This window comes from Limimaricola sp. G21655-S1, from assembly GCF_027213785.1.
Lineage (GTDB): Bacteria > Pseudomonadota > Alphaproteobacteria > Rhodobacterales > Rhodobacteraceae > Limimaricola.
In genome coordinates this window covers 54,964-111,585 of sequence record NZ_JAPWGO010000011.1, presented here as the reverse complement: position 1 = coordinate 111,585, position 56,622 = coordinate 54,964, and the positions used below count along the sequence as shown (strand labels likewise).

Below are 56,622 nucleotides of genomic sequence, written 5' to 3'. Positions count from 1 at the left end.
GAAATCATGCGTGAGTTCGAGCTCGTCCCCCACCACCCGATCGTGGCACATCAGGAGCCATCGGGCGAGCCGGGTCTCCAGCTTGCCCCGCCCATAGGCCAGCGCGGTACCCTGTATCTGAGCTATGACCGTGTTGACGTAGCGCAGCAGCCGATCCCGGCAGGCCCCGTCTCCCATGAGACGCCGAACGGTGTCGGCGTCGGCGCGCCAGCCCGTCCCCGCCACCTGCATTATCACGTCGCTGGTGCTTCGGTCGTCGCTCAGCACGAGTGGCAGGCCGGTCATGCCTTCGCGCCCCACCAATGCCGCCTCGATGGTAAGACCCCCGTTCTCGCTCGAAACGATCGAGGCGATGCCGCTCGTGAGGAAATAGGCGTATTCCAGCGGTCTGTCGTACCGCTCGATCTGCGTGCGCGCTGGCAGATCGACAAAGCTGAGTGATCTGCGCAGCCCGGACATGGTTCCGGCAGGCATGCCCCTGAGCAACATGTTCGACTCGGTGGATATGACTGTCATGCAACCTCCTCGCATGTTGGGCGAGAGGGTACCCAAGCTCCCGACGACCATGCCCATCTGCGCTGGCGATCGATGGCCGCACCATATCAGTTGCGTCCCAGCTTCCCAAGCCAAGGCCGACGAAAGCGTACCGAATTGTCCTCTCGGACCAACGGTGCCACTCTGTAATCCTCGGGGAGGAAAGGTCACAGTCACACTGTTCCAATGAATTATAAAGGTTGCCGTGGGCGTGACCCTGCGCGGGCTTGCGAGCAATGCCGCGCGGCACGGTGCGCTCACCACCGAGGAGGGCCGGATTTCCCTGACCTGGGACCGGGCGGGCGACCGCGTGACGCTAGGCTGGCACGAGATCGGCGGCACCGGCGCGCCCGACGGGGCGGTCGATGGCTATGGCCTCGATCTGGTCGCGGCGCAGGTCGAGGACCCAACTGCATGGAAAGATGGCAGCGGGCTTCTCGCGAGACGGCCTCGTGTTCGAGCTGAGCTTTTCCTTGGAGCGCTGAATTATTTCAAATGGCAGGTCGCACCCGATTCAGAAGCACGGTTTTCGTTGCCTGCCATCGCCGAAACGCATTCGTTTTTCATGCGCCCACTCGAAATGCGAAGGATATGTGACGTTCCGAATCGTTCGAAACGGTTCGCTTGAAGGAAGACCTTGGAGAAGCGATTCCCTTGAGCGCAGACCCCCTGCTCCAATGCATTTGAATGCAAAATACTTATAGGACAAGGCATCCATTCTCTGGGTAAACCACATATCCACAACATAATTTTCATGACAAACATATATGCGGAACCTGCCTTTCGGGGTGGGCTTCCGTAAATTCGCTGCCCCTGAAAACCCAATTCCGAGAACGGGTTCGCGCGCGATGGCGGTATTTGGCCTATACCTTCGTACGGGATTGAACCGGCTATTGTGGCGACGTCGCGTAACTGGTCTCATGTTGGAGGGGCCGTTCGGGCGCGAGCGCCGTTCGACCTTTCCAAAAGCCAATCTTTCTTGGGAGGGAATGATTGATGAGACGCGAACTCGGAAGCAATTCCGTGAGCAAGCAAGAACGGCTTCGCTTCGAATCCTTGGCAATTCTTTTGGAAGCCCAGCATGACAATGCCGATGCCCGCATGCGCCATTGCCGCGAAGCCGCCGGAATCCTCAGACAGTTGATCGGGCGCATCGAGGCGGCCGAGCGCCAGGCGGCCCGGCCGCGCTTCGTGTCGCAGGTCAGCTAGCGGTGAACAACGACGCAACGGTTCTGCAGCGCGCCCCGTCCGCTGGCGGGACGGAAATGCTGCTCGACCTCATGGCGGATGCCCTGAAGGACATGCTGCGCGCGCATGATGCGCCGACGGCCTCTCTGGCACGCAGATCCGCCCGCAACGCGCTGCAGGCCTATGCGTCGCTTGCCGATTGTTCCGAAAAGAAAGGAGGCCCGCGATGACGGCCGAAGTCAGACTGGCAAGGGTGCTCGGGCGCGAGTTTCCGCGTCTTCCCGTCACCGGGCGCTTCGAGACCGGTGCCAACCAGGAGGCCGACCACGTCACGGTCACCGACAGGAAGGGTGGGATCTGGACGCTCACGCTGTTCAGCCGCGCGCCGCATGGCCGCCGCAACGGCCTGCTGCGCGAGCTTGCGGCGGCGGCGCGACGCTGCCGTCTGCACTCTGTCGATCGGCTCGGATACCGCGAGATCTCGGCCTTCGAGGTTACCGGTTGGGTGGACCCGACCCATCCCGGCCAGCCCGCGAAGCTGCGCCTGCGCGCCACCAAGCGGCTTGGACATTCTGATGAGGCCGATACCGACGCGAGGGCCGGGGATTTCGCCTGATATCCGCGACGAACTACCCGGCCCGTAGCGCCTCGACGTCTTCGACGCAGACGGGCCGTACCACCCCGGGGGCCGAGTGAAACGACCGCCAACGTCCGCATCCGCACCCTCGATTTCCCCAAGGGCAGGCAACGTCTATTCTCTTTGTTCACAGGGGAGGGCACGAGCATGATCAAGCACGCGAGCCACGCCGTGGAAGGCCGGATGCTCGATGCCGCGGGCGTCGCGGGGGCCTTGCGACGCTGGGTGCCGCTCGGCGCGACCGTTGCCGAGAACTGGGCACGGGAGTGGCGGATTCTCGGTGTCGCGCGCAACGGCGCGACCGCCTACCCGGCTTGGCAGTTCGACCAGGCCGGACTGCCGATCAGCGCCATGCGCGATATCATCCTGTCCCTCAGGCCGGCGCTCGACGCCGAAGAAATGCTGGCTTGGCTCCACGCGCCCTGCGCGGCGCTCGGGGACCGCGCGCCCTGCGACGTGCTCCGCGAGGATCCCGAGGCGGTCAAGGCCGCCGCACGACAGCGCGGGGCCGAGCCGACCCGCTATCCCATGGCGGGCTGACCCCGCTACGGAAGCGAAGCGGTCGGCGAAGGCCCCCCGCGGCCTTGTCACGGCCAGCGGTCCTTCGGGCCGCGGGTCGTCACTCCTCGGCCACGGCCGTGCGGCAATTCGTACGTTCCTGCCGCGACCCCATGGCCTCTCGCAAATCCCGCTCGGAAATGTCGCAGCGCCGTCTGCGCCCGGACATTCACGCTCATGCCAGGCTCAACCCCCTGCGCTTGGCATGTTTCTCGGTGCAGCCACGGAGGAATCGGCGTAGCAAGTCCCGAATGGCTCAGAAACGATAGGAACGGCATGACCCAAGTCACCAGAACCGCGATCGTGACCGGAGGGCTTTCGGGCATGGGGCTGGCCATCGCCCGCCGGCTGGCACGCGACGGCGTCGACGTGACCATCGGCGCCCGCCGGGGCGGCGATGCCGACGCGGTGCGCGACATCCTCGGGGCGCAGGGCATCGAGGCCCGCGCCGCCGCGCTCGACGTGCGCGACAGCGACAGCGTCGCGCGCTTCGTGTCGGATGTGGTGGCGCGGCGCGGTGGCGTCGACATTCTCGTCAACGCGGCGGGGGTCTACTCCGAGGCCCCGGTCGCCGACCATCCCGACGCGGTCTGGGACGACCAGATCGACACCAACCTGTCCGGCACCTTCCGGATGATCCGCGCGGTGATGCCGCACATGACGGCGGCGGGCTGGGGCCGGATCGTCAACCTCGCCTCGGTCGCGGCGCATCAAGGCATGGCGAACAACGCCGCCTATTGCGCCTCCAAGGCGGGGCTTCTGGGCCTCGGGCGCTGCGTCAGCCTCGAAGGCGCCGCGCATGGCGTCACCTGCGTCTCGATCAGCCCGACCTGGGTCGAGACCGAGATGCTCAAGCAGTTCATCGACGCCGACATCGCCGCCAGCGGCAAGTCGCGCGAGGAGATCCGCGCCAACTACGCCGCCTCGAACCCGCAGCACCAGCTGGTTCAGCCCGAGGAGATCGCCGAGCTGGCCGCCTTTCTGGTGAGCGATGCCGGCCGGGCGATCACCATGGAGGATGTTCAGGTCAATGCCGGCTCGCTCTGGTAGGCCGCGCGCCGCCGCGCCAGCAGCGCGGCGGCGTCGCTGATCGCCTCGAAGGGCAGCTCCGAGATCCGCGCCCATGCCGCCCGGGCCGCGGCGCTGTCGAATGTGGCGTCGGCGCGCAGCGTCTCGGTCGTCTCGGCGATCACCCGGGCGATGCCCGAAGGCAGATCGACCGCCTCGACCCAGTCCCGCGCCGGGAGCGCGCCGTCATGGGCCACGCGGGTTTCGGCCACGAGGTTGTAGATCGGCACCCCGGGCCCGGTGACCGGCCCCAGCAGCATCGCGGCGGCGGCGGTCACGTCGGTCATCGGGAACGCCATGTCCTGCGGAAAGACCCCGGCCCGGAGCCCGGCGGCGAGGATGATCTCGCAGATGTCGCGCGGGTTCGGCGCGTCGAGATCGTAGAGCGAGGGCAGTCGAATGATGGCGGCGGGGACCCCGGATGCGGTGATCGCCGACTCGGCCGCGATCTTGGCGGCGCCGTAGCCGGTGCAGCCCTCCCATGGCCGCGCCGGTCCCTCGGGCCAGGGGCCGCCCTGCTCGGGGAACACCGCGCTGGAGGAGCTGAACCGCAGGTCCGCCCCGGCGGCGCGGCAGAATTCCAGCACCGTCTCGATGCCCCGCGCCGACCAGTCGAGCATGTCGTCCCGGCCGATCGCCATGTTCACCGTGGCGGCGCAATGGACGACCGAACCGACGCGCGCCGCCAGCGCGTCATGCGCCGCCTCGCCAAGCCCGAAGCGCGGCGTATCCAGCGTGCCGGGCACCATGACATAGCGCTCGGGCGCGACCCCGTGACGGCGCGCCGCCTCGGCCAGTCGCTCGGCGGCGTCGCGCCGCTTGTCGCGCACCAGGCAATAGACGACATGGCCGGGCGGAAGGTCGCGCGCGGACCGCGCCAGCACGTGGCCACCGAGGAAGCCCGTCGCCCCGGTCAGCAGGATGCCGGGCCGGTCGAACTCCGCGCCCGTGGCAGCATCGCGCGCCTCCGTCAGCAACCTGTGCAACCGGTCGAGCGGCACGTTCATGGCCAGCTCGAAATCCACCGGCCTGTCATAGCAGCGCTCCAGCTCGAGGATCAGGCTCACGCACATCAGCGAGTCGCCGCCCTGATCGTGAAAGCTGAGCGCCCCGTCGATCTCGTCCGGCGCCCGCCCCATCACCCGGGCCGCGGCGGCGATCACCGCGTCCTCCGTCCCGGCGCCCGCCTCCGCCGTCTCGGTCACCGGCGGCAGCGCGCGCAGATCGGCCTTGCCCGAAACCGGGTGCAGCGGGATCGCGTCGAGCTGCACCAGATAGGCGGGCACGCAATAGGCCGGCAGGACGCCCCGCAGCTCGGCCGCGAGGGCAGCGGGCATCCGGTTGGTGCCGGGCCGCAGCCCCCAGCGCTCGGCATTGGCGCGGGCCTGCGCGGCATCGACGGCAAAATAGAAGATCAGCGCCTGTCCCCGCGCACCGACCTCGCCCACCCATGGCACCGCCTGCGCGAAATCGAAGCGGCCGCGCATCGTCTCGGTCAGCTCGCGCGTCTGGATCGAAAAGCCGCGCAGCTTGAGCATATGCGCGACGCGACCGATGATGTGCAGCGCGCCCTCCGCGTCGACCCATGCCTGATCGCCGGTGTCGTAGAGCCGCGCCTCGCGACCTTCGATATGCAGCACGCGGAACCGCAGCCGGGTTTCCTCGGGGCGGTTCACGTAGCCCGGTCCCAGCATGCGCGGCCCTTCGAAATGCAGCTGCCCCGGCACGCCCGGCGGACAGGGGCGGTCGCTCTCGTCGAGGATCACCGCGCGCAGGTGCCCCATCGGCACGCCGACCGAGGCCGGGCCGTCGCCGCAGGGCCCGGTGAGCCGCGACATGCAGACGTCATGCGTCTCGCAGATGCTGTAGAGGTTCCACAGCTCCGCCCCCGGCAGCTTGTCGAGCGAGGCCGTGATCAGCCCGTCGCCCACCACCTCGCCATTGAGCACGACGCGGCGCAGCGGCAGCGCGGCCGCGGTGTCGCGGTCGATCGCGGTCAGGAAGCTGTTGTAGAAGGACGGGGTGAACAGCATCTCGTCGATCCGGTTGCGGATCAGGAAACCGGCGAGGCCGCGCGGGTTCATCAGCGTGTTGGGATCGGGAAACCACAGCTCCGCCCCCATGCGCAGCGGTCGGAACATCTCCCAGATCGCGAAGATGTAGATCCCCATCCGCATGCCCGGCGCATAGGGCGTGTAGGCATCGCGCCATTCATAGGAGAGCTGGGCCGCGTCCTGCGTGACCGGGATGCATTTCGGCCGCCCGGTGGTCCCGGAGGTCGCCACGAGATAGATCGCGGCGTCCGGCCGGACCGGCGCCGCCTGCAACGGCGCCATCGGGGCGTCGCCGATGGTCTCCAAGAGACGCCGAGCATCCAGTACCTCGCAGTCCTGCGGCAGGTGGCCCGGCGTGACCGGCTGACAGGTCAGCACCAGCGTCACGCCCAGCTCCTCGCAGATGTTGTGCAGCACCGCCCGCGGCATCGCCGGGTCGAGATGCACGAAGGGCCGCCCGTGGATCACGCAGGCCGTGGCGCTCGCGGCCATGGCGAGGCCGGGCGCCCCGAAGACGCCCACCGCCGGTGCGCCCCTCAGATACGGCGCGCTGCGTTCGACGAAGCTGCCCAGCTGGCCATAGCTCAGCCCGCCCGCCTCGTCCGCCATGGCGAGGCGGGACGCATGGACCGAGATAGCGCGCACCAGCGCGGCGCCGACGGTTTGGGGGAGGGTCATGGCAACTGCTTCCTTGGAATCTGCTACGCGAGGGGGCCATCGGGACGTGTCCAAGGCGCGCGCGCCCCGGTGCGGCGCCGGGAAAACCCCGCGCCGTGCGGATATGTGACCAAGATGCGTTGGAACTACAACCATGCGCAGAATGCGCCCGCGCGCAGCGGCGGCGAAGCGCCTTACCTAAGGTCCCCCGGATGATCCCGCCCGGCCGCGCTCGTCATTCCGCCGCGACGGGCTCCGGGGCGGTTTCGGCCGACCGCGCCAGAAGCGCGCCTGCCTCGGTGCCGCTCATCGGCCGGCCCAGAAGGAAACCCTGTGCCACGTCGCAGCCCAGCTGCATCAGCCGGTCGATCTGCTCGGAGGTCTCGACCCCCTCGCCCACCGCCCCGACCGACAATTCGCGCGCCATGCTGGTCACCGCCTGCGCCACGGCCCAGGCCTTGTGATCGCTCTCTGACACGTTGACGAAGCTGCGGTCGATCTTGATCTGGTCGAGCTCGAAATCGCGCAGATGGGTAAAGGAGGAATAGCCGGTTCCGAAATCGTCCATGGCGATCTTCACCCCCATGGCGCGCAGCGCCACGAGGTTGCGCGCCAGATGCGCGCCGTCGCGCACCAGCGCGGTCTCCGTCAGTTCGAGCGTCAGCCGCGCCGGGTCGAGACCGTGGCGTTCGAGCGCCTGTCGCACCACCTCGACGATCGAGGGCAGGCGCATCTGCACCGGCGAGACGTTGATCGCCACATGCACCGTGCCGGGCCATTGCGCGAGCTGGCGGCAGGCCTCGTCGATCACCCATTCGCCGATCTGCACGATCATGCCGTTCTCTTCGCAAAGCGGGATGAACTCGGCCGGGGGCACCAGCCCGCGCAGCGGGTGGCGCCAGCGGATCAGCGCCTCGAAGCCGAGGATCTCGCGGTCGGACAGCCGGCAGATCGGCTGGTAGTCGAGCTCGAACTCGCGGCATTTGTGGGCCTGGACGAGATCGCTTTCCATCTGGCGCCGCTCCAGCGCCTTTTCCATCATGCCTTCCTCGTAGAACTGGATCCGGTTGCGGCCCAGATTCTTGGCGCGGTAGAGCCCCAGATCGGCGCGCTGCAGCGCCTCGGAGGCGCCGAGCCCGCCCTCGGTCAGGCTGGCACCGATGCTGCAGCCGATGGAGATCTTGTGGCCGTCCACCTCGAAGGGCCGGCTCAGGCTCTCGATGATGGCGCGGCCGATCTCCGTCGCCTCGACCTCGCCCGCGCCGTCGAGCACCACCACCATCTCGTCGCCGCCGAGCCGGAACACCGTGGCGCCGTTGCCCGAGGCGTCGAGCAGCCGTCGCGCCACCTGAATCAAGAGGCCGTCGCCGACCGGGTGGCCCAGAGTGTCGTTGACCACCTTGAAGTGGTCGAGATCGAGCATCAGCAGCGCCTGCGGATTGCCCTCGGGATCGAGCGCGGCCATGTGGTCGCGGAAGCTGCGCCGGTTGGGCAGCCCGGTCAGCGCGTCGTGGAACGCCATATGCGCGATCTTGGCCTGCGCGGCGCGGTGCTCGGTGAAATCGTCGAAGGTCAGCACCACCTCGCCCGTAGGCATGCGCCGGCTCGAGATGCACAGGATCCGGCCATTGGCGAACTCCTCCTCGCTGCGCAGCATCTCGGTGCCGCGCAGCCGTTCCAGATGGGTCCTGACCACCGAGGCAAAGCGCGCGCCCCCCCAGGCCCGGCCGCCCTCGACCACCTCGATCAGCCGCTCGATCCCGGCGCCGGGGCCGATCTCGGCCTCGGGGATGTCGAACAGCGCGTGGCAGCGCTGGTTGATCGCGGTAATCCGGCGCGCCTCGTCGATCATTACCAGCGCGTTCGACATGTTCTGCAGCGCCGCGACGAAGGAGGCCTCCTTGCGCTCGACCTCGCGGCGGGCGCTGGTCAGGTGGCGGCGGTGCAGCATCGCGGTGACGGCGGCATAGCACAGCGCCAGCGTCGCCAGCGTGGTGAAGCTCGACAGCAACTGGCGATCGATGCCCGGCTCGACCGCGCCGATCACCCTGATGCTGAGCCCGGACATCGCGGTGAAATGCAGCGCGCAGACGCCGCCCACCAGCCCCAGCCCGCGCAGCCAGAGCCCCCGCAGGCTCGTGCCCGAGCAGCCCATCGCCGGCGCGAAGAAGCCTGCGCCCAGAAGCACCGCCAGCACCGAGGACGCCGGATCGTGATGCATGTTGTTCTGCATCGCCATCATGCCGGTGAAATGCATCGCGCCGACCCCGACCCCGGCCAGCGCGCCCAGGGCGGCGCGGGGCCAGCGGCGGCCCAGCGGGCTGGCGAGCGCGAGCGGCAGGCCGACGCCGATCACCCCGACCAGCGCCGACAGCGCGGTGATGGCGGGGTCGTAGCTCAGCGTCGCGCTGGGGATGTGACCGATCATCGCGACGAAATGCGTGGTCCAGACCCCGAGCCCGGCCACCAGCGCGATCCAGCCCAGCGGCGCCAGCCGCACCGGCGACCCGGCGAGGGCGACCTGCCGCATCAGCGTCACCAGCGTCAGCGCCATGCCGGCGCAGACGATGATCGCGGTGACGAGGTAGTGGGGGCTGGTCTGCTGCAGGCCCTGCAGGATCGTCGTCACCATGTCTCGTGCCCCTCTTGCCGTCGCGCGCATATCTGCGGGCGAAACTCGACCGAATGATGGCGAAAACGGTGTTTTTGCAATCGGATCAGGGTTCGACGATGCGGGGCAGCCTGCTCTCCGCCCGACCAGGGCCATAAGATGTGCGCTCTCACGCTTCCTCTCGACCGGCATCGGACCCGCCGGAGCATGGGCAGGACGCGGCGACGGACCCCGAGGTGGCGCATATCAGCCGGCCCGAGGACTCGCCTCATCCGCAACACCCGCGGTACCGGAACCGATGCGCCGCATGTCGGGCATCGGCGCATGGAATGCCCCGGAACCCTTTGCCGGCGCATGAACCCGCCGTCCCGATCGGTGACCACTTCCGCCCGGGCGCAAACTCCCATATGCGTGAATTCTGATCAGACCGAGCGTGACCGGATGAGAACCATCGATTTCCTGCAAGGGCTCGGCGTGGGCGGAAGCGACCGTGTCGACTGGCCCGCCGTGTTCGACCGCCTGCATGAGGGGCTGGTCATCGCCGAAGTGGTGCATGACGCCCGAGGGCGGGTCAACTGGCGCTACCTGCATGTCAACGAGGCCTGGTCCCGCCTCACCGGTCTGAGCGCCGAGGGTATCGCGGGCCGCCTCGTGACCGACGTCATCCCCGGCGTCGAACAGCACTGGGTCGAGGATTTCGCCGCGGTCGCCCTCGAACAGGAGCCACGCAATTTGGTCGGCCCGGTCTCGGAACTCGGTCGGATCTACGACATCCGTGCCTTCCCGATCTCGAAGGACCGCTTCGGCCTGCTGTTTCTCGACGTCACCGAGCGCGAGGAAAACGAGACGAAGCTCAGGGAGCGGGCCGAGGTGCTGGAAGCGCGGATCCGCGACGAGTTCGGCGCCCGGGCCCGGGTCTGGGACGTGTCACCCGATATCCAGGTGGTCGCCAATCACGCGGGCTATTTCGAACAGGTGAATCCCGCGGCCACCGTCATCCTCGGCCATTCGAAGGAGGTTCTCCTCGCCACGCCCTTCATGGAGCTGATCCATCCCGAGGACCGCGTCGGCACCCTTGCAGCCTTCGAGAACGTGAAGCAGGACCAGCCGGTCCTGCGCTTCGAAAATCGATATCGCCATGCCGATGGCAGCTATCGCTGGCTGTCCTGGGTCACCGTGCCGCATGAGGGCAGGATCTACGCCACGGCGCGGGACGTCACCCAGGAGCGGGCCCATGCCGAGGAGCTTGAGCTGCGCCGGGCCGAGCGCAGCAATCTGTGGTCCGCCTCGCGCGACCTGCATCTGATCTGCTCGCTCGACGGCATCTACCAGGAGGTCAGCGACGCCTGGCAGTCGCAGCTCGGCTTCGCCCCGGAGGAGCTGGTCGGCATGCGCTTCGATGCGCTGATCCACGAGGACGATCTCGATTTCGCGCAACGGCTCTTCGCGGAGCTTCTGGAAACCGGCTCGGTCGGCCATGTCGAGCTGCGCATGCGCGACCGAGCGGGCGAGTTCCACTGGCTCGGCTGGAGCGCGGTGATCAGCGGCGGCGTCATCTTCGCCACCGGCCGCGACCTCGGCGAGAAGCGCCGGCAGGAAGAGCAGCTGCGCCTCGCCGAGGAGGCGCTCGCGCAGTCGCGCAAGCTCGAGACGCTGGGCCAGCTCACCGGCGGCGTGGCGCATGACTTCAACAACCTGCTCGCGGCGATCCAGACCAATCTGAGCCTGCTGCGACGGCAGATCGAGGCGCCCGACGACCGGACCCTCACCCTGCTCGACCGCGCGCAGGCGAGCGCCGATCGCGGCGCCAAGCTCGTGCAGCACATGCTCGCCTTCGCGCGCCGTCAGGATCTCACCCCGCGCCCGGTCAATGCCTGCGCGCTGCTCGATGACATGGAGCCGCTGCTGCGCAGCTCGATCGGCCCGGGCGTCAGGATCCGGCGCCAATTCGACGAGGACACACCCCTGGCCCTGGTCGATGCCAACCAGCTTGAGATGGCGGTGCTGAACCTCGTCGTGAACGCGCGCGACGCGATGGAGGGGCGTGGCACGCTCGACCTGAGCTGCCGCCTCGTCGAGAGGGTCGATGAACCGGACCTGTCGCCCGGCAGCTACGTGGTCATCGAGGTCAGGGATGACGGACCCGGCATGGATGCGGCGGTGCTGGCGCAGGCGACCGAGCCGTTCTTCACCACCAAGGGCGTGGGCAAGGGCACCGGGCTCGGGCTGAGCATGGTGCACGGGCTGGCGCGCCAGTCGGGCGGCGCGTTCCGCCTCGACAGCGCCCCCGGGCGCGGCACCACGGCGCGGATCTTCCTGCCGGTCGCCGCGACGGCCGACACGGACGCGCCGGAGCGACTTGGCACCAGCCGCGCCGCCGGGCCCGAACGACCGCTGAAGATCCTCGTGGTGGATGATGATTTCCTGGTGCTGATGGGCACGGTCGGCATGCTCGAAGCGCTCGGGCACGAGGTGCTGGAGGCGGCGCATGGCGAGGCGGCGCTCGACCAGCTTCGGGCCCATTCCGACATCGACCTGCTGATCACCGATCAGGCGATGCCGGGCATGACCGGGGCGCAGCTTGCCGAGGCCAGCCGGGCGCTGCGCCCCGAACTGCCGGTCCTGCTCTGCACCGGCTATGGCGAGCTGCCGCCGGGCAGCGAGAGCGTCATCGCGGGCCGGCTCGGAAAACCCTTCACCGAGGCCCAGCTCGGCGAGGCGATCTCCGGGGCGGTCGGCACCACGGGCTGAGGGGCCGAAGGCCCCGAAAGGCCGGGCGGAAGCCGCGTCAGAGCCCGGCCGCAAGCTCCGCCTGACCGATCTCCAGCAGCGCCCGGACATGCGGCGCGAAGCTGCGCCAGACGTCGAGCCGGAATTCCTGCGGCCCGTCGCGCCACAGCACCACCTGCACTGTGTCGAACACGGTGCGGACCGCACGTCCCGGCTCCAGAAGGTCGAGGTCGCGCGGGCAGGCGATGGTCAGCAGTTCCTGCGCCGCCGGGCCGCTGATGCGGTAGCTGATCTCACGATCGGAAATCTCGGTGAGGCTGTGCGGCGCGGCCTCATACGCATCCCGCGCCGCGGCGAGGATCGCGTCACGGGCCGCCTCGGGCGCGCAGATCAGCCATTCATCCGGGCCGAGGCACAACGCCGTACGGCCCTGCGCCTCGGCGATCCGCCCGATACGGTCGGGCAGATCCAGCCCGAGCGCCCGGCCCAGCGTCGCCGCCTGCGCGGGACGCACCCGCAGCGAAAACCGCGACACCGGCGCCAGCTCGTCGATGCGGACCCGCGCGGTGGCCTCCGCCAAGGTGAAATCATGCGTCTGGTTGGTCATCATCGCGCCTTCCTCAGAGCTTCAGCCGGTCGCCGTCGGGGTCATAGAAGGCGGTCGAGGTGATCTTCGCCCGCACCACGCCCTCGGGCATCGGCACATGCACCGTCTCGCCCTCGCGGTCGCGCCCGCCCTCGATCAGCGCCATGGCGATGGAGCGGCCCAGCGTGGCGCTGTGATAGGAGGAGGTCACGTGGCCGACCATCTTCATCGGCTTGGGCTGGCCCGGGTCGAGTACGATCTGTGCCCCCTCCTCCAGCTTCACCGCGCCGTCCTCGGTCAGGAGACCGACCAGCTGCTTGCGCCCCGGGGCGACGAGATCGGGCCGCGCCAGCGACCGCTTGCCGACGAAATCGGGCTTCGCCTTGCCGATCGCCCAGCCCAGACCCGCATCCTCCGGCGTCACCGTGCCGTCGGTGTCCTGCCCGACGATGATGAAGCCCTTCTCGGTGCGCAGCACATGCATGGTCTCGGTGCCGTAGGCGGTGATGCCATGCGGCTCGCCCGCCTGCATCAGCGCCTCCCACAGCGCCAGCCCGTGCCGCGCCGGCACGTTGATCTCGAAGCCCAACTCGCCGGTGAAGCTCAGCCGGAACAGCCGGGCGGGGAAGCCCGCGACGCGGCATTCGGCGACCGACATGTGCGGAAAGGCCTCGGCCGAGATGTCGCAGCCTTCGACCAGCCCCACGAGCACCTCGCGGGCCTTGGGCCCGTTCAGCGCCACGGTCGCCCATTGCTCGGTGGTCGAGGTCAGCCAGACGTCGAGATCGGGCCACTCGGTCTGGAGATAGTCCTCCATCATGTTGAGCACCCGCGCCGCACCCCCGGTGGTGGTAGTGACGTGGAACAGGTCCGACCCGAGCCGCCCGATCACCCCGTCGTCGCGGATGTAGCCGTCCTCGCCCAGCAGCACGCCGTAACGACAGCGACCCGGCGCAAGCTTGGTCCAGGGGTTGGTGTACATGCGGTTCATGAACTCGACCGCGTCGGGCCCCGCCACCTCGATCTTGCCCAGAGTCGAGGCGTCGAAGATGCCCACCGATGCCCGCGTGGCCAAGCACTCGCGCGCCACGGCGGCCTCCATGTCCTCGCCGCCTTGCGGGAAGTACCAAGCGCGGCGCCACAGCGAGACAGGCTCGAACACCGCGCCGTTCGCTTCGGCCCAAGCGTCGATCGGCGTGCGCCGCGTCACCTCGAAGGTCGCGCCCTTGTGGTAACCCGCGAAGGCGCCGAAGGTCGTCGGCGTGTAGGGCGGGCGGAAGGTCGTGAGCCCGACCTCCGGAGGCGCCTTGCCCACCGCGTCGGCGGCGATCATCAGACCGTTGATGTTCGACATCTTGCCCTGATCGGTCGCCATGCCGTTGGTGGTGTAGCGCTTGACATGCTCGATCGAGCGCATGCCCTCGCGCACCGCCAGCCGGATGTCCTTGGCAGTCACGTCGTTCTGGAAATCGATGAAGGCGCGCACGCGGCTCGACTTGCGATTCGTCGGCAGTTCCTTGTGGCTCTCGCCCGTGCCGGGGCGATCATGCGCCACGGCAAGGGGCGTGGCCCCGGCCTTCTTGCCGAGCGCCGTCGCCGCCTCTGCCCCGGCCTTCGCCCCGTCGGCCAGCGCCTCGCCATAGCCCCAGAGACCGCGTCCCGCGCCCGCGATGTGGCAGTCTTCGGTCATCCGCCCCGGCAGGAAGGTCCGGCTCTCCTCATCCCATTGCAGGCTGCCCTTCGTGTGCGAGAACAGGTGCAGCGACGGCGTCCAGCCGCCCGACATCAGCAGGCAGTCGCAATGCAGCAGCCGCGCCGCGCCGATGCGCCCGCCCTCGACCGGGTTGACCGTGACCGACGCCACTCTGAGCCGCCCCTTGGTGTCGGTGACGGTATGGCCGGTCAGCACCTCGATCCCGCGCGCCCGCGCCTCGGCGCGCAGATCCTCTTCCGGCGTGGCCCGTGTGTCGACGATGGCGACGATCTTGGTGCCCGCCTCGGCGAGATCGAAGGCCGCGTGATAGGCGCTGTCATGCGAGGTGACGATGACGGCCCGGTCGCCGACCTTGACGCCGTAGCGATGCAGGTAGGTCTGCGCCGCGCCCGCCAGCATCACGCCCGGCCGGTCGTTGCCGTGGAACACCAGCGGCTTTTCCAGCGCGCCCTGCGCCAGCACCACCCGGGTTGCCCGCACCCGCCACATCCGCTCGCGCGGGGCGTTCTCGGGGATCGTGTCAAGATGATCGGTGAGCTTCTCGCACAGCCCCACCATGTTCTGGTGGTAATAGCCGATCGCGGTGGTGCGGTTCATCAGCCGCACGCCAAGGGATTCCAGCTCGGCCAGCGCCCCGTCGAGCCAGTCCCAAGCGGGCTGCCCGGCGATCTCGATGCCGGGATCGGACCGCAGCGCCCCGCCCATCTCCGGGTTCTCGTCGACCAGCGTCACCCGCGCCCCGGCGCGCGCCGCTTCCAGCGCCGCCATCAGCCCCGAGGGCCCGGCGCCCACCACCAGCAGGTCGGTGTGCAGATAGCGCGAGGCGTAGCGATCGGGATCGACCTCGCTCGGCGCCCGGCCAAGGCCGGCGGCGCGGCGGATTACCGGCTCGTAGAGCTTGTCCCAGAAGCTGCGCGGCCACATGAAGGTCTTGTAGTAGAAGCCCGCCGGGAACAGCGGGTGCAGCGCGTCGTTCACCGCGCCGAGATCGAAGGAGAGCGACCCGAGCCGGTTCTGGCTCTCGCACATCAATCCCTCACGCAACTCCTGCACCGTGGCACGGGTGTTGGGCTCGAAGCGCCCCGGCCCGCGCGACGTGCCGATCAGGGCGTTGGGTTCTGCGCTGTCGGCGGTTACCGGCCCGCGCGGGCGGTGATACTTGAACGAGCGGCCCATCAGGTGGACCCCGTGCGCCAGCAACGCCGAGGCGACGGTATCGCCGCGCAGGCCGGTGAATTCGCGGCCGTCAAAGGCAAAGCGCACCGTTTCGGCGTGATCCACCCGGCCCTTGCCGGGGATGCGGAACTGGCTCACTGCGCGGCCTCCAGCGATGCGAGGTCGGGGCGCGGCTCGCCCGCCTTGTAGGTCAGAAGAAACCGGTCGCTCACCGTGTCGCGCACCGCGTTGAAAAAGCGCGCGCAGCCATGGACATGGCGCCAGCGCTCGAAATGCGGGCCGCGCGCGTTGGTGCGGATGAACAGGAAGTCGCGCCATTCCTCGTCGGACATCGCCGAGGGGTCCTCGGGCCGAATGACATGCGCCTCGCCCGCATAGGCGAACTCCAGCTCCGGCAGGGTCTCGTCGCAATAGGGGCAGTGAATCAGCAGCATGTCGTCACCTCAATGCGCGACGGCGGCGGCCGCCGCCTCGTCGATCAGCCGCCCCGTGCGGAAGCGGTCCAGCGTGAAGGGGGCGTTGAGGGCATGCGGCTCGCCCGTGGCCACCGTGTGCGCCAGCACATGCGCCGCGCCCGGCGTCGCCTTGAAGCCGCCGGTGCCCCAGCCGCAATTGACGAAGAGGTTCTTGACCGGCGTCTTGCCGATGATCGCCGAGCGGTCCGGCGTCACGTCGACGATGCCGCCCCATTTCCGCAGCATCCGCATGCGGTTGAAGATCGGGAAGATTTCGCAGATCGCCGCCACCGTGTGCTCGATCAGCGGCAGCCCGCCGCGCTGCGAATAGCTGGTGTACTGGTCGGTGCCCGAACCGATCACCAGCTCGCCCTTGTCGGACTGGCTGATATAGGCGTGCACCGTGTTCGACATCACCACGCAGGGAAACACCGGCTTCACAGGCTCCGAGACCAGCGCCTGCAACGGGAAGCTTTCGAGCGGCATCCGCACGCCCGCGCTCTCCATCACCACGCTCGTGTGCCCCGCCGCCGAGACCGCGACCTTCTTCGCCCCGATGAAGCCCTTGGCGGTATCGACCCCCGTCACCGCCCCGTCGGGCCCGCGCCGGATCGCGATCACCGGGCAGTTCTGGATGATGTCGACACCCCTCGCAGCGGCGGCGCGCGCATAGCCCCAGGCCACCGCGTCGTGCCGCGCCGTGCCCGCCCGCATCTGCAACGCCGCGCCCATGACCGGGTAGCGCGCCTCCCGGGAGATGTTGAGCGGCGGGCAGAATTCCTTGGCCTCCTCGGCCGAAAGCCAGCGGTTGTCGACGCCGTTCAGCCGGTTGGAATGGACGTGGCGTTGGAAGGACTGCACGTCGTGGACGTTGTGCGCCAACATCATCACCCCGCGCCGCGAGAACATGACGTTGTAGTTCAGCTCCTGTGACAGCCCGTCCCACAAATCGAGCGCGTGGTCGTAGAGCTTCGCGCTCTCGTCATAGAGGTAGTTCGAGCGGATGATTGTGGTGTTGCGCCCGGTGTTGCCGCCGCCCAGCCAGCCCTTGTCGATCACCGCGACATTGGTGATGCCGTGTTCGCGGGCGAGGTAGTATGCCGCGCCGAGCCCGTGGCCACCGGCGCCGACGATGATGACGTCGTATTCCTTCTTGGGCTGCGCATCGGGCCATTGCTCGCGCCAGCCCTTGTGACCGGTGAGCGCGTTCTTCACGACGGCAAAGGCGGAATAGCGGGGCATCGGGCAATCCTCGGGCGGGGGCATCGCCCCCGCAGTGCCACGATCGCGCCGCGCCCGAGTGGATGGATGCGACGCATCGCGGCGGCGTTTGCGACATCGCCCGCCGGGCGGCGGCCTAGCGCCGGGGCAGGAAACCCGCGTGCCGGTTCACGTCCTTGTAGAGCAGGTAGCGGAACGGCCCCGGCCCGCCCGCGTAGCAGGCCTGCGGGCAGAAGGCGCGCAGCCACATGAAGTCGCCCGCCTCGACCTCGACCCAGTCGCGGTTGAGCTTGTAGACCGCCTTGCCCTCCAGCACGTAGAGCCCGTGCTCCATCACGTGGGTCTCTTCGAAGGGGATCACGCCGCCGGGCTGGAAGGTGACGATGGTGACATGCATGTCGTGCCGCAGATCCGTAGGATCGACGAAGCGGGTGGTGGCCCAGCGGCCCTCGGTGCCCGGCATCTCCGAGGGTGCGACCTCGGCGTCCGAGGTGACGATCGGATCGGGCTTCTCCAGCCCCTCGACCGGCTCGTAGAGCTTGCGGATCCAATGGAACCGCGCCGCCCCCTGACCCGCATTGCGCAACGACCAGCGACTGTCGGCGGGCAGATAGGCATAGCCGCCCTCGCCCATCTCGTGGCGGACCCCTTCGATCTCCAGCGAGAGCCGCCCCTCGACCACGAAGATCACCCCCTCGACCCCGGCCTCGGTCTCGCCGCGCTCCGAGCCGCCGCCGGGCTGCACCTCCATCAGATATTGCGAGAAGGTCTCGGCGAAGCCGGTGAGTGGGCGGGCGATCACCCACAGCCGCGTGGCGTCCCAGAACGGCAGGTAGCTGGTGGTGATGTCGCGCATCGTGCCCTTCGGCAGCACCGCATAGGCCTCGGTAAAGACGGCGCGGCCGGTCATCAGCTCGGTCTGGGGCGGGTGGCCGCCGGTTTGGGCGAAATAGCTGCGCTCGGTCATGACGATCTCCTGTGCGGTCGCGAAACAGTCTCGCATGGCCCGCCGGGCCACGGATAGCGCCGCTCAGGCACAAGGTACTTCAGCCTGCGCTTGATAATCGGGCGGGGTGTGAACGAGACAGCTTCAAATATTTTCATAAGATTCCCGGCGCAGCGCTTTGCTAAGCTGCCCGCATCAAAGGAGGCCCCAAGTGAACCGCTACCCCCGCGACATGATCGGCTACGGCGCCGAGACCCCCGATCCGAAATGGCCGGGAGGCGCGAAGATCGCGCTGCAGATCGTGCTGAACTACGAAGAGGGCGGCGAGAACAACATCCTGCATGGCGATGCGGGATCGGAGGCGTTCCTGTCGGAAATCGTCGGCGCCGCCGCATGGCCGGGCCAGCGGCACTGGAACATGGAGTCGATCTACGAATACGGCGCGCGCGCCGGGTTCTGGCGGCTGCACCGGATGCTCAAGGACCTGCCCGTCACCGTCTACGGCGTGGCCACCGCGCTGGCGCGCAGCCCCGAGCAGGTCGCGGCAATGAAGGACGCAAACTGGGAGATCGCCAGCCACGGCTTGAAATGGATCGAGTACAAGGACGCCGACGAGGCCTCCGAGCGCGCCGACATGGAGGAGGCCATCCGGCTGCACACCGAGGTGGTGGGCGAGCCGCCGCGCGGCTGGTACACGGGGCGGTCTTCGGACAACACGGTCCGGCTGGTGGCCGAGCAGGGCATCTTCGCCTATGCCGCCGACACCTATGCCGACGATCTGCCCTACTGGTCACGCTTCGGGGATCGCGACCAGCTGATCGTGCCCTACACGCTCGACGCTAACGATATGCGTTTCGCCACGCCGCAGGGCTTCAACTCGGGAGACCAGTATTTCTCCTATCTCAAGGACAGCTTCGACTGCCTCTACGAGGAGGGGCTCGAAGGCGCGCCCAAGATGATGTCGATCGGCCTGCACTGCCGCCTCGTCGGGCGGCCCGGCAGGGCGCAGGCGCTCAAGCGATTCCTCGACTATGTCCGCCGCCACGAGGGCGTCTGGTTCGCCACGCGCCTGCAGATCGCCGAGCACTGGGCCGCGACGCATCCGCCGGTGGCGCGCGAGCGGCCCTCCAAGATGGAGCGCGACGCCTTCGTCGCCCGCTTCGGCGGCGTGTTCGAGCATTCGGCCTGGATCGCGGAGCGCGCGCACGGGCTGGAGCTTGGGCCCGCGCATGACACCGCCCTCGGGCTGCACAACGCGCTCTCGCGCGTCTTCCGCTCGGCCTCTGAAAGCGAACGGCTCGGCGTGCTCACCGCGCATCCCGATCTCGCGGGCAAGCTTGCGGCGGCCAAGCGGCTGACCGCCGAGAGCACCGCCGAGCAGGCCAGCGCCGGGCTCGACGCGCTCACCGACCAAGAGCGGGCGCGCTTCACCGAGTTGAACGACGCCTATGTCGCCAAGTTCGGCTTTCCCTTCATCATCGCGGTGCGCGATCACGACAAGGCAAGCATCCTCGCGGCCTTCGAGCAGCGCATCGACAGCGACCGCGACACCGAGTTCGCCGAGGCCTGCCGGCAGGTGGAGCGGATCGCACTGCACCGGCTGCGCGCGATGCTGCCGCCGAGCGGGGGCGGGAACCCGGCATGAGCGGCGAGATCCGCACCGAGCCGCTGACCCGCGCGGCCTTCGCACCATTCGGCGACGTGATCGAGGCGGCGGGCGCACCTGACAAGATCATCAATGCCGGGCTCTGCGGGCGGCATCATGACTTGGCCCGGCTCGATTTCGGCGCGGACGGCCGCGCCGGGATCTCGGTCTTCGACGCCAAGCCGCGCAGCCTGCCCTACACGCTCGACCTCGTGGAGCGGCACCCCGATGGCAGCCAAGCCTTCATTCCGCTCAGCCTCGCCTCTTTTCTGGTCATCGTCGCGCCGGACGAGGATGGCCGGCCCGGTCGCCCGCGCGCCTTCGTGACGACGCCGGGCCAGGCGGTCAACCTGCTGAGGAACACGTGGCACGGCGTGCTGACGCCGCTCGAGGCGCCGGGGCTCTTCGCGGTGGTCGACCGCATCGGGCCCGGCGCAAATCTGGAAGAATACCGGTTCGAGATGCCCTGGCGCGTCACCGGCTGATCGCGGGACCCGGCGCCAAGACCGGGCCCGCCCAAACACAGGGAGACAGGAATGGCCGATACCTCGATCGGAACCCCGGAACAGCTGCGGGATCCGAACTACACCCCCGCCCTGCACAAGGCGATCCCGCTGGGCATCCAGCACGTGCTTGCCATGTTCGTGGCCAACGTCACCCCGGCGATCATCGTCGCCGGCGCGGCGGGGTTCGGCTTCGGCTCGAACTCGCCGGATTTTCCCGAACTCCTCTACCTGATCCAGATGTCGATGCTGTTCGCTGGCCTCGCGACGCTCCTGCAGACGATAACCCTGGGCCGCATCGGCGCGGCGCTGCCGATCGTGCAGGGCACCAGCTTCGCCTTTCTGCCGATCATGATCCCGCTCGTGGCGGGCAAGGGCGTCGACGGGCTCGCCGCGCTCTATGGCGGCATCGTGGTGGGCGGGCTGTTCCACGCCTCGCTCGGCCTCGTCATCGGCCGCATCCGCTTCGCGCTGCCGCCGCTGGTCACCGGCCTCGTGGTGACGCTGATCGGGCTGGCTCTGGTGCAGGTCGGGATCCAGTACGCGGCGGGCGGCGTGCCGGCCAAGGCGGCGGGCGCGGCCGAATACGGCTCGGCGCTGAACTGGTCGGCGGCGCTCGTGGTGATCGCGGTGACACTGGGGCTGAAGTTCTTCACGCGCGGCATGCTGGCGGTCTCGGCGGTGCTTCTGGGGCTGATCGCGGGCTACGCCTACGCCATGGCGGTCGGCATCCTCACCCCGGCCGAGGTCGCGGGCTCGTGGTCGAACGCCGCCGCCTTCGCCCTGCCGGACCCGTTCCGCTACGGGGTCGAGTTCACGGCGGCCGCGATCATCGGCTTTTGCCTGATGGCCTTCGTCTCGGCGGTCGAGACGGTGGGCGACGTGTCGGGCATCACCAAGGGCGGCGCGGGCCGCGAGGCCACGGATCGCGAGATCGAGGGCGCCACCTATGCCGACGGGTTCGGCACCGCGCTCGCGGGGGTGTTCGGCGGGCTGCCCAACACCTCGTTCAGCCAGAATGTCGGGCTGATCGCGATGACCGGGGTGATGAGCCGCCACGTCGTCACATGCGGCGCGATCTTCCTGATCATCTGCGGGCTGGTGCCCAAGGTCGGCGCGGTGATCCGCACCGTGCCGATCGAGGTGCTGGGCGGCGGCGTGATCGTGATGTTCGGCATGGTGGTCGCGGCGGGGGTCTCGATGCTCGCCGATGTCGACTGGAACCGCCGCAACATGGTGATCTTCGCGGTCTCGCTCAGCCTCGGCCTCGGGTTGCAGCTGGAGCCGGAGGCGGTGCAGTACCTGCCCGAGACGGCGCGGGTGCTGCTGACCTCGGGGCTGCTGCCCGCGGCCTTCCTCGCCATCGTGCTGAACCTCGTCCTGCCCGAGGCGCTGGCCGACGAGGCACCGGCCCCCGCGCCCAAGCCGCACGGCCTGCCATTCGAGACGCCGCGCCACTGACGATCCTTCGAGCGGGAATGGCCAGCCCTTCCGGGGCTGGCCACCGGCCCGCGCGGCTTCAGCTGCCGCGATAGGTCGAATAGCCGAAGGGCGAGACCAGCAGCGGCACGTGGTAGTGGTCCGCCGCCGACATGCCGAAGCGCAGCGGCACCGTGTCGAGGAAACGCGGGCTCTCGGCCGCCACGCCGCAGGCGTCGAGATAGTCGCCCACCGCGAAGCTCAGCTCGTAGGTGCCGGTCTCGAATTCGGCCTCGGGCAGGATCGGCGCGTCGGTGCGACCGTCCTCATTGGTCACCATCTCCTTGAGCACGACCCGCCGGTCGCCCTCGATCCGGGCCAGCTCGATCCGCATCCCGGCGGCGGGGCAGCCCCGCGCGGTGTCGAGAACATGGGTGGTCAGGTAGCCTGGCATCGCGTCACTCCTTGCAGCGTCGCCCGCAGAGTAGCGCGGCGCGTGGCGGAGGGAAAAGCGCCGCCCGGGCCGGGGGTGTTTCAAGTTCTTCCTGAGGATCGGGCGCGGCCCGAACGCTCGCGGCCCCGAGGCGGATGGCGGGTATCACCGGCGACCGGTCGGCCAGAAGGCGGGGCCGTCCGAAACGGCGACCCCGCCTTTCCGTCAATGGTGATCGGCCCCGAGCCCGACGCTCATTGCCCGAGCGCGATCCCCTCGCGGCGCGGATCGGCGCCGCCCGACAGCACCTCGCCGATCTCGATCGCGTGCAGCCCCGAGGTCAGGTCGCGGATCTCGGTCTCGAAGCCGATCTCCTGCAGCGGGGTCTGCAGCGCCTCGGCCTCGGTGCCCGCCTCGATGTCGAAGGTGCCGAAGCGGTTCACCAGATGCGGCGCGGCGACGGCCTGCTGCACGTCCATGCCCCAATCGGCCCAGTTGATGATGGTCTGCGCGACATAGCCGATGATCCGGCTGCCACCGGGCGAGCCCACCACCAGCACCGGCGTCTCGCCCTGCATCACGATGGTCGGCGCCATCGAGGAGCGCGGCCGCTTGCCCGGCTCGACCCGGTTGGCGATCGGGCGGCCCTCCTCATGCGTGGCGAAGCTGAAATCGGTCAGCTCGTTGTTCAAGAGGAACCCCCGCACGAACAGCCGCGAGCCGAAGCCGTTCTCGATCGTCGTGGTCATCGACAGCGCGTTGCCATCGGCGTCGACGATGGAGATGTGGCTGGTCGAGGGCAGCTCGATCGACATGTCGTCGCCCCAGAGCATCGCGTGCTGCCATTCCGGCTCGCCCGGGGCCACCTCCGGCAGCGCGTCGTCGCCCGCGAGCAGCGCCGCGCGGCCCGAGAGATAGGCCGGATCGACCAGCCCCTCGGTCGGCATCGGCACGTAATCGCTATCGGCCATGTAGCGGCCGCGATCCGCGAAGGCGATCCGCGAGGCGTCGCCGATCAGCCGCCATGCCTCGGCGCTGTCGGGCCCCATCGCGCCGAGATCATAGGTACCGAGCATGCCGAGGATCTGCCCCACCGTCAGCGCGCCTGAGGATGGCGGCCCCATGCCACAGACATCGTAGTCGCGATAGGCGGCGCAGACCGCGTCGCGCTCGACCACCTCGTAGAGCGCGAGATCGGTTTCCGACAGCACGCCCGGATTGCCCTCGGCGCCCTGCACCGTGGCGACGATGTCGGCGGCGATGCCGCCCTCGTAGAAGGCGTCGGCCCCGCCCTCGGCCATGGCGCGCAGCACCTCGGCATAGTCGGGATTCTTCAGCGTCGCACCCTCGGCGATGGCGCTGCCGCCGGGAAAGTAATACGCGGCCGTCGCCGGAAACCGCTGCAACCGCTCGGCATCCTCGGCGACCAGCGTGGCAAGGCGCGGCGAGACCGCGAAGCCCTCCTCGGCATGGGCGATGGCGGCGTCGAACAGCCCGGCCCAGTCGGATTTGCCCCATTTCTCATGCGCCGTCTCGAGCAGGCGCGGCGTGCCGGGCGTGCCGACCGAAAGACCGCCCACCACCGCGTCGAAGAATTCGAGCGGCTGGCCGCTCTCGTCCTGAAACAGCGTCGGCGTCGCGGCCAGCGGCGCGGTCTCGCGCCCGTCCAGCGTGGTCAGCTCGCCGCTCTCGGCGTCGTACCAGACGAGGAAGGCGCCGCCGCCGAGCCCCGAGCTTTGTGGCTCGACCAGCCCCAGCACCGCCTGCACCGCGACCATCGCATCGGCGGCCGAGCCGCCTTCGCGCAGCACCTCCGCGCCCGCCTCCACGGCAAGCGGGTTGGCGGCGGCCACCATCCACTCCTGCGCCTCGACCGGGCGGCCTGCGCGCTTGGCCTCGACCGCGGCCTGCGCCGCCTCAGACAGCCCCGCGATCTCGCCCGAGGAGGTGCCCTCGGTGGTGACGGCATCGGCGGCCTGCTGCGCGGCGGCGGGCCAAGCGGCCAGCAGCAGCGGGATCACGGCGTGTCTCATCGGTCTGCTCCTCTGCGAGTTGCAGACATTAAGCGCGCTACATGCCCTTGGGGCAAGCCCGGGAAGCCATCCTCGACCCTAGCGCAGCCGCCGCTCGGTCGCGGCGTCGAACAGCATCACCCGCGCCGCATCGACCTGAAGGCCCACCCGGCTGTTCGGGCGCGGCGCGGGGTCGTCCTCGCGCAGCTCCACCACCAGCCGGTCGCCGGTCGCCGCGACCAGATAGGCATAGGAGACACCGCCGAGACGCTCGACCAGGTCGACGAGGTGGCTGTCGCCCTCCGCGAGCGCGAGATGCTGCGGCCGCACGCCGACGGTCACCTCGGTTCCGGCCTCCGGCAGGCGGGCCGGCACCCGCAGCGTCTGCGCCCCGAGCCCCGGCGCCAGCACCCCCTCCGCGGCGGCGCTGCCGCTCACGAAGTTCATCGCCGGGCTGCCGATGAAGCCCGCGACGAAGCGGTTGTCGGGATCGCGGTAGAGATCCATCGGCGCGCCGACCTGCTCGATGTTGCCGCCCCTGAGCACCACGATCTTGTCCGCGAGCGTCATCGCCTCGACCTGGTCGTGGGTGACGTAGATCATCGTCGCGCCGATCTCCTTGTGCAGCCGCGCGATCTCGACCCGCATGTCGACCCGAAGCTCGGCGTCGAGGTTCGACAGCGGCTCGTCGAACAGGAACACCTCCGGACCGCGCACGATGGCGCGGCCGATGGCGACGCGCTGGCGCTGCCCGCCCGAGAGCGCCTTGGGCTTGCGCTTGAGGTAATCGTCGAGCTTGAGGATGCGGCTCGCCTCGCGCACCTTCTCCTTGATCTCGGCGCTCTTGTGGCCGGTCATCTTCAGGCCGAAGCCCATGTTCTCCTCGACCGTCATGTGCGGGTAGAGCGCGTAGGTCTGGAACACCATCGCCACGCCGCGATCGGCCGGGTCGGCGCGGGTCACGTCCTGGTCGCCGATGCGGATCTCGCCGGCGCTGGTCGCCTCCAGCCCGGCGATCATCCGCAGCAGCGTGGACTTGCCGCAGCCCGAGGGGCCGACGAAGACCACGAATTCACCGTCGCTGATGTCGAGATCGACGCCGTGGATCACCTCCACCTCGCCGTATCGCTTCACGAGCTTGCGCAGGGTGACGTCAGACATCTTTCTCTCCCTTGTCGCGGGCCTGCCCCTGATCGGGGAAGCGCCACGCCTCCATGTCCTTCGAGATGCACGCCGCCGTCTCGCGCAGCAGCGGCACCATCTTCTCCAAGTCGTCCAGTGTCTTGCGGGCGGTCACCGAGGTGACCGAGAGCGCGCCGATCACCCGGCCGCGCGCCGAGAGGATCGGCATCGCCACGCAGATGATGCCCGGCTCGTGCTCCTCGCGGTCGAAGGCATGGCCGCGGTCGCGGATCTCGGCCAGCTCGGCGCGCAGGGCTTGCGCATCGGTGATCGTCTGCGGCGTGAACCGGTAGAAGCTCTGCAGCGCCACCGCCCGGTCGAGCGCCGCCTCGTCGAGAAAGGCCAGCATCGCCTTGCCGACCCCGGTGCAATGCGCGGGCCCGACCTTGCCGGCCTGGCTGAACATCTCGACCGGGCGGGACGGCACCCGCTTGTCGACATAGAGCACCTGTCCCGCGTCGAGCTGCGCCAGATGCACGGTCTCGGCCGCCCGCGCCGCGAGCCGCGACAGATGCGGCCGTGCCACCGGCGCCAGCGAGGACTGCTCCCAGGCGGCATGGGCGAGCCGCATCAGCCGCAGCCCCGGCGCGTAGGTCTGCCGCTCCGGATCGAGCGCCAGCAGACCCTGATTCGTCAGCGTCTGCAGCAGCCGGTAGAGCGTCGCCTTGGGATAATCCGAGCGCTCGCGCAGCTCGTTGAACCGGACGGGGCGTTCGAACCCGGCCACAAGATCGAGCACCGTCACCGCCTTGCCGATGGTCCCGTCGCCCACCTGCTGTTCGCTTCGCTGCGCCCTCATCCTGCCCCCTCCGTTGCGTCCCGGCCCGTCAAAGCGTGCCTCGGCTGTTGACAAGCATAGGGCAGACCGGCGTATGATTTCAATATGCAAAACCTGGTCTCAAATAATGAGACTAGATTTGCCGGAGGAAATGGGGAGGAGACCATGGTTACTCACTACCGGGCCGCGCTTGCCGCGCTGGCCATGTCGACGTCGCTGGCCAGCGGCGCCTTTGCCGAAAGCCACGAGATGGCGCTTTCGGGCGAGCTGAAGATCTTCTCGGACATGTCCAACCCCGCGCCGCGCGCGGTGATGGAGGGCATGGTCGAACGATTCGGCGAGATGCATCCCGATCTGGACATCGAGCTGACGGTGATCGACCGCGAGGCCTACAAGACGCAGATCCGCAACTTCCTGACGGCGAACCCGCCGGACGTGGCGAACTGGTACGCGGGCAACCGCATGGCGCCCTATGTCGATGCCGGGCTGTTCGAGGACGTGTCCGATCTGTGGGAGGGCGAGCTCAGCGAGAACCTCGCCTCGACCAAGGGCGCGATGACGCTTGACGGCAAGCAATGGGGCGTGCCCTACACCTACTACCAGTGGGGGGTCTATTACCGGAAGGATCTCTACGAGGAGCACGGGCTTGAGGAGCCGCAGGACTGGGAGGCCTTCAAGGCCAACTGCCAGACTCTCCTGGACAACGACATCAAGTGCTTCACCATCGGCACCAAGTTCCTGTGGACCGCCGCCGGCTGGTTCGACTACCTCAACATGCGCACCAACGGCTTCGACTTCCACATGGCGCTCGCCAATGGCGAGGTCGAGTGGACCGACGAGCGGGTGAAGCAGACCTTCGCCAACTGGCGCGAGCTGATCGACATGGGTGCCTATGTCGACAACCACACCGCCTATAGCTGGCAGGAGGCGCTGCCCTTCATGGTGAACGGCGAGGCCGCAGCCTACCTGATGGGCAACTTCGCCGTGGCGCCGCTGCGCGAGGCCGGGCTCTCGGACGATCAGCTCGACTACTACCAGTTCCCGGCGATCAACCCCGACGTCGAGCTGGCCGAAGACGCGCCCACCGACACGTTCCACATCCCCTCGGGGGCGCAGAACAAGGAGGCCGCGCGCGCCTTCCTGAAATTCGTCACCTCGGCCGAGAACCAGACCGCGATCAACGCGGGCGACGCGCTGGGGCAGCTGCCGGTGAACAGCGGCTCCTCGGTCGATGATGACAAGTTCCTGAAAGAGGGCTTCGAGGTGCTGTCATCGAACAGCCCCGGCGGCGTGGCGCAGTTCTTCGACCGCGACGCCCCGGCCGAGATGGCCAAGGTGGCGATGGAGGGCTTCCAGGAATTCATGGTCAAGCCCGACAATCTCGACCGCATCCTCGACCGGCTCGAGCGCGCGCGCCAGCGGATCTACTGATCCGCGCGACGCATGATCCCCGGGGGCGGTGCGCCGCCCCCGACCAATCCGTTCTCTCCCGAAGGTGCAGCCATGGCCCCGCTCCCGCCCTCCACCGCGCCCCGACCGGCAGCCATCCCCGCGAGCGGGCCCGCGCCGCGCGGCTGGTGGCGCCGCAACCAGATCGCGATCACGCCATGGCTGTTCCTGGCGCCCGGCATCCTGTTCTTCGCGATCTACGTGCTGATCCCGGTGTTCCAGAGCTTCAACGTCTCGCTCTACGAATGGGACGGGCTGGGCGAAGCCGAATATGTGGGACTCGCCAATTACGAGGAGATGTACTGGGACGACGCCTTCTACACCTCGCTGAGAAACAACGTGATCTGGCTGGTGCTCTACCTGCTGGCGATCCCGATGGGGCTCGCCATCGCGCTGTTCCTGAACCAGACCGTAACCGGCATCCGGATCTACAAGTCGCTGTTCTTCTTTCCCTTCGTGATCTCGCAGGTGGTCGTGGGCCTCGTCTTCAGCTGGTTCTACGATCCGTCCTTCGGATTGCTGAACGTGATGCTGGGCTGGTTCGGGGCGGGCCCGATCAACGTGCTGGGCGACGAGCGCTGGGTCACCTACGGCATCATCGCCGCCGGTCTCTGGCCGCAGACCGCCTATTGCATGATCCTCTATCTCACCGGCCTGAACGCCGTGGATCCCGAGCAGATCGAGGCGGGCCGCCTCGACAACGCCAAGGGCTTCCGGATGCTGTGGCACATCATCCTGCCGCAGCTGCGCCCCGCCACCTTCATCGCCTTCGTCGTCACCATCATCGGTGCGCTGCGCTCCTTCGACCTGATCTCGATCATGACCGCGGGCGGGCCGTTCGGCGAAAGCCGGGTGCTGAGCTTCTACATGTTCGAGGTGGCGCTGTCGGAATACGGCTTCCGCATGGGCTACGGCGCCGCCATCGCCGTGGTGCTGTTCCTGATCATGCTGGTCTTCATCACCTACTTCCTGTGGTCGATGTACCGCGAGGAGCGCGGCCGATGACCCGGGGCGAATTCGACGCGCTCTGCGCGGCACGGCCCGGCGCGGTGCGGTCGGGCCCGGGCGAGCTCGACTCGTGGAAGATCGGCGGCAAGATGTTCGCCTGCTGGGGCGACGGCGAGGCGCGCGCGACCAATACCGACACCGTGGTCGTCGCCACGCCGGACCGCGAGACCGCCGAAATGCTGGTCGAGGCGGGGGCCGCGCATTGGCCGCCCTATTTCCGCGGCGCCTGGGTCGGGCTGACGCTCGACGGGCTCGACCCCGAAGAGGCCCGCCACCGGATCGCCGTCAGCTATGGCCGTGTGCGCGCGGGCCTGACGAAACGGGCGCAGGCCGAACTGCCGCCGATGGAGGAAATCTGAGATGTTCCCGACCCCGATCGACAAGCAGCCGCGCGGCGCGCAGATCGCCTACCAGTCGCTGATCCCCATAGCCCTCATCCTGTGGCTCTTGCCGCTGATCGCCGTGGCGATCTTCTCGATCCGCCCCGACGCCGATTTCGCCAACGCCAACTACTGGGGCTGGCCGTCCTCGTTCGAGGGCGTGACGAACTACTCCAAGGTGTTCTTCGAGAGCGACATGCCGCGCTACCTGTTGAACTCGGTGCTGATCACCGTGCCCACGGTGATCGGCGCGGTGGCGCTCAGCTGCATGACCGGCTTCGCGCTCGGCATCTACAAGTTCCGCGCCAATATCTGGATCTTCTTCCTGTTCGTCGCGGGCAACTTCGTGCCGTTCCAGATCCTGATGGTCCCGGTCCGCGACCTGACGCTCGATCTGGGCCTCTACAACACCAAGACCGGGCTGGTGCTGTTCCACATCGCCTTCCAGACCGGCTTTTGCACCCTGTTCATGCGCAACTTCATCCGCGCCCTGCCCTTCGAGCTGATCGAAGCAGCCCGCGTCGAGGGCGTCTCGGAATGGCGCATCTTCGTCTTCGTGGTGCTGCCCCTGATGAAGCCCGCCATCGCGGCGCTCGCCGTGCTGATCTTCACCTTCATCTGGAACGACTACTTCTGGGCCGTGGTGCTGACCCAAGGCGCCGAGAGCCAGCCGGTGACGGCAGGCATCACCTCATTCAACGCGCAGTACCGCGCCGCCTATCACCTGATGAGCGCGGGCAGCATCGTCGCCGCCCTGCCGCCCGTCGCCATGTTCTTCCTGATGCAGCGACACTTCATCGCTGGCCTCACCCTCGGAGCCGTGAAATGACCACCGACTGCTGGCGCCTCGACAGCTTTGCCCAGACCCTCGTGCTGGCCGCGACCGACGCGCGGCTGCCCGAGGTGGTCTATTGGGGCGCGCCGCTTCCCAAGGCCACCGACCTCGCCCCCATCGCCCGCGCCCATGCGATGGACCGGACCGGCGGCATGCTCGACGCCAATGCGCCGCTCTCGATCTGCCCCGAGGCCGATCGCAGCTTTCCGGGCCAGCCGGGGCTGAGCCTGCGCGACGCCGATGGGCGGGTGCTGCGACCGCGGCTGCGGCTCGTGGAGGTCGAGGCGGCGCGCGACCGGCTGGTGGTGCATTGCGCCGATGCCGATCTCGGGCTGCGCTACGCCGCGCGGTTCGAGATCGGCCCCGACACCCATGTGCTGGGCCTTTCGGCCGAGATCGAGAGCGACGCGCCCGTCATCATCGACTGGCTCGCCGCCCCGGTGCTGCCCGCGCCGCAACTCTCGGACGAGATGATCGACATGGCGGGCCGCTGGATCGGCGAGTTCCGGCCGCAGCGCACGCCGTGGTCCTCGGGCATCCGCCTGCGCGAGAGCCGCACCGGCCGCTCGGGGCACGAGCATTTCCCCGGCCTGATCGTGCCGGGGCGCGGCACCACCGACACAAGAGGCGAGGCCTGGGCCTTTCACTATGGCTGGTCCGGCGGCCACCGCATGGTGGCCGAGGAGCTGCCCGACGGGCGGCGGCAGATCCAGTTCGGCCATGCCAGCGCGACCGATCTGGCCCCGGTCACCCGCGCCGCCACCGCCCAGCTTCTGGCGAGCTATTCGCGCGCCGGGCTCAATGGCTGCGCCATCGCGTTCCAGCGCCACATCCGCGACCGCGTCGTCACGTGGCCCGACCCCGACCGCCCGCGCCCGGTGCATTACAATTGCTGGGAGGCGATCTATTTCGACCACGATGTCGAGGATCTGAAGGCGATCGCCGACCGCGCCGCCGCCCTCGGCGCCGAGCGCTTCGTGCTCGATGACGGCTGGTTCGGCCGGCGCGACGACGACACTTCGAGCTTGGGCGACTGGTGGATCGACGACCGCAAGTATCCCGACGGGCTCGGCCCGCTGATCGAGCATGTCCACGGGCTGAACATGACCTTCGGCATCTGGTTCGAGCCGGAGATGATCAACGCCGACAGCGACACCCACCGCGCCCATCCCGACTGGGCGATGGGGCCGCGCGACCAGATCGAGGGACGCCAGCAGCTGGTGCTCGACCTGACCCGCGAGGAGGTGCGCGACTATCTCTTCGACCGGATCGGCGCGGTGCTGCGCGACCACCCGATCGACTACATCAAGTGGGACCACAACCGGCTGCTCCCCTACCCGGACGCCGAACAGACGCGCGGCATCTACGACCTGCTGGACCGGCTGCGCGCCGCGCACCCCATGGTCGAGATCGAAAGCTGCGCCTCCGGCGGCGGCCGCATCGACGCGGGGATCCTGTCGCGCACCCAGCGGGTCTGGCTTTCGGACAGCAACGACGCGGTCGAGCGGCTCAGGATGCAGCACGAGGCGGCGCTGTTCTTGCCCGCCGCCATCACCGGCAGCCATGTCGGTCCGCGCCGCGCCCATACCTCGGGACGGGTGCACGACATCCGCTTCCGCGCCTGGGTCGCGGCGCAGCGGCATATGGGCTTCGAGATGGACCCGCGCGAACTGACCGAGGAGGAGGCGCAGGTGCTCACCCGCGTCACCGCGTGGTGGAAGAACAACCGCGACTGGACCATGCGCGCCGACATCCACCGGCTCGACAGCGCCGACGGCGCGGTGATCGCCGAGGCGCAGATGGCGGCCGATGGCGGCCGCTTCGTGGTCTTCGCGGGCTATGCCGAAAGCGCGGCGCAGATCCTGCCCCGGCCGCTGCGGCTCACCGGTCTCGACCCCGAGGCGAGCTACCGCGTCGCGCTGGTGAACCCCGAGGATCTGGGCGTGCTGTCGCGCGGGCCGCTGGCGCTCAAGGACGGCGCGCTCGACCTGCCCGGCAGCTATCTGATGAGCCACGGGCTGCACCTGCCATCCGCCTTTCCCGATACCATGTGGGTGCTCGAGGGCACCCGTCTCTGACGGACATCGCCATGACCGATCTCATCCGCACATTGGGCTGCTGCTACTATCCCGAGCAGTGGCCCCGCTCGATCTGGGCCGAGGATGCCCGCCGCATGGCCGAGACCGGGCTGACATGGGTGCGGATCGGCGAATTCGCCTGGGCGAAGCTGGAGCCCCGCCCCGGCGAGCTGCGTTGGGACTGGCTCGACGAGGCGATCTGGACGCTGGGCGAGGCCGGGCTCAAGGTGGTGCTCGGCACCCCCACCGCCACGCCGCCGCGCTGGATGCTCGATCGGCACCCCGACATGCTGGCGGTGGACGCGCAGGGGCGCCCGCGCAAGTTCGGCTCGCGGCGGCATTACTGCTTCAGCCACGAAAGCTACGCCACCGAGAGCGACCGGATCGTCGGCTTGATGGCCGATCGCTTCGGCCGCAACGAACATGTCGCGGCGTGGCAGACCGACAATGAATACGGCTGCCACGACACCACCATTTCCTATTCCGACGCGGCCCGCGCCGCCTTTCGCCGCTGGTTGCGCGCCCGTTACGGCGACATCGACGCGCTCAACACCGCCTGGGGCAACGTGTTCTGGTCGATGGAGTATCGCGATTTCGACGAGATCGACCTGCCCAACCTCACCGTGACCGAGCCGAACCCGGCGCATGCGCTGGCTTTCCGCCGCTTTTCCTCGGATCAGGTGGTGGCCTTCAACCGCCGCCAGGTCGAGATCATCCGCGCTCGCTCCTCGGCCCCGGTCACCCACAACTACATGGGCCGGATCACGGATTTCGACCATTTCGCGGTCGGCGCCGATCTCGATTTCGCCTCGTGGGACAGCTACCCCTTGGGCTTTCTCGAAGACCGCGCCGGCGCCACGCCGGAGCAGCAGCGCGATTACGCGCGGCAGGGCGACCCGGATTTCCAGGCGCTGCACCACGACCTCTACCGCGCCGTCGGACGCGGCCGCTGGTGGGTGATGGAGCAGCAGCCGGGGCCGGTGAACTGGGCCCCGCACAACCCCGCCCCGCTCCCGGGCATGGTGCGGCTCTGGAGCTGGGAGGCCTTCGCGCATGGCGCGGAATGCGTCAGCTATTTCCGCTGGCGGCAGGCCCCTTTCGCGCAGGAACAGCTTCACGCGGGGCTCTTGCGCCCCGACAGCCAGCCCGCGCCGGGGCTGGATGAGGCGCGCCAGGTCGCGCGCGAGATCGCGCAGGCCCCTGCGGTGGCGACCGCCGCCGCCGAGGTGGCGATCCTCTTCGACTACGACGCCGATGCCGCGTGGGCGGTGCAGCCGCACGGGCAGGGTCTGAGTTATTTCGGCCTCGTGCTCGATCTCTACAAGGCGATGCGCGGGCTCGGGCTCTCGATCGACATCCTGCCGGCCACCACGCGCGACTTCACCGGCTACCGGCTGATCGCGGCGCCCGGGCTGATGCACATGCCGGATGCGCTGAAATCGGCGCTGGCCGCCACCGATGCCGAGGTGCTGATCGGGCCCCGCGCGGGCGCGCGCGATGCCGAGTTCTCGATCCCGGTGCCGCTGCCCCCTGCCTTTCCGGGCCTCGACGTGACAGTGGCCCATGTCGAGAGCCTGCGCGCCGACCGGCCCGAGCCGCTCGACCAGGGGGGCGCCTTCACCGGCTACCGCGAAGCGCTGGAAGGCGCGGCCAAGATCGTCGAACGCACCGCGTCGGGCGCCCCGGCGCTGATGCGCGAAGGGCGGGTGAGCTATCTCGGCGGCTGGCCCGACCCGGTCGCCGCAAGGCGCATCATCGCCGGTCTGTCCACGCGCGCAGGCCTCGATACGGTGGAGCTGCCCGACGGCATCCGCCGCCGCGACACCGGGACGGAGCGGTTCTGGTTCAACCACACCGAGCGGGCGGTGCAGGTCGAGGGGCTCGACCTGCCGCCGATCTCGGTGACGCGGCTGCCGCGCTGAACCGGCCGGGCGCGGCGCTCAGCCGCGTCCGATGAAGGGCATCTTGGTCGCCATGACGTTCATGAACTGCACATTGGCCTCGGGCGGCAGCGACGCCATGTGCAGCACCGCATCGGCGACATGGCCCACATCCATCACCGCCTCGACCGCCGTGGAGCCGTCGGCCTGCGGTACGCCGCGCGTCATCGCCTCGGCCATGTCGGTGAGCGCGTTGCCGATGTCGATCTGGCCGCAGGCGATGTCGAAGGGCCGCCCGTCGAGCGACAGCGTCCGCGTCAGCCCGGTCACCGCATGCTTGGACATGGTGTAGGGCGCCGAGCCCGGCCGCGGCACATGCGCCGAGATAGAGCCGTTGTTGATGATCCGCCCGCCCTGCGGCTGCTGGCGGCGCATCAACCCGAAGGCGCCGCGCGCGACGAGGAACATGCCGGTGATGTTGGTGTCGCACACCTTGAGCCAGTCCTCGACCGGGATCTCGTCGATCGGGCGGCCCGGCGCGTTGGTACCGGCATTGTTGAACAGCGCGTCGAGACGGCCCCACTTGCCCTCGATCGCGGCGAACAGCGCCTCGACCGAGGCCGGGTCGGTGACGTCGCAGCTCTGGACCAAGGCCGTGTCGTAGCCATTGGCCGTTTCCTGCAGCGGCGCCTCGCGACGACCGGTCAGCGCCACGCGCCAGCCCGCTTCGAGGAACCGCCGCGCCGTGGCGCGGCCGATGCCGCTGCCCGCGCCGGTGATCAGGATCGTCTTGCTCATCTCTCGCCTCAATGGTTGTCGCGCGGCAGGTCGCGGCCGACCTTGTGATAGGCCGTGGCCAGTTCGAGGCAGCCGCCATCGGCGAGCTGGCCCACGTTCTTGCGGTAGATCTCCTGCCACGGCGTCTGGTTTCGCAGCTCGGGCGGCGACCACGCGGCGCGGCGCGCGGCCCATTCCTCGTCCGGCACCAGCGCGTCGAGGCGGCAGGCCCCGAGATCGAGCCGCACCCGGTCGCCGGTCTCGAGCAGGGCCAACCCGCCGCCCACCACCGCCTCGGGCGAGGCGTTGAGGATCGAGGGGCTCTCGGAAGTGCCCGATTGCCGCCCGTCGCCCACCGTCGGCAAGTGGTTGATCCCGGCCTTCAGCACCGCGTCGGGCGGCTGCATGTTCACCACCTCGGCCGAGCCGGGATAGCCGACGCAGCCGACGCCGCGGATGAACAGGATCGTCTCGGCGTCGATCTCCAAGGACGGGTCGTTGATCCGCTCGTGGTAATCCTCGGGCCCCTCGAACACCACGGCGCGGGCCTCGAAGATGCCTTCATGGCCCGGTCGGGACAGGTAACGCTCGCGGAAACCCTCGGAGATCACGGAGGTCTTCATCAGCGCGCTGTCGAACAGGTTGCCCGAGAGCACCAGAAAGCCCGCATTGATCCGCAGCGGCGCGTCATAGGGCAGGATCACGTCGGTGTCCCGGCTCTCCCAGCCTTCGAGGTTCTCGCCCATGCTCTTGCCCGAGGCGGTCATCGCGCCTTCATGCAGGCGGCCCGCCTTGCGCAGCTCACCCATCACGGCGGGCACGCCGCCCGCGCGGAAGAAGCTCTCGCCCAGATACTTGCCCGCCGGCTGCATGTTGACCAGCAAGGGCACGTCGAAGCCGATCTTCTGCCAGTCGGTCACGTCCAGCTCGACGCCCGCATGCCGCGCGATCGCCTGAAGATGCGGCGGCGCGTTGGTCGAGCCGCCGATCGCGGAGTTGGTGACGATGGCGTTCTCGAAGGCCTCGCGGGTCAGGATGTCCGAGGGCTTCAGATCCTCGTGCACCATGGCGACGATGCGCCGCCCGGTCTCGTAGGCCATCGCCATGCGCTCGCGGAACGGCGCCGGGATCGCCGAATTGCCGGGCAGCGTCATGCCCAAGGCCTCGGCCATCGCGTTCATCGTGCTGGCCGTGCCCATGGTGTTGCAATGCCCGAGCGACGGGGCCGAGGCGCAGACCCGGCCCATGAACTCGTCATAATCGATCTTGCCCTCGGCCAGCAGGCGGCGGCTTTCCCAGATGATCGTGCCCGAGCCCGCGCGCTCGCCCTTCCACCAGCCATCGAGCATCGGCCCGCCATTGAGCGCGATGGCGGGGATGTCGACCGTGGCCGCGCCCATCAACATGGCGGGCGTGGTCTTGTCGCAGCCCGTCGTCAGCACCACGCCGTCGATCGGGTAGCCATGCAGCACCTCGACGAGGCCGAGATAGCTCAGGTTGCGATCGAGCGCGGCGGTGGGCCGCTTGCCGGTCTCCTGGATCGGATGCACCGGGAATTCCATCGGGATGCCGCCGGCGTCGCGGATGCCCGCCTTGATCCGGTCCATGAGAAAGACGTGGATCTTGTTGCAGGGCGCGATGTCGCTGCCGGTCTGGGCGATGCCGATCACCGGGCGTTCGCCCTGCAGCTCGCCCTGCGTGTAGCCCTGGTTCTGGTAGCGCTCGATATAAAGCGCGGTCATCCCCGGATTGTTGGGGTTGTCGAACCATTCCTGGCTGCGGAACTTGCGCTTCGCGCGGGTGTCCATGGCCCTCTCCTCCCTCTCGGCGGCGTCCCGACATCGCGGATCGCCTGTCTGCTTGTGGCAGGATCGCTAGATGGTATACCAGATGCAAGAGCCAATCCGGCCCTGTCGCCTCATTACCGGAGCCACCCATGCCGCCGCCTCGCCATCCCTTCCGCGCGGGATTTCGCGACTGCCTGCCCTTCGTGTTGATCGTGATCCCGTTCTCAACCCTGTTCGGTGTCGTCGCCCGCGATGCGGGTCTCGACCTCCTGCAGGTGATGTCGATGTCGGTGATCGTCATCGCCGGGGCCTCGCAGTTCACGGCGCTGGCGCTGTTGCAGGACGGCGCGCCGGTCTTCGTGGCGCTTCTGGCGGCGCTGGCGGTGAACCTGCGCATGGCGATGTATTCCGCCGCCTTGGTGCCGCATCTGGGCGCGGCTCCCTTGGGCGCACGGGCACTCGCGGCCTATCTCATGGTGGATCAGAGCTTCGCCGTGGCGGTGCGCCGCTACGAGGACAGCCCCGGCATGACGCTGTCGCAGAAGCTGCGCTACTATTTCGGCTGCATGGCCGTGGTCTGCCCGATCTGGTACGGCTGCACGCTGGCGGGCGCGCTGATGGGACAGGCGATCCCGGCCTCGCTGTCGCTCGATTTCGCGGTGCCGGTCTGCTTCATCGCGCTGCTCGCGCCCCTGCTGCGCAGCCTGCCGCACCTGCTCGCGGCGCTGGTCTCGTCCATCGTCACCATCGGCTTTGCCTGGCTGCCGTGGAATCTCGGCCTGCCGATCGCCGCCATCGCCGCGATGATCGCGGGCGCGCAGGCGGAGCTGTTCCTGCGCCGCCGGGCGGCGCGGCGTTCGGAGTGCCCGGCATGATCGGCGCGGGCGAGTTCTGGAGTCTGACGCTGGCGCTCGGCCTCGGCACCTTCCTGATCCGGTTTTCCTTTCTCGGCCTTCTGGGCGGACGCCAGCTGCCCGACTGGCTGCTCTTGCACCTCAAATATGTGGGCGTCGCGGTGTTCCCGGCGCTGATCGTGCCCGCCGTGCTCTGGCCCGCCGCCACCGGCGGCGAAACCGAAGCCCCCCGGGTCATCGCGGCGCTTCTGGCCGTCGCCGTGGGCCTGCGCTTCGGCCCGGTCGGCGCGATCACCGCCGGGCTCGCCACGCTCTACGCGGCTCAGGCCTTGCTCTGAGCCACCGCGCCTTCGAGGTCGAGCCCGTTCAGCGCGGCCACGTGATCGGCCAGCCACGGCACGTAGTCGCCGCCCTTCCCCGCCGCCTCCATCTGCGCGAAGGCATCGCGGATCGCCGAGCCCATCGGATTGGCCATCCCCGCCGCCATCGCCATCGAGGCGGCATAGCGCGTGTCCTTGGCGGCATTGGTGATCGAGAATTGGTGCACGTCGCGCTCGCGCTCCACCGCCGCCCGCATGAAGGTCTCGAAGAAGCCGTTCGACAGCCGCGAGCCGCCGATCACCGATTGGATCGCCTGCGGGCTCAACCCCGACTTCACCCCCATGACCAGCGCCTCGGCATAAAGCGCGGCATAGCCCATGGAGATGAAGTTCATCACCAGCTTCATCCGGTGCCCGGCGCCCGTTTCCCCGACATGGTTGATATTGCCGGCCCAGACCTCGATCACCGGTCGCACCTTGGCAAAGGTCTCGGCGTCGCAGCCGACCATCGCGTCGAGCGTACCCGCCTCGGCCTCCTTGGGCGTGCGGCCGAGCGGCGCGTCGACCAGCGTGACCCCCGCCGCCGCCATCTCCCCGGCCAGCGAAGCGGTCGAGACCGGATCGGCGGTGGTGGTGTCGATCACGATCAACCCCTCGCGCGCGCCCGCCAAGATCCCGTCCTCGCCACGGATCACCGCCTCGACCTGTTTTGAGTTCGACAGGCACAGATGGATGATGTCGCAGCTTTCGGCCATCTCGCGCGGGCTCGCCGCCTCGACCGCGCCTTGGGCCACCAGCGCCTCGACCGGCGCGCGGTCGCGGTTGCCCTTGACCATCATCGGATGCCCGGCCCGCAGCAGGTTCGCGGCCATGCCGCGCCCCATGTAGCCCAGCCCGATGAAGCCGATCTTCGACTTGTCCGTCATTGTTCCTCCCTCGCCGCCACCTGCGGCTTGATGCCTCGCGAAAATGGTATACCAATCGGGGTGGAGGACAAGCGCGGGGCTCGCGAGCCCCGCGCTGGGAGGACAGATGCAGACCATTCACCCCGCCGCCCCGGCGGCCATCGCCGCGCTCGCGCCGCTCTTGGGCGACCGGCTCTCCACCTCGGAGGCGCTGCGCGACCAGCACGGCGCGAACGAGGCGCATTACCCGCCCGCGCCGCCCGACGCGGTGGTGTTTCCCAAAACCACCGAGGAGGTCGCGGCGATCCTGCGCGAATGCCATGCCCATGGCTGCCCGGTCACGGCGCAGGGCGCGGGCAGCGCGCTCGAAGGGCATCATCTCGCCATACGGGGCGGCATCGCGCTAAGCCTTTCGCGCATGGACCGCATCCTCGCCGTACACCCCGAGGACATGGACGCGGTGGTGCAGCCCGGCGTCACCCGCTCGCGCCTGAACGAGGAGCTGCGCGCCACCGGGCTGATGTTCCCGGTCGATCCGGGCGCCGACGCCTCGCTTGGCGGCATGGCCGCGACGCGGGCCTCGGGCACCACGGCGGTGCGCTACGGCACGATGCGCGACAACGTGCTGGCGCTCGAGGTGGTGCTGGCCGATGGGCGGATCATCCGCACCGGCAGCCGCGCCCGCAAGTCGAGCGCGGGCTACGACCTGACCCGTCTGATGATCGGCTCGGAGGGCACGCTCGGCATCATCACCGAGTTGACGCTTCGGCTGCATGGCCAGCCCGAGGCGGTCTCGGCCGCGACCTGTCGCTTTGGCGGCGTCGCCGACGCGGTCGACTGCGTCATCGCCACGATCCAGTCCGGCCTCGCCGTGGCGCGGATCGAGCTTCTCGACGAGATGATGGTGCGCGGCTTCAACGCCTATCAGGGCAGCGACCTGCCCGAGGCGCCGCATCTCTTCGTCGAGTTCCACGGCACCCCCACCGGCGTCGGCGAACAGGCGCAGGCCTTCGGCGAGCTTGCCGGCGAATACGGCGCCTCGGCGATCCGCTGGACCGACCGGGCCGAGGAATGCCGCGAGCTGTGGCGCATGCGGCATCAGGCGCATTACGCCACCGGCGCGCTCGATCCCGGCAAGCGGACGCTGGCCACCGATGTCTGCGTGCCGATCTCGCGGCTGGCCGAGGCGGTGACCCATGCCCAGGGTCTCGCCCGCGAACTGCGCCTCACCTCGACCATCGTCGGCCATGTCGGCGACGGCAATTTCCATTGCGGGCTGCGGGTCGATCCCGCCGATGCCGACGAGGTCGCCCGCGTCCACCGCTTCACCGCCGCGCTGGCCGAAACCGCGCTGCGGCTCGGCGGCACCGTCACCGGCGAGCATGGCGTGGGCCTGGGCAAGATCGCCCACATGGCCGAGGAGCACGGCGATGCCGTCGCGGTGATGCGGTCGCTGAAAACCGCCCTCGATCCCAAGGGCATCCTCAACCCGGGCAAGATGCTGCCCGCCGACGACGAAGGCTGAACCGATGCTTCCCCAAGACCATTCCCGCGCCCTGCTCGCCGGTCGTGTCCAGCGCGACCAGGGCCCCGCCCTCGTCACCTTGCGCGAGGGCCGGGTGATCGACATCACCTCGCGCGAGGCCCCGACGATGCGCGACCTGATGGAGCGCGACGACCTCGCCGCTTACCTGCGCGGCGCGCCGGGCGAGGACATCGGCCCCGTCGAGGAGATCTTCGCCGCCTCGACCGAAACCCCCGGCACGCCGCATCTCCTCGCCCCGGCCGACCTGCAGGCGATCAAGGCCTCGGGCGTCACCTTCGCCGAGAGCATGGTCGAGCGGGTGATCGAGGAGCAGGCGGCGGGCGACGCCGACCGCGCGCAGGCGATCCGCGCCCGGGTGCAGGGCGTGATCGGCGACAGCCTGTCGGGCATCGTCCCCGGCTCCGACAAGGCCGAGCAGGTCAAGGCGGTGCTGCAGGCCGAGGGGCTCTGGTCGCAATATCTCGAGGTCGGCATCGGCCCGGATGCGGAGGTTTTCACCAAGTGCCAGCCGATGGCCGCCGTCGGCTGGGGCGCGAGCGTCGGTCTGCACCCGATCTCGAACTGGAACAACCCCGAGCCCGAAATCGTGCTCGCCGTCGACAGCCGAGGCCGGATTCGCGGCGCGAGCCTGGGCAACGACGTGAACCTGCGCGACGTCGAGGGCCGCTCGGCGCTGCTTCTGGGCAAGGCCAAGGACAACAACGCCTCTTGCGCCATCGGCCCCTTCATCCGGGTCTTCGACGAACACTACACCATGGACGACATGCGCGCCGCCGAGCTGCGGCTCGACGTCACGGGCGAGGATGGCTTCAGGCTGGAGGGCCGTTCCTCGATGTCGAAGATCAGCCGCGACCCCGAAAGCCTCGTCGCCCAGACCATCGGCCGCCATCACCAGTATCCCGACGGCTTCCTGCTGTTCCTCGGCACGCTCTTCGCGCCGATCCAGGACCGCGACGCGCCGGGACAGGGATTTACCCACAAGACCGGCGACGTGGTGGTGATCGAGGAGGACCGCCTCGGCGCGCTGCGCAACACGGTGCGGCTCTCGACCGAATGCCCGGAATGGTGCTTCGGCACCGGCGCTCTGATGCGCAACCTCGCCGGACGCGGGTTGCTCTGACGATTTTCTCATGCCCGATTGTCGAATTGTCTGGCAATCTTGATGACCCTGCGGCAGGCTCCCGGTGGAGGATTTCACAGGGAGGGAACCATGAAGATCGTCTCGTCGCTCGCCGCCATCGGCACCGCGGCCCTGCTCGCGGGAACCGCGGCCGCGCAGACCACAACGCTGCGCGTCCAGACCCAGCAATCGCCTGAATCGCCCGCCGGCCAGCAGGCCGCGCAATGGGTCGAGAAGGTCGAGAAGATGTCCGGCGGGGACATCTCGATCGAGATGTTCTACTCCTCGGCGGTGGTCAAATCCGCCGAGACCTTCGACGCCGCCGCCAACGGCATCCTCGACTGCGACATGACCAACGGCTCCTACCAGACCGGCAAGAACCCGGCCTTCCAGTTCGTGGCCGACGTGATGGGCGGCTACGACACGCCGCTGCAGTTCCTGGCCTGGATCCAGCATGGCGGCGGTCGCGAGCAGATCAACGAGCTCTACAACGCCAACGGCATGGAGTTCGTCGGCGCCTGGCTCGGCGGGCAGGAATCGCTCAACTCGACCAAGCCGCTGAGCGGCATCTCGGACCTGCAGAACTTCAAGTTCCGCTCGCCCCCGGGGATGGAGTCGGAGATCTTCGCGGCGCTCGGCGCCAAGCCGGTGGTGATGGATTTCACCGAGATCTTCACGGCGCTGGAGACCGGGATCATCGACGGCGCCGACGCCTCGACGCTGGCCAACAATGTGGGGCTGGGCATCTACGACATCGCCACCCACACCACCTATCCGGGCTTCCACTCGATGTCCTCGGACCACCTCGCCTGCTCGACCGCGACATGGGAGGCGATGCCCGAGGCGCATCGCGAGATCCTCAAGGTCTCGATGGACAGCCTCGCGCTGGGGCTGATGACGCAGGTGATCGTCGACAATGGCGAGGCGCTCGACGCGCTGCCCGAGAAGGGCGTGACGCTGCATGACTGGTCGGCCGAGGATCGCGCCACCTTCCGCAAGGCCGCGACCGACACCTGGGAGGTCTGGGCCGCCAAGACGCCGGAGGCCCGCGCCATCGTCGACAGCCACCTCGAGTTCCTCGAGCGGATCGGCCTGCGCGACTGAGCCGTCCGGGGGGCCGCTCCGGCCCCCCGCCCCCAGACTGGAAAGTGACCCAATGAACATCCTGATTATCGGCGGCGGCGGCTTTCTGGGCCAGAAGCTGGCCCGCCGCCTCATCGCGCGCGGGGAACTGCGCGGCCGCGAGATCGCCGGGCTGACGCTGGCCGACATCGCCGCCCCCGCCCCGCTCGACGCGCCCTTCGAGGTCGCCCGCACCGCCTGCGACATCACCGACCGCGCGGCGGTGAACGCGCTCATCGCGCCGGGCTTCGACGCGGTGTTCCTGCTCGCCGCCGTGGTGTCCAGCCACGCCGAGGCCGAGTTCGAGGACGGCATGAACGTCAACCTGCACGGCGCGCTGAACGTGCTGGAGAGCCTGCGCCTGCAGGGCCGCGCCCCGGTGCTGGTCTTCACCTCGTCCCTCGCGGTGTTCGGCGGCGAGGTGCCCGACCCGATCCGCGACTGGACCATCCCGAACCCGCAGACCTCCTACGGCACCCAGAAGGCGATCGGCGAGCTTCTGGTCAACGACTACTCGCGCCGGGGCTTCGTCGATGGCCGGACGCTGCGCCTGCCGACGATCTCGGTGCGCCCGGGCCGCCCGAACCGCGCCGCCTCCTCCTTCATGTCCTCGATCATCCGCGAACCGCTGAACGGCGAAGAGGCGGTCTGCCCGGTCGATCCGGAATTCCCGCATTACTACCTGAGCCCGCGGCTCTGCGTCGAGAACCTGATCCGCGGCGCCGAGATCGCGGCCGCCGATCTGGGCCAGAGCCGCACCATGACGATGCCCGGCCGCACCCTCACCATCCGCCAGATGATCGAGGCGATGACGGCGGTGGCGGGGCCCGAGCCGGCGAAGCTCATCCGCTTCGAGGACGACCCGGCGATCCGTGACATCGTGTCGGGCTGGCGTTTCGACTACGATCCTGCCAAGGCGCTGGCGCTCGGGCTCGAGGCCGATGCGAGCTTCGAGGAGAACGTGCGCTACTATCTCGAGGACGACCGGCCGGCCTGAGCCGCAGAAAGGATCGCGTGAAGCCCATCATCCAGACCCCGCGCTACCGGCTCGTGGCCGATGAGATCGCCGCCGCGATCCGCGCGGGCGATCTCGCCCCCGGCGCCAAGATGCCCGCCGACAAGGATCTGGTCGAACGCTTGGGCGTCAGCCGCACCACGGTGCGCGAGGCGATGATCGCTCTGGAGCTGATGGGCTACGTGGTCACCCGTTTCGGCGCCGGCGCCTTCGTCGCCGAAACGCTGCCCGAGGCCCCGTCCGAGCCGCCGGCCCAGCCCGGCTTCTACGAGCTGGTCGAGGCGCGCTACCGGATCGAGCCCGAGATCGCCGCCGCCGCCGCGCCCTTCGTGGATGCCTCGGATCTCGCGCATCTGCGCGGGCTGGTCGCCGGCATGGCCGACCCCGCCTTGCCGCTCTCGGAGGTCGAGCGGCTCGACCGGGACTTCCACGTCACCATCGCGCGGGCCACCGGCAACTCGGTCTTCGTCGGCATCGTCGAGGAGTTCTGGCGCGCCCGCCGGCGCTTTCCCGAATGGACCCGTGCCAACAACCGCCGCGACGCGGCCGACGTGGCGCGCTTCTACGAGGCCGAACACCTCGCGATCCTCGACGCATTCGCCGCCGCCGACACCGAGGTCGCGCGCCGCGCCATGCGGGTGCATTGCCGCAACTCGGGCCAGCCGCTGCTCGACCGCTGGCGCGAGCGCGAGGAGGGCGGCGCGCCGGACGCCCGCGTCGCCGACCGCATCCGCGCCTGGGGCAGCGGTGCCTAGCGCCGCTCGCGGTTCCAGATATAGCCCCCCGCCGCGACGATGATCGCGCCGCCCAGAAGCGTCCAGGGGGTGGGCCATGTCGCGAAGACGAGGATGCTCGCCAGCGAGGCGAAGAGGATCTGGATATAGACCACCGGCGCCAGCAGCGAGGCATCGGCGAAGCGATGCGCCACGGTGGCGAGGATGTGGCCCACCCCGCCGAACAGCCCGATCGCGCAAAGCATCACCCCCTCCAGCAGGGTCGTGGGCCATTGCCAGACCGGCAGCACCATCGGCGCGATCACCAGCGTCGACAGCCCGCTCGACCAGAGCTGGCTCGTCGCCGTGCTCTCGGCCCCGGCGATCATCCGCGTCAGCACGAAATAGAGCGAAGCGCAGCTCAGCGCGCCCAGCGACAGGATCATCGCCGGGTGGAACGCCGCACCCCAGGGCTGCACCACCACCAGCACGCCCGAGAACCCGACCAGCACCGCCACGAGACGCCTAATGCCGACCCGCTCGCCCAGCATCGGGATCGACAGGAGCGTCACCGCGATCGGTCCGGCGAACATCACCGTCGTGGTGACGGTCAGCGGCAGGTAGTTCAGCGCCGTGAAGTTGAGAAAGGTGCTGCCCAGCAGGAAGGAGGAGCGCAGGAATTGCAGCATCGGCCGCGCCGAGCGGAACTGTGCCAGACCGCCGCCGGGCATGTAGAGCGCCAGCGACAGCAGCAGGTGCCCCGCATAGCGCGCGAAGACCACCTGCAAGGCCGGGAACCCGGCGAGGATCAGCCATTTCGCCGAGGTGTCGATGCAGGTGAAGAACCCCACCGCGCAGCCCATCAGCACCAGTCCGAAGCCGGTCCGTTCCTCGCGCGGGCGCACCGCCTCCATCAGCCGTTGGCCCAGCCGCCATCGATGATATGCGCCTGTCCGGTGGTGAATGCCGCCTCGTCGGAGCCCAGATACACCGCCAGCGCCGCGACCTCCTCCGCCCGGCCGATCCGGCCCATCGGCTGGCGCCCGATGAAGGCGGCCATCGCCGCCTCGTAATCGCCCGTGGCCCGCAGCCGCTCGTGCAGCGACGGGCTGTCGACGGTGCCGGGGCAGATCGCGTTGGCGCGGATGCCCTGCGTTACGAAATCCTTGGCCACCGACTTGGTCATCGCGATGACCGAGGCCTTGGTGGTGCCATAGACGAAGCGGTTCGGCGCCGAGAGGATCGAGGAGCAGACCGAGGCGATGTTGACGATCGCCCCCCCGCCCCGCTCGACCATGCCCGGCAGCGCCGCCTGCATCGCGTGGAACTGCGCCCGCACGTTGAGCGCGAAGGCGAAGTCGAGATCGGCGTCGCTGGCCTCCATGATCGAGCCCGCATGCACGATGCCCGCGCAGTTGACGAGGATGTCGGGCGCCGCCTCACGCACCGCCGCCTGCAGCGCCGCCTTGTCGGTCACGTCGAGCGCGCGGCCGCCGATATCCGCGACCTTGCCGCCGTCGAGATCGGTCGCGAGCACCTCGGCCCCCTCGCGGGCATAGGCCTCGGCGATGGCCCGGCCGATCCCCTGCCCCGCCGCCGTGACGAAGGCGCGCTTGCCTGTCAGTCTCATCTGCCTCTCCTCACATCACCGCCCCGACCTGCCAGGGCACGAACTCGTAATCGCCAAGCCCCTGCGCCTCGGATTTCGATGTCTCGCCCGAGGCCATGCGCAGCCATGTCTCGTAGATCTCGCGCCCGACCTGCTCGACCGTCGCGCCGCCCGTCAGGATGCGGCCCGCATCGATGTCCATGTCCTCCTCCATCCGGGCGAACATCTCGGAATTGGTCGCGATCTTCATCGAGGGCGACGGCTTGGCGCCGAAGGCCGAGCCGCGCCCGGTGGTGAAGGCCACGAGGTTGCAACCGCTCGCGATCTGCCCGGTCACGCTGGCCGGATCGTAGCCGGGGCTGTCCATGAAGACGAAGCCCTTTTCGGTCACCGGCTCGGCATAGCGGTAGACGCCCATGAGCGGCGTCGTGCCGCCCTTGGCCGCCGCGCCGAGTGATTTCTCGAGGATCGTCGTCAGCCCGCCCGCCTTGTTGCCGGGCGAGGGGTTGTTGTCCATCGAGCCGCGGTTGCGCGCGGTGTAGTCGCGCCACCACTCGATCAGCCCGATCAGCTTCTCGCCGACCTCCGGCTTCGCCGCGCGCGCGGTCAGCAGGTGCTCGGCGCCGTAGATCTCGGGCGTCTCGGCCAGCACCCCGGTGCCGCCCTGCGCCACCAGAAGGTCGCAGGCGTAACCGACCGCCGGGTTGGCGGTGATCCCCGACCACGCGTCCGAGCCGCCGCATTGCAGCGCCACCATCAGCTCCGAGGCCGGGCATTCCTCGCGCCGCGCCTTGTCGACCTCGGGCAGCATCTCCTCGATCGCCGCCACACCGGCCTCGACCGTGCGGCGCAGCCCGCCCACGTCCTGGATGTTCATCGTGCGGAACAGCGGGCCGGGGGTGAGGCCGTAAGCCTCGATCAGCCAGTCGATCTGCATCATCTCGCAGCCCAGCCCCGCCATCAGCACGCCGCCGACATTGGGGTTGCGCGCATAGCCCCACAGCGTCCGCTGCAACAGCTCGAACCCGGTGCCGTCGCCGCCCATGGCGCAGCCCGTGCCATGCACGAAGGCCACGACGCCGTCGACATTGGGATAGGCGGCCAGCTTCTCGGGCGTGAAGGCCTGCGCGATCAGCCGCGCCGCGGTGGCCGAGCAGTTCACCGATGTGAGCACCGCGATGTAGTTGCGGGTGCCGACCCGCCCGGTGGCCCGTCGGTAGCCCATGAAGTGATCGCGCCGCTCGGGCGCAGGCGCGGGCCGCAGGTTCGAGCCGAAGGCGTGTTCGTGGTCGATGTCGCGGAAGGCGAGGTTGTGGACATGCACATGCGCCCCCGCCGGGATGTCCTCGGCGGCGTAACCGATCACCTGCGCGTATTTGGTCACGGCCGCCCCTGCGGGGATCGGCTCCAGCGCCATCTTGTGGCCGCGCGGCACCGGGGTCGTCGCCCCCTCCTCGCCGGGGCTGATGGCGCGGCGCGCGGTGGCGACGTTGTCTGCGGCGTCTAGTCGGATCAGGGCGGACATGGGCGAGGTCTCTCGAATGGGAGGGGCGGGCCGTCACGGCCCGCCCGGTTGGCCTAGAGGAACACCGACACCAGCGGCGGCCAGATCAGCAGCAGGGACAGGGCTGCGAGCTGGATCGCGATGAAGGGCAGGAAGCCGCGGAAGATGTCGGTCAGCGAGATCTCGGGCGGCGCCACGGATTTGAGGTAGAAGGCCGCCGGGCCGAAGGGCGGGCTGAGGAAGCTCACCTGCATGTTCATGCAGAACACCACCCCGAACCAGATCGACAGATGCGCGGGCTCCAGCGTGCCGAACAGGCCGATTTCCTCGATCGGCAGCCGCAGGATGATCGGCAGGAACACCGGGATCACCAAGAGCACGATGCCGACCCAGTCCATGAAGGCGCCCAGCACCAGGAAGATCGCCATCATGATCAGGATCACCCCCATGGTGGGCAGGTCGCTGCCGACGATGGTCGAGGCGATGAAGGTCGGCCCGCCCGCGATGGTATAGGCCCCCGCCAGCGCCGTCGCGCCGATCGTCACCCAGATGATCGTGCCGGTCGATTTCAGCGTCCGCTTGAGCGCCTCCCACAGCAGGTTGAAGCTCATCTCGCCCCTGAGGGCGGCGATCACGCCCACCGCGATGACGCCCATCCCGGCCGCCTCGGTGATGCCGGTGATGCCGCCATAGATCGAGCCCAGCACCACGCCGATGACGACCATCGGCCCGACGAGGCCCTTGCCCATCGACCACGAGGTGCGGAACCGCTCGCGCCCCATCACCCCGAAGATCAGCCCCAGCGCCGCCAGCGTCACCACGCCGAAGATCGCGACATATGCCGGGGTGCCGAAGGCGATGTCGGCCACGCCTTCGCGCGCCGCGTTCTGCCCGGTCACGGTCAGGAACAGGGCCCGCAGGAACAGCGCGCCCGCGAAGCCGCCGATGATCGTCAGAAGGAAGGTCCCGAACAGCTTGCGCTTCTCGGCCAGCTCCGGCTCGGACGGGTCGAGATCGGGCAGCGGCGCCAGCGCCGGGTTCAGGCGGGTGCGCACCACGATGTAGATGATGAAGAACGAGGCGAGGATGAAGCCCGGCAGGAACGAAGCGGTGAACAGCGCCTTGATCGAGGTCTCGGTGATCAGCCCGTAGATGATCAGCACGATCGAGGGCGGGATCATGGTGCCCAGGGAACCGCTGGCGCAGATCGTGCCGATGGCGAGGTTGCGGTCGTATCCCAGCCGCAGCATCTGCGGCAGCGCGATCAGGCCCAGAAGCACCACCTCGCCGCCGATGATGCCCGACATCGCCGCCATGATCACCGCCATGATCGAGGTGACGATGGCGATGCCGCCACGGGTCCGGTTCAGCCAGACATTGAGCGAGTTGTACATCTCGGCGGCGATGCCGGATCGCTCCAGCAGGTTCGCCATGAAGATGAAGAGCGGGATCGATATCAGCACGTAGTCGGTGAGCAGGCCGTAGATCCGCTGCGCCAGGATGTTGAGCGGCCCGGTGCCGAAATTGGCGAAGAGCAGGTCCGGGCCGAACTTCATCACCAGCACGCCCACGGCGAGCACGGCCGAGGCGAAGCCCAGCGGCATGCCGATGGCCAGAAGCCCGAGCATCGCCAGGAGCAGCAGCGTCGAGATGGTTCCGATATCGAACATCAGTCGTGTCTTCCCTGTTCGTGCTGCGCGCGGGCGGTCTGGATCATGTCCTCGACCTCGCCCTCGTCGATCACCCCGTGGCTCTCGGGGCCCTTGTTCCAATCGGCGATCAGGTTCGCGATCGCCTGAAGCGAGACCAGCACGATCACCAGAAGCACCAGCGGCTTGAGAGTGGCGGGGATCGGCGGGTCGAAGGCGGTGCCGAAGGTCTCCCAGCGCAGGAACTTGTCGCGCGCCTCGTTCCACGAGCCCCAGATCATCGCGAAGGCGAAGACGCAGATCAGCGCGGTGGAGATCACGTCGCAGATCCGCTGCACCGGTCGCGGCAGCACGTCGTAGAGCAGGTAGATGCGGATGTGGTTGCGCTGCTGCATCGAGTAGAGCCCCGAGAGCAGGAAGATGAACCCGGCCATCCACAGGCTCAGCTCGTTGGCCCAGAGCGTCGGCCGCTCGAAGATGTAGCGCAGCATCACCTCGTAGAACATCACCGCCACGAGGATCACCACGAGCAGCATGGTGACCCGGCCGAGGAACAGGCTGAGCCGGTCGATCGGCGTCTCGATCACCCCTTCGCCCGCGGTGGTGCGGGCATGGCGCAGCCCCATCACCAGCGCCACGACCGCCCCGGCCATGATCGCGAAATCGATCGGCCCGGCGCCGAGATAGCCCGAGTTGAGGTTGTCGTTGGCCAGCCCCGCGAAGACGATGAACCGCGGAAAGTACCAGACCAGCCATGCCATGCAGGCGGTGAAGACCGCCGGCCACAGGATGTCCTTGATGGATGTCGTCGCCCTGATGGACACTGCCCTCTCCCTTGCCGCCTTGCGGGGTTCTGTCGTGACCGGCCCCCGACGGATCGGGGGCCGGGTTTCGCTCAGCCGGGCCGGATCACTCTGCGGCGATCAGACCAAGCTGCTGCATGAAGGCGATGTGGCTGTCGACCAGAGCCTTGGTCTCGGGGGTCTTGGTGGCCCAGTCGGCCCAGGCCGCCTGCGCCGCCTCGCGGAACACCTTGCGGTCCTCGTCGGACCAGTCATGCAGCGTCACGCCCTTCTCGCGCAGCTCGGCCGCCGCCTCGTTGTTGGCGACCTCGAAGGTCAGCGCGGTCTGGAAGGCCAGCTTCTGCATCGCGGTGTCGATGATCCGCTTATGCGCGTCCGACAGGCTCTCCCACTTGTCGAGGCGGCAGGCGAGGTGGTCCGAGGGCATCGAGTGGAAGCCCGGATAGGTCGCGTGCTCGACCAGGTCGTACAGGCCGAGGCCGACATTGTTGGCCAAACCGGAGGCGTCGGCGCCGTCGATGATCCCGGTCTCCAGCGCCGTGAAGATCTCGGTGAAATCCATCACAACGGGCGAGGCGCCGAGATTGGCGAAGATCTCGGTCTCCATCCCCGGCGGCGAGCGGAACTTCCAGTCCTTGAGATCCTCGGGCCCGGCCAGCGGCTTGGTCGAGGACATGGATTCCTGGCCGTAGATCCACCAGCCGACGAGCTTCATGTTGAAGCCGTTGTAGAGCTCGTCCGCGGTCTCGAAGCCGCCATTGTAGAGCCAGGCATATTGCTGCCAGGGCGTGTCGTAGCCGCCCATGATGTCGCCCACGAACTGGAAGGCGGGGTTCTTGCCGGTCTGGTAGGCGCCACCGGTCATGTCGCAGTCGAGAATGCCGTTGGCGGCGGCGTCGAAGGCCTCCACGGTCTTCACCACCGAGGAGGAGAAGAACATCTCCACGTCGATCTCACCGCCCGACATCACCTCGACATCGTCGGCGAATTGCTGGGCCAGCTTGCCGGATTCCGTTTCGGGCGCGTAATGCGTCTGGATGCGCAATGTTTCCTGCGCCAGCGCCGGCAACGCCGTGGCGGCCATCAGCGCGGTGGAGAGACATACGATACTGGTCTTCATCACTTTCCTCCCTCGGCGGGTGTTCCGCCAGTTCCACGGCCTGCCTTCCTCCCCAGGATGGTATACCAGCCGCAGGGTCACGCTAGCGAGGGGCTGCTCGACAGACAAGAATTTTTTGGTATACCAGATTCAAACGCCTCGAACCGACCAAGCAATGGACAAGATGACCGCATCACCACTGGCCGAGCAGATCGCGCAGAAGCTGCGCCGCGACATCCTCCGAGGCAAGCTCGCGCCCGGCGACCCGATCAAGGAGCGCGACAACGCGGTCGATCTCGGCGTCAGCCGCACCCCGCTTCGCGAGGCGGTGCGCATCCTCGCCAAGGAGGGGCTGGTGCAGCTGCGCCCGGCGCGCAGCCCGATCGTCGCCGACCCCTCCCTCAAGGAGGTGCGCGACTCGGTGATGGTGCTCAAGGCGCTCGAGATCCTGTCGGGCGAGCTGGCCTGCCGCGAAGCCTCCGACGCCGAGATCGCCGAGATCCGCGACCTCTCCGAGCGGCACCTCGCCCTGAGCGAGACCGCCGAGGGCGACGCGCTGATCGAGCTGTTCGAGATCGACATGGCGTTCCACACCGCCATCGCGCGGGCCTCGCACAACCCGGCGCTGGCCGAGACCCATGCCGCCTATCTCGCGCGGATGTGGCGCCAACGCTATCTTTCCGCGGTACAGCGCCGTGCCCGCGAACGGGTGCGCACGCAGCACGAGAACATCGTGCGCGGGCTCGAGACCCGCGATCCGGCCCGGGTCGGCGCCGAGATCGACGCGCATCTTTCGGCGCTGATCGTCAATCTCACCCGCCTGTTCGAACTGCGCGAATCCGGGCGCGACCTGACCACCAACGAGAAGGACATCGAATGAAACTGCTGCGATACGGCCCGGCGGGGCAGGAAAGGACCGGGATGCTCGACCGCGAGGGCCGGGTGCGCGATCTCTCGGGGCATGTCGACGACCTCGCCGGCGAGGCGGTGTCGCGCGCCGCGCTCGACCGGCTCCGGGGCATCGATCCCGATAGCCTGCCGCTGGTCGAGGAGCCGGGGCGGATCGGGTCGTGCCTCTCGCGCGTGCCGAACTTCTTCTGCATCGGCCTGAACTACGCCAAGCACGCGGCCGAAACCGGCGCGCAGCCGCCCAAGGAGCCGATCATCTTCTCCAAGGCCTCCTCGGCCCTGTCGGGCCCCTTCGACCCGGTGATCATCCCGCGCGGCTCGGAGAAGGCCGACTGGGAGGTCGAGCTCGGCGTGGTGATCGGCCGCGAGGCGCTCTACGTCTCCGAGGCCGATGCGCTCGATCACGTGGCGGGCTACTGCACCATCAACGACGTCTCCGAGCGCGCCTTCCAGATCGAGCGCGGCGGCCAGTGGATCAAGGGCAAGTCGGCCCCCTCCTTCGGCCCCGTCGGCCCGTGGCTGGTGACGGCGGACGAGATCGAGGATCCTCAGGCCCTGCGCGTCACGCTCGACCTGAACGGCGAGCGGGTGCAGGACGAGACCACCGGCGACATGATCTTCACCGTCGCCCAGATCATCAGCCACATGTCGCAGTTCATGAAGCTGATGCCCGGCGACGTCATCGCCACCGGCACGCCCTCGGGCGTCGGCATGGGCATGACGCCGCAGCGCTTCCTCAAGCCCGGCGACGTGATGGAGATCGAGGTCGAGGGGCTCGGCCGCCAGCGTCAGGAGGCGGTCGCCGCGACGTGAGACGGGCGCCGCCGGGGATTACCCCGGCGGCCGCGTTCAGTTGACCGGCGTCAGCAGGTCGCGGCCATCGAGAAAGGCCGCGATGTTGTCGCGCTGCAGCCGCCCCATCGCGGCGCGGGTCTCATGCGTGCCCGAGCCCTGATGCGGTTGCAGCACGACCGTCTCCAGCGCGTGGAACCGCGGATCGACCCGGGGTTCGTCGCGGAACACGTCGAGCCCGGCGCCGCCGAGCCGCCCCGCCTCCAGCGCGTCGAGAAGCGCCGCCTCGTCCACCGTCGAGCCGCGCGAGATGTTGATCAGCACGCCTTCGGGCCCCAGCGCCTCGATCACCTCCTTCGATACGTAGTTCTCGGTCTCCGGCCCGCCGACCAGCGCCACGACGAGGTAATCAACCTCGCGCGCCAGCGACACCGGGTCGGCGTGATAGGTCCAGCCCGGCGTCTCCTTTTCCGAGCGCGCGTGGTAGTGCATCTCCATCCTGAACGCCGCCAGCCGATCGGCGATGTCGCGCCCGATCCGACCCAGCCCCATGATGCCTGCGCGCCGACCCGAGACCTTGCGGTTGAGCGGAAAGCTTTCTCCACCGGCCCATGCGCCCGAGCGCACATGCGCGTCGCCCGCCAGCATCCGCCGCTGCTGCATCAAGAGCATCGCCACGGCAAGGTCGGCGACGTCGTCGTTGAGCACGTCCGGCGTGTTGGTGACCCGCACCCCGGCGGCATCCGCCGCGTCGATCCGGATCGCGTCGTAGCCGACGCCGTAATTGGCGATCACGCCGAGCCCCGGCAGCAGCGCCATCTCGTCGGCACCGAAATCATGGTGGCCCTTGTATGCCACCGCGCGCACCGCCGCGCGCTCGGCCTCGGGCAGCCCACGCATCGCGTCGAGGCTCTCGACCACGCGCGCGCCCATCTCGCGCAGCCCCTCCATGTCGGTCTCGGTGTAGCTGCCGATCGCCAGTATCTCGCTCATGCCGTCCCCCCTGCCCGCTCCTGCGGGAATGCGTCCATCCATCCGAGCCCGTCCTCGGTCCGCCCCGAGCGCGGCTTGTATTCCGCGCCGATGGGCGCGCCCCATCCCCTCTCGCGGAACGCCGCGACGAGGTTCGGGTAATGCAGCTCGCCGCCATCGGGCTCGCCCCGGTCCGGCACGCCCGCGATCTGCACGTGGCCGATCATCTCGCGATGCGTCTCGAAGCGGCGGATCAGGTCGCCCTGCATGATCTGCAAGTGGTAGCAGTCGAACATGATCCTCAGCGCGTCCGAACCCACGGCCGCCACCGTCGCCGCCGCCTGCTCGATGTGGCTCAAGTGATAGCCCGCCACGTCGCGCCGGTTGATCGGCTCGATCAAGAGCCCGATGCCGCGCGGCGCGGCGAGATCGCAGGCCGCGCGCAAAGTGCCCCGAAACAGCGCCTCGGCGGCATCGAAATCCTCGGTCCGCCCGGCCATGACATGCACGTTTCGCGCGCCGATCTCTGCGGCGTAATCCAGCGCCTGCTCGATCGCCGCCCGCGCCTCGCGCTCTCGCCCCGGCACGGCGGCGAGGCCGAAATCCCCCGAAGCGGTGTCGCCCGGCACGGTGTTGATCCCGAGCATCTCCAACCCGGTCTCGTCGAGCGCAGCGCGCACCTCGCGCGCCGGTGTGTCATAGGGGAAATGGCATTCCACCGCGCCGAAACCGTGGCGCTTGGCGGCGCGGATCGCCTCGGGCAGCGGCCGGTCGGCGAACAGAAATCCCAGATTGGCCGAAAACATCAGTCCCACTCCACGTCGAATGTCGTCACCACGTCGCGGATCTGCGCCTCGCTCAGCATCCGCGGGTTCGCGCCGCGCAGAAGCAACGCCAGCTTCGCCGTCTCCTCCAGCTCCTCCATCGCGTAGACCGCCGCCTCCAGGTCCTTGGCCGCAACGACGGGCCCGTGATTGGCCAGCACCACCGCCGAGCGCTTGCCCGCCAGCCCGCGCACCGCGTCGCCCATGGCCGGATCGCCGGGCCGGAAATAGGGCAGCAGCTGCACCTTGCCCAAACGCATGATCGAATAGGCGGTGAGCGGCGGCAGCATGTTCTCGGGGTCGGTCTCGGGCAGCATCGACAGCGCCACCGAATGGGTCGAGTGCAGATGCACCACCGCCCCGGCGGTGCCGCGCGTTTCGTAGAAGGCGGCGTGCAGCGGCATCTCCTTGGTCGGCCTGTCGCCCGAGACCTGCCGTCCGCTCGCGTCGAACTTCGCCAGCCGAGCCGGATCGAGGCTGCCGAAGCTCGCCCCCGTGGGCGAGACCAGGAGCCCGCCATCCTCGCAGCGCGCCGAGATGTTCCCCGAGGCGCCGCCGGTCAGCCCGCGCGCGAAGAGCGACGCGGCCCGGGCGCAGATCGCCTCGCGCAGACCCGCCTCGCTCATGCGTCGCGTCCCAGCATCGCCTCGGCCTCGGCAAAGAAGTCCGGGCCGCCGAAATTGCCGGATTTCAGCGCCAGCACCAGATCCGGCCCGGCGCGCAGGCAGGGCACGCCCGGCGCGATCTCCGGCCCGATCTCGAGCGCCTCGGGCGCCAGCGCCTCGACCACCGCGCCCGAGGTCTCGCCGCCCGCCGTGATCAGCCGCGTCACCCCATGCGCCACCAGCGCCCGCGCGGACTCCGCAAAGAAACCCTCGACCTTCTCGGCCACCGCCTCGCGGCCGAACCGCTCCTGCGCGGCGCGCACCGCCTCGGGCTCGGCCGAGCTGTAGACCAACGGCAGCCCCTCCTGCGCCAGCGACCACTCGGTGGCGCAACGCGGCGTGATCTCATCGGCCATCAGCGCCTCGATCCGCACCGGCAGGCTGGGTCCGGCATGGGCCGCGACCTGGCCCCGCGTCGCGTTCGAGCACGAGCCCGACAGCACGACCGACCGGCCCTTCTGCCCCCGCCAGCCGCCCGCCGCGCCAGACAGCCGACCGGCGCTTCGGAACGCCTCCGGCAGCCCCATCGCGATGCCCGATCCGCCGGTGACCAGAGGGTGGCCCTGGGCGGCGCGCCCGAGCGCCAGCAGGTCCTCGTCGCGGATCGCGTCGCAGATCAGGTGCCGCGCGCCGCTGGCGGCGAAGGCCGCGCGGATCGCCTGGGGCCCCTCGAAAACCTGCGCGGCCGCGACATGGCCGACCTCGCCCCGGACCTGCCGCGCCAGCCAGCGCCGCAAATCCGGGTCGGTCATCGGCGTCAGCGGGTGGTTCTCCATCCCGCTCTCGCTCAAGAGCCGATCGCCGACGAAGAGATGGCCCTGATAGACCGTGCGCCCGGCCGCCGGAAAGGCGGGGCAGAAGATCACCTGCTCGGCCCCGAGCCGGTCGGCCAGGGCCTCGGCCACCGGCCCGATATTGCCCTCGGGCGTGGAATCGAAGGTCGAGCAGTATTTGAACAGGATCTGCTCGCAGCCCTGCGCCATCAACCAGTCGAGCGCCGCCAGCGACTGGCGCACCGCCTCCGCGACGGGCAGCGACCGCGATTTCAACGCCACGATTCCCGCCTCGACCCCGGCCTCGGCGGGCCGGTCGGGCACGCCGACATACTGGACGCTGCGCATCCCGGCCTTGGTCAGCGTGTTGCCCAGATCGCTCGAGCCGGTGAAATCATCGCCGATACAACCCAGCAGCATCACGCATCCCCCGGCAGGGAAAGACCCGCGGCCCGCGCGTAGACCCGCGTGACGGCGGCGTCGTCATCGGCGCCCCAGCCCGCCTCGACCGCGGCCTCGAACTGCCCCAGCGCGGCGCGGGTGAGCGGCACCGGCAGCCCCGCCGCCGCCGCGATGTCCGAGACGATGCCGAGATCCTTGGGCCAGATCGTCACCGCCGAGCGCGCCGCGTAATCGGCCTCGACCACGTGCGGCGCCCGGTTCTCGAACATCCACGAGGTTCCGGCCGAAGCCGAGATCACCTCGACCACCCGGCCGAGATCGAGCCCCTGGCTCGCCGCCATGGCCAGCGCCTCGCCCATCGCGGCGATATGCACGCCCGCGAGAAGCTGGTTCACCGCCTTCATCGCCGAGCCCGCCCCGGCGTCGCGACCCAGATCATGCACCGTCTCGGCCATCGCATCGAGCGCGGGCGCGGCGGCGGCGAAAGCCGCCTCGCTGCCAGAGGCCATGATCGACAGCCGCCCCTGCGCCGCCTTGGCCGCGCCGCCCGAGATCGGCGCGTCGAGGTAATGCAGCCCCATCGCTTGGGCCGATGCCGCCATCGCCCGCGCCGCCTCCGGCGGCACCGTGGCGCAGGAGATGATCGCCGCACCCGCGCGCAGCCGCTCGGCGCAGCCCCCGGGCCCGAACAGCACCGCCTCGGTCTGCGCCGCGTTGAGCACGAC

The 56,622-nt window shown here is 69.0% G+C and carries 51 protein-coding genes (2 of these 51 cut by a window edge); 25 read left to right on the top strand and 26 right to left on the bottom strand.

Going from position 1 to position 56,622, the window contains the following annotated elements:
* Window positions 1–516: the 5' portion of a Crp/Fnr family transcriptional regulator gene (locus tag O4G76_RS12440; RefSeq protein ID WP_269397633.1), read on the bottom strand. It extends 201 nt beyond the left edge of the window; only the first 516 of its 717 coding nucleotides appear in the window; its start codon is at window positions 514–516; the stop codon falls past the left edge of the window.
* A gap of 223 nt (window positions 517–739) precedes the next feature.
* Here O4G76_RS12440 and O4G76_RS12435 point away from each other — a divergent pair, with 223 nt between their 5' ends.
* The 6 genes from O4G76_RS12435 to O4G76_RS12410 all read left to right on the top strand — a co-directional run bounded on the left by O4G76_RS12435 (window position 740) and on the right by O4G76_RS12410 (window position 3,967).
* Entirely contained in the window at window positions 740–1,162 is a 423-nt protein-coding gene (locus O4G76_RS12435; RefSeq protein ID WP_269397632.1) for a hypothetical protein, read from the top strand.
* Window positions 1,163–1,530: 368 nt separating this feature from the next.
* Window positions 1,531–1,743 carry a hypothetical protein gene (locus tag O4G76_RS12430; protein ID WP_269397631.1) on the top strand — a complete coding sequence of 71 codons (213 nt, stop codon included), beginning with the start codon at window positions 1,531–1,533 and terminating at the stop codon, window positions 1,741–1,743.
* Window positions 1,744–1,745: 2 nt separating this feature from the next.
* Window positions 1,746–1,952, top strand: coding sequence for a hypothetical protein (locus O4G76_RS12425; protein ID WP_269397630.1), 207 nt, complete (start codon window positions 1,746–1,748; stop codon window positions 1,950–1,952).
* Entirely contained in the window at window positions 1,949–2,338 is a 390-nt protein-coding gene (locus tag O4G76_RS12420; RefSeq protein ID WP_269397629.1) for a hypothetical protein, read from the top strand. Before O4G76_RS12425 ends, O4G76_RS12420 begins: the two co-directional genes overlap by 4 nt.
* Before the next feature lie 168 nt (window positions 2,339–2,506).
* Window positions 2,507–2,899, top strand: coding sequence for a hypothetical protein (locus O4G76_RS12415; RefSeq protein ID WP_269397628.1), 393 nt, complete (start codon window positions 2,507–2,509; stop codon window positions 2,897–2,899).
* Between the two features lie 294 nt (window positions 2,900–3,193).
* Window positions 3,194–3,967, top strand: coding sequence for an SDR family NAD(P)-dependent oxidoreductase (locus tag O4G76_RS12410; RefSeq protein WP_269397627.1), 774 nt, complete (start codon window positions 3,194–3,196; stop codon window positions 3,965–3,967).
* Here the strand turns inward: O4G76_RS12410 and O4G76_RS12405 are convergent.
* Together O4G76_RS12405 and O4G76_RS12400 are read right to left on the bottom strand one after the other, a co-directional pair.
* Window positions 3,940–6,717 (bottom strand): AMP-binding protein, encoded by a 2,778-nt coding sequence (locus O4G76_RS12405; RefSeq protein WP_269397626.1) that lies wholly within the window; start codon window positions 6,715–6,717, stop codon window positions 3,940–3,942. The two genes, O4G76_RS12410 and O4G76_RS12405, sit on opposite strands and share 28 nt — an antisense overlap.
* 214 nt (window positions 6,718–6,931) lie before the next feature.
* Entirely contained in the window at window positions 6,932–9,328 is a 2,397-nt protein-coding gene (locus O4G76_RS12400) for an EAL domain-containing protein (protein WP_269397625.1), read from the bottom strand.
* 390 nt (window positions 9,329–9,718) lie between these two features.
* Here O4G76_RS12400 and O4G76_RS12395 point away from each other — a divergent pair, with 390 nt between their 5' ends.
* Window positions 9,719–12,058, top strand: a complete 2,340-nt coding sequence (locus tag O4G76_RS12395; protein ID WP_269397624.1) for a PAS domain S-box protein — start codon at window positions 9,719–9,721, stop codon at window positions 12,056–12,058.
* A gap of 37 nt (window positions 12,059–12,095) precedes the next feature.
* Here the strand turns inward: O4G76_RS12395 and O4G76_RS12390 are convergent, their stop codons facing one another.
* The 5 genes from O4G76_RS12390 to O4G76_RS12370 all read right to left on the bottom strand — a co-directional run bounded on the left by O4G76_RS12390 (window position 12,096) and on the right by O4G76_RS12370 (window position 18,156).
* Window positions 12,096–12,644 carry a sarcosine oxidase subunit gamma gene (locus O4G76_RS12390; RefSeq protein ID WP_269397623.1) on the bottom strand — a complete coding sequence of 183 codons (549 nt, stop codon included), beginning with the start codon at window positions 12,642–12,644 and terminating at the stop codon, window positions 12,096–12,098.
* 13 nt (window positions 12,645–12,657) lie between these two features.
* The gene (locus tag O4G76_RS12385; RefSeq protein WP_269397622.1) at window positions 12,658–15,651 is read right to left on the bottom strand and encodes a sarcosine oxidase subunit alpha; all 2,994 of its coding nucleotides are present in this window, start codon (window positions 15,649–15,651) and stop codon (window positions 12,658–12,660) included.
* Entirely contained in the window at window positions 15,648–15,947 is a 300-nt protein-coding gene (locus O4G76_RS12380) for a sarcosine oxidase subunit delta (protein WP_269397621.1), read from the bottom strand. Before O4G76_RS12380 ends, O4G76_RS12385 begins: the two co-directional genes overlap by 4 nt.
* A gap of 9 nt (window positions 15,948–15,956) precedes the next feature.
* A complete protein-coding gene (locus O4G76_RS12375) occupies window positions 15,957–17,210 on the bottom strand; it encodes a sarcosine oxidase subunit beta family protein (protein ID WP_269397620.1) in 1,254 nt (417 codons plus the stop codon).
* Between the two features lie 115 nt (window positions 17,211–17,325).
* Window positions 17,326–18,156, bottom strand: a complete 831-nt coding sequence (locus O4G76_RS12370) for a bifunctional allantoicase/(S)-ureidoglycine aminohydrolase (protein ID WP_269397619.1) — start codon at window positions 18,154–18,156, stop codon at window positions 17,326–17,328.
* Window positions 18,157–18,346: 190 nt separating this feature from the next.
* On the opposite strand from O4G76_RS12370, the gene puuE reads away from it, so the two are divergent.
* The 3 genes from puuE to O4G76_RS12355 are packed head-to-tail and all read left to right on the top strand — an operon-like array spanning window position 18,347 to window position 21,744.
* Complete coding sequence (gene puuE / locus O4G76_RS12365) at window positions 18,347–19,780, top strand: allantoinase PuuE (protein WP_373568035.1); 1,434 nt, start codon at window positions 18,347–18,349, stop codon at window positions 19,778–19,780.
* On the top strand, window positions 19,777–20,265 hold the full coding sequence (locus tag O4G76_RS12360) for an ureidoglycolate lyase (RefSeq protein ID WP_269397618.1): 489 nt from the start codon (window positions 19,777–19,779) through the stop codon (window positions 20,263–20,265). The genes puuE and O4G76_RS12360 overlap by 4 nt, the downstream gene beginning before the upstream one ends.
* A 51-nt stretch (window positions 20,266–20,316) precedes the next feature.
* Window positions 20,317–21,744, top strand: a complete 1,428-nt coding sequence (locus O4G76_RS12355; protein WP_269397617.1) for a uracil-xanthine permease family protein — start codon at window positions 20,317–20,319, stop codon at window positions 21,742–21,744.
* A gap of 58 nt (window positions 21,745–21,802) precedes the next feature.
* On the opposite strand, the gene uraH is transcribed toward O4G76_RS12355, so the two are convergent.
* The 4 genes from uraH to O4G76_RS12335 all read right to left on the bottom strand — a co-directional run bounded on the left by uraH (window position 21,803) and on the right by O4G76_RS12335 (window position 26,128).
* The gene (gene uraH, locus O4G76_RS12350; RefSeq protein ID WP_269397616.1) at window positions 21,803–22,156 is read right to left on the bottom strand and encodes a hydroxyisourate hydrolase; all 354 of its coding nucleotides are present in this window, start codon (window positions 22,154–22,156) and stop codon (window positions 21,803–21,805) included.
* A 233-nt stretch (window positions 22,157–22,389) separates the two neighbouring features.
* Window positions 22,390–24,168, bottom strand: a complete 1,779-nt coding sequence (ggt, locus tag O4G76_RS12345) for a gamma-glutamyltransferase (RefSeq protein WP_269397615.1) — start codon at window positions 24,166–24,168, stop codon at window positions 22,390–22,392.
* 78 nt (window positions 24,169–24,246) lie between these two features.
* A complete protein-coding gene (locus tag O4G76_RS12340) occupies window positions 24,247–25,308 on the bottom strand; it encodes an ABC transporter ATP-binding protein (protein ID WP_269397614.1) in 1,062 nt (353 codons plus the stop codon).
* The gene (locus O4G76_RS12335) at window positions 25,301–26,128 is read right to left on the bottom strand and encodes an IclR family transcriptional regulator (protein WP_269397613.1); all 828 of its coding nucleotides are present in this window, start codon (window positions 26,126–26,128) and stop codon (window positions 25,301–25,303) included. Before O4G76_RS12335 ends, O4G76_RS12340 begins: the two co-directional genes overlap by 8 nt.
* 144 nt (window positions 26,129–26,272) lie before the next feature.
* On the opposite strand from O4G76_RS12335, the gene O4G76_RS12330 reads away from it, so the two are divergent.
* From O4G76_RS12330 to O4G76_RS12305, 6 genes are all read left to right on the top strand, one after another.
* Window positions 26,273–27,538: an ABC transporter substrate-binding protein gene (locus O4G76_RS12330; protein WP_269397612.1), complete on the top strand. Its 1,266-nt coding sequence runs from the start codon at window positions 26,273–26,275 to the stop codon at window positions 27,536–27,538.
* Between the two features lie 72 nt (window positions 27,539–27,610).
* Window positions 27,611–28,561 (top strand): carbohydrate ABC transporter permease, encoded by a 951-nt coding sequence (locus O4G76_RS12325; protein WP_269397611.1) that lies wholly within the window; start codon window positions 27,611–27,613, stop codon window positions 28,559–28,561.
* Entirely contained in the window at window positions 28,558–28,923 is a 366-nt protein-coding gene (locus O4G76_RS12320) for an MmcQ/YjbR family DNA-binding protein (RefSeq protein ID WP_269397610.1), read from the top strand. The genes O4G76_RS12325 and O4G76_RS12320 overlap by 4 nt, the downstream gene beginning before the upstream one ends.
* Window position 28,924: 1 nt before the next feature.
* Window positions 28,925–29,773 (top strand): carbohydrate ABC transporter permease, encoded by an 849-nt coding sequence (locus O4G76_RS12315; RefSeq protein WP_269397609.1) that lies wholly within the window; start codon window positions 28,925–28,927, stop codon window positions 29,771–29,773.
* On the top strand, window positions 29,770–31,857 hold the full coding sequence (locus O4G76_RS12310) for an alpha-galactosidase (RefSeq protein WP_269397608.1): 2,088 nt from the start codon (window positions 29,770–29,772) through the stop codon (window positions 31,855–31,857). The genes O4G76_RS12315 and O4G76_RS12310 overlap by 4 nt, the downstream gene beginning before the upstream one ends.
* An 11-nt stretch (window positions 31,858–31,868) precedes the next feature.
* The gene (locus tag O4G76_RS12305; RefSeq protein ID WP_269397607.1) at window positions 31,869–33,779 is read left to right on the top strand and encodes a beta-galactosidase; all 1,911 of its coding nucleotides are present in this window, start codon (window positions 31,869–31,871) and stop codon (window positions 33,777–33,779) included.
* Between the two features lie 18 nt (window positions 33,780–33,797).
* On the opposite strand, the gene O4G76_RS12300 is transcribed toward O4G76_RS12305, so the two are convergent.
* Both O4G76_RS12300 and O4G76_RS12295 read right to left on the bottom strand, forming a co-directional pair.
* Window positions 33,798–34,535, bottom strand: a complete 738-nt coding sequence (locus tag O4G76_RS12300) for an SDR family oxidoreductase (protein ID WP_269397606.1) — start codon at window positions 34,533–34,535, stop codon at window positions 33,798–33,800.
* A gap of 8 nt (window positions 34,536–34,543) precedes the next feature.
* Complete coding sequence (locus O4G76_RS12295; RefSeq protein WP_269397605.1) at window positions 34,544–36,322, bottom strand: IlvD/Edd family dehydratase; 1,779 nt, start codon at window positions 36,320–36,322, stop codon at window positions 34,544–34,546.
* 128 nt (window positions 36,323–36,450) lie between these two features.
* Between O4G76_RS12295 and O4G76_RS12290 the strand changes: the two genes are divergently transcribed.
* Both O4G76_RS12290 and O4G76_RS12285 read left to right on the top strand, forming a co-directional pair.
* Window positions 36,451–37,176, top strand: coding sequence for an AzlC family ABC transporter permease (locus tag O4G76_RS12290; RefSeq protein WP_269397604.1), 726 nt, complete (start codon window positions 36,451–36,453; stop codon window positions 37,174–37,176).
* Complete coding sequence (locus O4G76_RS12285; protein WP_085896993.1) at window positions 37,173–37,493, top strand: AzlD domain-containing protein; 321 nt, start codon at window positions 37,173–37,175, stop codon at window positions 37,491–37,493. The genes O4G76_RS12290 and O4G76_RS12285 overlap by 4 nt, the downstream gene beginning before the upstream one ends.
* Here the strand turns inward: O4G76_RS12285 and O4G76_RS12280 are convergent.
* Window positions 37,478–38,401 (bottom strand): NAD(P)-dependent oxidoreductase, encoded by a 924-nt coding sequence (locus O4G76_RS12280; RefSeq protein WP_269397603.1) that lies wholly within the window; start codon window positions 38,399–38,401, stop codon window positions 37,478–37,480. The two genes, O4G76_RS12285 and O4G76_RS12280, sit on opposite strands and share 16 nt — an antisense overlap.
* 106 nt (window positions 38,402–38,507) lie before the next feature.
* Between O4G76_RS12280 and O4G76_RS12275 the strand changes: the two genes are divergently transcribed.
* From O4G76_RS12275 to O4G76_RS12255, 5 genes are all read left to right on the top strand, one after another.
* A complete protein-coding gene (locus tag O4G76_RS12275; protein ID WP_269397602.1) occupies window positions 38,508–39,905 on the top strand; it encodes an FAD-binding oxidoreductase in 1,398 nt (465 codons plus the stop codon).
* 4 nt (window positions 39,906–39,909) lie between these two features.
* A complete protein-coding gene (locus tag O4G76_RS12270) occupies window positions 39,910–41,046 on the top strand; it encodes a fumarylacetoacetate hydrolase family protein (protein WP_269397601.1) in 1,137 nt (378 codons plus the stop codon).
* A 90-nt stretch (window positions 41,047–41,136) separates the two neighbouring features.
* A complete protein-coding gene (locus tag O4G76_RS12265) occupies window positions 41,137–42,150 on the top strand; it encodes a TRAP transporter substrate-binding protein (protein ID WP_269397600.1) in 1,014 nt (337 codons plus the stop codon).
* A 52-nt stretch (window positions 42,151–42,202) separates the two neighbouring features.
* The gene (gene denD, locus O4G76_RS12260) at window positions 42,203–43,165 is read left to right on the top strand and encodes a D-erythronate dehydrogenase (RefSeq protein WP_269397599.1); all 963 of its coding nucleotides are present in this window, start codon (window positions 42,203–42,205) and stop codon (window positions 43,163–43,165) included.
* Window positions 43,166–43,182: 17 nt separating this feature from the next.
* Window positions 43,183–43,938: an FCD domain-containing protein gene (locus O4G76_RS12255; RefSeq protein ID WP_269397598.1), complete on the top strand. Its 756-nt coding sequence runs from the start codon at window positions 43,183–43,185 to the stop codon at window positions 43,936–43,938.
* On the opposite strand, the gene O4G76_RS12250 is transcribed toward O4G76_RS12255, so the two are convergent.
* The 6 genes from O4G76_RS12250 to O4G76_RS12225 form a co-directional block, all read right to left on the bottom strand.
* Window positions 43,935–44,810 (bottom strand): DMT family transporter, encoded by an 876-nt coding sequence (locus tag O4G76_RS12250; RefSeq protein ID WP_269397597.1) that lies wholly within the window; start codon window positions 44,808–44,810, stop codon window positions 43,935–43,937. The genes O4G76_RS12255 and O4G76_RS12250 overlap by 4 nt on opposite strands.
* Window positions 44,810–45,526: an SDR family oxidoreductase gene (locus O4G76_RS12245; RefSeq protein WP_269397596.1), complete on the bottom strand. Its 717-nt coding sequence runs from the start codon at window positions 45,524–45,526 to the stop codon at window positions 44,810–44,812. The genes O4G76_RS12250 and O4G76_RS12245 overlap by 1 nt, the downstream gene beginning before the upstream one ends.
* 10 nt (window positions 45,527–45,536) lie before the next feature.
* Entirely contained in the window at window positions 45,537–47,030 is a 1,494-nt protein-coding gene (locus tag O4G76_RS12240; RefSeq protein ID WP_269397595.1) for a UxaA family hydrolase, read from the bottom strand.
* Window positions 47,031–47,083: 53 nt separating this feature from the next.
* A complete protein-coding gene (locus O4G76_RS12235) occupies window positions 47,084–48,679 on the bottom strand; it encodes a TRAP transporter large permease subunit (RefSeq protein WP_269397594.1) in 1,596 nt (531 codons plus the stop codon).
* Entirely contained in the window at window positions 48,679–49,482 is an 804-nt protein-coding gene (locus O4G76_RS12230) for a TRAP transporter small permease subunit (RefSeq protein WP_269397593.1), read from the bottom strand. The genes O4G76_RS12235 and O4G76_RS12230 overlap by 1 nt, the downstream gene beginning before the upstream one ends.
* Before the next feature lie 85 nt (window positions 49,483–49,567).
* A complete protein-coding gene (locus tag O4G76_RS12225) occupies window positions 49,568–50,581 on the bottom strand; it encodes a TRAP transporter substrate-binding protein (protein ID WP_269397592.1) in 1,014 nt (337 codons plus the stop codon).
* A 163-nt stretch (window positions 50,582–50,744) separates the two neighbouring features.
* Between O4G76_RS12225 and O4G76_RS12220 the strand changes: the two genes are divergently transcribed.
* Window positions 50,745–51,440 carry a GntR family transcriptional regulator gene (locus O4G76_RS12220; RefSeq protein WP_269397591.1) on the top strand — a complete coding sequence of 232 codons (696 nt, stop codon included), beginning with the start codon at window positions 50,745–50,747 and terminating at the stop codon, window positions 51,438–51,440.
* The gene (locus O4G76_RS12215; protein WP_269397590.1) at window positions 51,437–52,282 is read left to right on the top strand and encodes a fumarylacetoacetate hydrolase family protein; all 846 of its coding nucleotides are present in this window, start codon (window positions 51,437–51,439) and stop codon (window positions 52,280–52,282) included. The genes O4G76_RS12220 and O4G76_RS12215 overlap by 4 nt, the downstream gene beginning before the upstream one ends.
* A gap of 36 nt (window positions 52,283–52,318) precedes the next feature.
* Here O4G76_RS12215 and O4G76_RS12210 read toward each other — a convergent pair whose 3' ends face one another.
* The 5 genes in view from O4G76_RS12210 to ltnD are tightly spaced (each overlapping or abutting the next) and all read right to left on the bottom strand, a layout consistent with a single transcriptional unit that may run on beyond the window.
* Window positions 52,319–53,254, bottom strand: coding sequence for a 2-hydroxyacid dehydrogenase (locus tag O4G76_RS12210; RefSeq protein WP_269397589.1), 936 nt, complete (start codon window positions 53,252–53,254; stop codon window positions 52,319–52,321).
* Window positions 53,251–54,042, bottom strand: coding sequence for a hydroxypyruvate isomerase family protein (locus O4G76_RS12205; RefSeq protein ID WP_269397661.1), 792 nt, complete (start codon window positions 54,040–54,042; stop codon window positions 53,251–53,253). The genes O4G76_RS12210 and O4G76_RS12205 overlap by 4 nt, the downstream gene beginning before the upstream one ends.
* The gene (locus tag O4G76_RS12200; RefSeq protein WP_269397588.1) at window positions 54,039–54,683 is read right to left on the bottom strand and encodes an aldolase; all 645 of its coding nucleotides are present in this window, start codon (window positions 54,681–54,683) and stop codon (window positions 54,039–54,041) included. The genes O4G76_RS12205 and O4G76_RS12200 overlap by 4 nt, the downstream gene beginning before the upstream one ends.
* The gene (otnK, locus tag O4G76_RS12195; protein WP_269397587.1) at window positions 54,680–55,915 is read right to left on the bottom strand and encodes a 3-oxo-tetronate kinase; all 1,236 of its coding nucleotides are present in this window, start codon (window positions 55,913–55,915) and stop codon (window positions 54,680–54,682) included. Before otnK ends, O4G76_RS12200 begins: the two co-directional genes overlap by 4 nt.
* Window positions 55,915–56,622: the 3' portion of an L-threonate dehydrogenase gene (ltnD, locus tag O4G76_RS12190; RefSeq protein WP_269397586.1), read on the bottom strand. The gene runs 186 nt beyond the window's last position; 708 of the gene's 894 nt are visible here — the last part of the coding sequence; the start codon falls outside the window, past its right edge — the gene reads right to left on this strand; it ends in the stop codon at window positions 55,915–55,917. The genes otnK and ltnD overlap by 1 nt, the downstream gene beginning before the upstream one ends.

Excerpts from the sequence above, each read along its gene's own strand:
- O4G76_RS12430 (WP_269397631.1), top strand. The coding sequence starts at position 1,531 with ATGAGACGCGAACTCGGAAGCAATTCCGTGAGCAAGCAAGAACGGCTT.
- O4G76_RS12295 (WP_269397605.1), bottom strand. The coding sequence starts at position 36,322 with ATGGACACCCGCGCGAAGCGCAAGTTCCGCAGCCAGGAATGGTTCGAC.
- ggt (WP_269397615.1), bottom strand. The coding sequence starts at position 24,168 with ATGAGACACGCCGTGATCCCGCTGCTGCTGGCCGCTTGGCCCGCCGCC.
- O4G76_RS12235 (WP_269397594.1), bottom strand. The coding sequence starts at position 48,679 with ATGTTCGATATCGGAACCATCTCGACGCTGCTGCTCCTGGCGATGCTC.
- O4G76_RS12285 (WP_085896993.1), top strand. The coding sequence starts at position 37,173 with ATGATCGGCGCGGGCGAGTTCTGGAGTCTGACGCTGGCGCTCGGCCTC.
- O4G76_RS12400 (WP_269397625.1), bottom strand. The coding sequence starts at position 9,328 with ATGGTGACGACGATCCTGCAGGGCCTGCAGCAGACCAGCCCCCACTAC.
- O4G76_RS12315 (WP_269397609.1), top strand. The coding sequence starts at position 28,925 with ATGTTCCCGACCCCGATCGACAAGCAGCCGCGCGGCGCGCAGATCGCC.
- O4G76_RS12410 (WP_269397627.1), top strand. The coding sequence starts at position 3,194 with ATGACCCAAGTCACCAGAACCGCGATCGTGACCGGAGGGCTTTCGGGC.
- O4G76_RS12370 (WP_269397619.1), bottom strand. The coding sequence starts at position 18,156 with ATGACCGAGCGCAGCTATTTCGCCCAAACCGGCGGCCACCCGCCCCAG.
- otnK (WP_269397587.1), bottom strand. The coding sequence starts at position 55,915 with ATGCTGCTGGGTTGTATCGGCGATGATTTCACCGGCTCGAGCGATCTG.
- O4G76_RS12360 (WP_269397618.1), top strand. The coding sequence starts at position 19,777 with ATGAGCGGCGAGATCCGCACCGAGCCGCTGACCCGCGCGGCCTTCGCA.
- O4G76_RS12215 (WP_269397590.1), top strand. The coding sequence starts at position 51,437 with ATGAAACTGCTGCGATACGGCCCGGCGGGGCAGGAAAGGACCGGGATG.
- O4G76_RS12390 (WP_269397623.1), bottom strand. The coding sequence starts at position 12,644 with ATGACCAACCAGACGCATGATTTCACCTTGGCGGAGGCCACCGCGCGG.
- O4G76_RS12310 (WP_269397608.1), top strand. The coding sequence starts at position 29,770 with ATGACCACCGACTGCTGGCGCCTCGACAGCTTTGCCCAGACCCTCGTG.
- O4G76_RS12355 (WP_269397617.1), top strand. The coding sequence starts at position 20,317 with ATGGCCGATACCTCGATCGGAACCCCGGAACAGCTGCGGGATCCGAAC.
- O4G76_RS12210 (WP_269397589.1), bottom strand. The coding sequence starts at position 53,254 with ATGAGCGAGATACTGGCGATCGGCAGCTACACCGAGACCGACATGGAG.
- O4G76_RS12305 (WP_269397607.1), top strand. The coding sequence starts at position 31,869 with ATGACCGATCTCATCCGCACATTGGGCTGCTGCTACTATCCCGAGCAG.
- O4G76_RS12335 (WP_269397613.1), bottom strand. The coding sequence starts at position 26,128 with ATGAGGGCGCAGCGAAGCGAACAGCAGGTGGGCGACGGGACCATCGGC.
- O4G76_RS12420 (WP_269397629.1), top strand. The coding sequence starts at position 1,949 with ATGACGGCCGAAGTCAGACTGGCAAGGGTGCTCGGGCGCGAGTTTCCG.
- denD (WP_269397599.1), top strand. The coding sequence starts at position 42,203 with ATGAACATCCTGATTATCGGCGGCGGCGGCTTTCTGGGCCAGAAGCTG.
- O4G76_RS12415 (WP_269397628.1), top strand. The coding sequence starts at position 2,507 with ATGATCAAGCACGCGAGCCACGCCGTGGAAGGCCGGATGCTCGATGCC.
- O4G76_RS12340 (WP_269397614.1), bottom strand. The coding sequence starts at position 25,308 with ATGTCTGACGTCACCCTGCGCAAGCTCGTGAAGCGATACGGCGAGGTG.
- O4G76_RS12300 (WP_269397606.1), bottom strand. The coding sequence starts at position 34,535 with ATGAGCAAGACGATCCTGATCACCGGCGCGGGCAGCGGCATCGGCCGC.
- O4G76_RS12200 (WP_269397588.1), bottom strand. The coding sequence starts at position 54,683 with ATGAGCGAGGCGGGTCTGCGCGAGGCGATCTGCGCCCGGGCCGCGTCG.
- O4G76_RS12240 (WP_269397595.1), bottom strand. The coding sequence starts at position 47,030 with ATGTCCGCCCTGATCCGACTAGACGCCGCAGACAACGTCGCCACCGCG.
- O4G76_RS12405 (WP_269397626.1), bottom strand. The coding sequence starts at position 6,717 with ATGACCCTCCCCCAAACCGTCGGCGCCGCGCTGGTGCGCGCTATCTCG.
- O4G76_RS12325 (WP_269397611.1), top strand. The coding sequence starts at position 27,611 with ATGGCCCCGCTCCCGCCCTCCACCGCGCCCCGACCGGCAGCCATCCCC.
- O4G76_RS12275 (WP_269397602.1), top strand. The coding sequence starts at position 38,508 with ATGCAGACCATTCACCCCGCCGCCCCGGCGGCCATCGCCGCGCTCGCG.
- O4G76_RS12265 (WP_269397600.1), top strand. The coding sequence starts at position 41,137 with ATGAAGATCGTCTCGTCGCTCGCCGCCATCGGCACCGCGGCCCTGCTC.
- O4G76_RS12380 (WP_269397621.1), bottom strand. The coding sequence starts at position 15,947 with ATGCTGCTGATTCACTGCCCCTATTGCGACGAGACCCTGCCGGAGCTG.
- O4G76_RS12280 (WP_269397603.1), bottom strand. The coding sequence starts at position 38,401 with ATGACGGACAAGTCGAAGATCGGCTTCATCGGGCTGGGCTACATGGGG.
- O4G76_RS12320 (WP_269397610.1), top strand. The coding sequence starts at position 28,558 with ATGACCCGGGGCGAATTCGACGCGCTCTGCGCGGCACGGCCCGGCGCG.
- O4G76_RS12225 (WP_269397592.1), bottom strand. The coding sequence starts at position 50,581 with ATGAAGACCAGTATCGTATGTCTCTCCACCGCGCTGATGGCCGCCACG.
- O4G76_RS12245 (WP_269397596.1), bottom strand. The coding sequence starts at position 45,526 with ATGAGACTGACAGGCAAGCGCGCCTTCGTCACGGCGGCGGGGCAGGGG.
- O4G76_RS12250 (WP_269397597.1), bottom strand. The coding sequence starts at position 44,810 with ATGGAGGCGGTGCGCCCGCGCGAGGAACGGACCGGCTTCGGACTGGTG.
- O4G76_RS12290 (WP_269397604.1), top strand. The coding sequence starts at position 36,451 with ATGCCGCCGCCTCGCCATCCCTTCCGCGCGGGATTTCGCGACTGCCTG.
- O4G76_RS12330 (WP_269397612.1), top strand. The coding sequence starts at position 26,273 with ATGGTTACTCACTACCGGGCCGCGCTTGCCGCGCTGGCCATGTCGACG.
- uraH (WP_269397616.1), bottom strand. The coding sequence starts at position 22,156 with ATGCCAGGCTACCTGACCACCCATGTTCTCGACACCGCGCGGGGCTGC.
- O4G76_RS12220 (WP_269397591.1), top strand. The coding sequence starts at position 50,745 with ATGACCGCATCACCACTGGCCGAGCAGATCGCGCAGAAGCTGCGCCGC.
- O4G76_RS12375 (WP_269397620.1), bottom strand. The coding sequence starts at position 17,210 with ATGCCCCGCTATTCCGCCTTTGCCGTCGTGAAGAACGCGCTCACCGGT.
- O4G76_RS12270 (WP_269397601.1), top strand. The coding sequence starts at position 39,910 with ATGCTTCCCCAAGACCATTCCCGCGCCCTGCTCGCCGGTCGTGTCCAG.